This window comes from Limobrevibacterium gyesilva (genome assembly GCF_025989185.1).
GTDB lineage: Bacteria > Pseudomonadota > Alphaproteobacteria > Acetobacterales > Acetobacteraceae > Limobrevibacterium > Limobrevibacterium gyesilva.
This window is the reverse complement of the sequence record NZ_JAPDNT010000013.1, coordinates 1-57,113: the sequence shown is the minus strand read 5'-3', so window position 1 is coordinate 57,113 and position 57,113 is coordinate 1. Positions and strand designations below refer to the sequence as shown.

At 70.0% G+C, this 57,113-nt stretch carries 49 protein-coding genes (1 of these 49 running past the window's edge); 27 read left to right on the top strand and 22 right to left on the bottom strand.

Annotation, left to right across the window (positions count from 1 at the left end):
• On the bottom strand, positions 1–427 hold the 5' portion of the coding sequence (locus tag OL599_RS15265; protein ID WP_264714667.1) for a N,N-dimethylformamidase beta subunit family domain-containing protein. The gene continues 1,754 nt to the left of window position 1, outside the view; the window shows 427 of its 2,181 coding nt (coding positions 1–427); the start codon lies at positions 425–427; the stop codon falls past the left edge of the window.
• 106 nt (positions 428–533) lie between these two features.
• Here OL599_RS15265 and OL599_RS15260 point away from each other — a divergent pair, with 106 nt between their 5' ends.
• From OL599_RS15260 to OL599_RS15245, 4 genes are all read left to right on the top strand, one after another.
• Entirely contained in the window at positions 534–1,475 is a 942-nt protein-coding gene (locus tag OL599_RS15260; RefSeq protein WP_264714666.1) for a mitochondrial fission ELM1 family protein, read from the top strand.
• Positions 1,476–1,477: 2 nt separating this feature from the next.
• Positions 1,478–3,376: a hypothetical protein gene (locus OL599_RS15255; RefSeq protein ID WP_264714665.1), complete on the top strand. Its 1,899-nt coding sequence runs from the start codon at positions 1,478–1,480 to the stop codon at positions 3,374–3,376.
• 121 nt (positions 3,377–3,497) lie between these two features.
• A complete protein-coding gene (locus OL599_RS15250; RefSeq protein ID WP_264714664.1) occupies positions 3,498–5,081 on the top strand; it encodes an ABC transporter substrate-binding protein in 1,584 nt (527 codons plus the stop codon).
• 42 nt (positions 5,082–5,123) lie between these two features.
• A complete protein-coding gene (locus tag OL599_RS15245) occupies positions 5,124–7,205 on the top strand; it encodes a 3-hydroxyacyl-CoA dehydrogenase NAD-binding domain-containing protein (protein ID WP_264714663.1) in 2,082 nt (693 codons plus the stop codon).
• Positions 7,206–7,282: 77 nt separating this feature from the next.
• On the opposite strand, the gene OL599_RS15240 is transcribed toward OL599_RS15245, so the two are convergent.
• Entirely contained in the window at positions 7,283–7,672 is a 390-nt protein-coding gene (locus OL599_RS15240) for a hypothetical protein (protein ID WP_264714662.1), read from the bottom strand.
• 92 nt (positions 7,673–7,764) lie between these two features.
• Between OL599_RS15240 and OL599_RS15235 the strand changes: the two genes are divergently transcribed.
• Both OL599_RS15235 and OL599_RS15230 read left to right on the top strand, forming a co-directional pair.
• The gene (locus OL599_RS15235; protein WP_264714661.1) at positions 7,765–8,349 is read left to right on the top strand and encodes a hypothetical protein; all 585 of its coding nucleotides are present in this window, start codon (positions 7,765–7,767) and stop codon (positions 8,347–8,349) included.
• 25 nt (positions 8,350–8,374) lie between these two features.
• On the top strand, positions 8,375–8,782 hold the full coding sequence (locus tag OL599_RS15230; protein WP_347403209.1) for a 3-hydroxyacyl-CoA dehydrogenase family protein: 408 nt from the start codon (positions 8,375–8,377) through the stop codon (positions 8,780–8,782).
• Here OL599_RS15230 and OL599_RS15225 read toward each other — a convergent pair.
• Together OL599_RS15225 and gph are read right to left on the bottom strand one after the other, a co-directional pair.
• Positions 8,686–11,214 carry an AMP-binding protein gene (locus tag OL599_RS15225; protein WP_264714660.1) on the bottom strand — a complete coding sequence of 843 codons (2,529 nt, stop codon included), beginning with the start codon at positions 11,212–11,214 and terminating at the stop codon, positions 8,686–8,688. The genes OL599_RS15230 and OL599_RS15225 overlap by 97 nt on opposite strands.
• Before the next feature lie 226 nt (positions 11,215–11,440).
• On the bottom strand, positions 11,441–12,094 hold the full coding sequence (gene gph, locus OL599_RS15220; protein WP_264714659.1) for a phosphoglycolate phosphatase: 654 nt from the start codon (positions 12,092–12,094) through the stop codon (positions 11,441–11,443).
• Between the two features lie 90 nt (positions 12,095–12,184).
• Here gph and glmU point away from each other — a divergent pair, with 90 nt between their 5' ends.
• The 10 genes from glmU (at position 12,185) to gltX (ending at position 24,884) form a co-directional block, all read left to right on the top strand.
• Positions 12,185–13,504 (top strand): bifunctional UDP-N-acetylglucosamine diphosphorylase/glucosamine-1-phosphate N-acetyltransferase GlmU, encoded by a 1,320-nt coding sequence (gene glmU / locus OL599_RS15215; RefSeq protein WP_264714658.1) that lies wholly within the window; start codon positions 12,185–12,187, stop codon positions 13,502–13,504.
• Positions 13,504–15,327: a glutamine--fructose-6-phosphate transaminase (isomerizing) gene (gene glmS, locus OL599_RS15210; RefSeq protein ID WP_264714657.1), complete on the top strand. Its 1,824-nt coding sequence runs from the start codon at positions 13,504–13,506 to the stop codon at positions 15,325–15,327. Before glmU ends, glmS begins: the two co-directional genes overlap by 1 nt.
• A gap of 18 nt (positions 15,328–15,345) precedes the next feature.
• Positions 15,346–15,774: a GxxExxY protein gene (locus OL599_RS15205; RefSeq protein WP_264714656.1), complete on the top strand. Its 429-nt coding sequence runs from the start codon at positions 15,346–15,348 to the stop codon at positions 15,772–15,774.
• Positions 15,775–15,899: 125 nt separating this feature from the next.
• The gene (gene gabD, locus OL599_RS15200) at positions 15,900–17,378 is read left to right on the top strand and encodes an NADP-dependent succinate-semialdehyde dehydrogenase (RefSeq protein WP_264714655.1); all 1,479 of its coding nucleotides are present in this window, start codon (positions 15,900–15,902) and stop codon (positions 17,376–17,378) included.
• Positions 17,375–18,751 carry a glutathione-disulfide reductase gene (gorA, locus tag OL599_RS15195; protein ID WP_264714654.1) on the top strand — a complete coding sequence of 459 codons (1,377 nt, stop codon included), beginning with the start codon at positions 17,375–17,377 and terminating at the stop codon, positions 18,749–18,751. The genes gabD and gorA overlap by 4 nt, the downstream gene beginning before the upstream one ends.
• A gap of 80 nt (positions 18,752–18,831) precedes the next feature.
• Entirely contained in the window at positions 18,832–20,217 is a 1,386-nt protein-coding gene (locus tag OL599_RS15190) for a class II 3-deoxy-7-phosphoheptulonate synthase (protein WP_264714653.1), read from the top strand.
• 12 nt (positions 20,218–20,229) lie between these two features.
• Positions 20,230–21,390 (top strand): beta/alpha barrel domain-containing protein, encoded by a 1,161-nt coding sequence (locus OL599_RS15185; RefSeq protein WP_264714652.1) that lies wholly within the window; start codon positions 20,230–20,232, stop codon positions 21,388–21,390.
• Positions 21,391–21,484: 94 nt separating this feature from the next.
• Positions 21,485–23,149 carry an NAD+ synthase gene (locus OL599_RS15180; RefSeq protein WP_264714651.1) on the top strand — a complete coding sequence of 555 codons (1,665 nt, stop codon included), beginning with the start codon at positions 21,485–21,487 and terminating at the stop codon, positions 23,147–23,149.
• Positions 23,146–23,529, top strand: coding sequence for a hypothetical protein (locus tag OL599_RS15175; RefSeq protein ID WP_264714650.1), 384 nt, complete (start codon positions 23,146–23,148; stop codon positions 23,527–23,529). Before OL599_RS15180 ends, OL599_RS15175 begins: the two co-directional genes overlap by 4 nt.
• A gap of 23 nt (positions 23,530–23,552) precedes the next feature.
• Positions 23,553–24,884 (top strand): glutamate--tRNA ligase, encoded by a 1,332-nt coding sequence (gene gltX, locus OL599_RS15170; RefSeq protein WP_264714702.1) that lies wholly within the window; start codon positions 23,553–23,555, stop codon positions 24,882–24,884.
• Positions 24,885–25,077: 193 nt separating this feature from the next.
• On the opposite strand, the gene OL599_RS15165 is transcribed toward gltX, so the two are convergent.
• Complete coding sequence (locus OL599_RS15165) at positions 25,078–26,592, bottom strand: M81 family metallopeptidase (protein ID WP_264714649.1); 1,515 nt, start codon at positions 26,590–26,592, stop codon at positions 25,078–25,080.
• 65 nt (positions 26,593–26,657) lie between these two features.
• Between OL599_RS15165 and argE the strand changes: the two genes are divergently transcribed.
• Entirely contained in the window at positions 26,658–27,821 is a 1,164-nt protein-coding gene (gene argE, locus OL599_RS15160) for an acetylornithine deacetylase (RefSeq protein WP_264714648.1), read from the top strand.
• Positions 27,822–27,874: 53 nt separating this feature from the next.
• The gene (locus tag OL599_RS15155; protein ID WP_264714647.1) at positions 27,875–28,855 is read left to right on the top strand and encodes a M14 family metallopeptidase; all 981 of its coding nucleotides are present in this window, start codon (positions 27,875–27,877) and stop codon (positions 28,853–28,855) included.
• A gap of 6 nt (positions 28,856–28,861) precedes the next feature.
• On the opposite strand, the gene OL599_RS15150 is transcribed toward OL599_RS15155, so the two are convergent.
• The 4 genes from OL599_RS15150 to OL599_RS15135 form a co-directional block, all read right to left on the bottom strand.
• The gene (locus OL599_RS15150; protein ID WP_264714646.1) at positions 28,862–30,004 is read right to left on the bottom strand and encodes a lactonase family protein; all 1,143 of its coding nucleotides are present in this window, start codon (positions 30,002–30,004) and stop codon (positions 28,862–28,864) included.
• 564 nt (positions 30,005–30,568) lie between these two features.
• Entirely contained in the window at positions 30,569–32,449 is a 1,881-nt protein-coding gene (gene cobT / locus OL599_RS15145) for a cobaltochelatase subunit CobT (RefSeq protein ID WP_264714645.1), read from the bottom strand.
• Between the two features lie 41 nt (positions 32,450–32,490).
• Complete coding sequence (cobS, locus tag OL599_RS15140) at positions 32,491–33,507, bottom strand: cobaltochelatase subunit CobS (RefSeq protein ID WP_264714644.1); 1,017 nt, start codon at positions 33,505–33,507, stop codon at positions 32,491–32,493.
• 93 nt (positions 33,508–33,600) lie between these two features.
• On the bottom strand, positions 33,601–34,191 hold the full coding sequence (locus OL599_RS15135; RefSeq protein WP_264714701.1) for a J domain-containing protein: 591 nt from the start codon (positions 34,189–34,191) through the stop codon (positions 33,601–33,603).
• 77 nt (positions 34,192–34,268) lie between these two features.
• On the opposite strand from OL599_RS15135, the gene OL599_RS15130 reads away from it, so the two are divergent.
• Positions 34,269–34,559: a BolA family protein gene (locus OL599_RS15130; protein WP_264714643.1), complete on the top strand. Its 291-nt coding sequence runs from the start codon at positions 34,269–34,271 to the stop codon at positions 34,557–34,559.
• Between the two features lie 155 nt (positions 34,560–34,714).
• Positions 34,715–35,047, top strand: a complete 333-nt coding sequence (locus tag OL599_RS15125) for a ribbon-helix-helix domain-containing protein (RefSeq protein WP_264714642.1) — start codon at positions 34,715–34,717, stop codon at positions 35,045–35,047.
• Here the strand turns inward: OL599_RS15125 and OL599_RS15120 are convergent.
• The 6 genes from OL599_RS15120 to OL599_RS15095 form a co-directional block, all read right to left on the bottom strand.
• Positions 35,014–35,649 (bottom strand): DUF2889 domain-containing protein, encoded by a 636-nt coding sequence (locus OL599_RS15120; RefSeq protein ID WP_264714641.1) that lies wholly within the window; start codon positions 35,647–35,649, stop codon positions 35,014–35,016. The genes OL599_RS15125 and OL599_RS15120 overlap by 34 nt on opposite strands.
• Positions 35,650–35,758: 109 nt before the next feature.
• On the bottom strand, positions 35,759–36,517 hold the full coding sequence (locus OL599_RS15115) for a competence/damage-inducible protein A (RefSeq protein ID WP_264714640.1): 759 nt from the start codon (positions 36,515–36,517) through the stop codon (positions 35,759–35,761).
• Positions 36,518–36,792: 275 nt separating this feature from the next.
• Positions 36,793–37,791 (bottom strand): bifunctional GNAT family N-acetyltransferase/(deoxy)nucleoside triphosphate pyrophosphohydrolase, encoded by a 999-nt coding sequence (locus tag OL599_RS15110; RefSeq protein WP_264714639.1) that lies wholly within the window; start codon positions 37,789–37,791, stop codon positions 36,793–36,795.
• A gap of 84 nt (positions 37,792–37,875) precedes the next feature.
• Positions 37,876–38,787, bottom strand: coding sequence for an NF038122 family metalloprotease (locus OL599_RS15105; RefSeq protein ID WP_264714637.1), 912 nt, complete (start codon positions 38,785–38,787; stop codon positions 37,876–37,878).
• A 183-nt stretch (positions 38,788–38,970) separates the two neighbouring features.
• Positions 38,971–40,200: a bifunctional glutamate N-acetyltransferase/amino-acid acetyltransferase ArgJ gene (argJ, locus tag OL599_RS15100; RefSeq protein ID WP_264714636.1), complete on the bottom strand. Its 1,230-nt coding sequence runs from the start codon at positions 40,198–40,200 to the stop codon at positions 38,971–38,973.
• A gap of 68 nt (positions 40,201–40,268) precedes the next feature.
• A complete protein-coding gene (locus tag OL599_RS15095; RefSeq protein ID WP_264714634.1) occupies positions 40,269–41,222 on the bottom strand; it encodes a peptidylprolyl isomerase in 954 nt (317 codons plus the stop codon).
• Between the two features lie 250 nt (positions 41,223–41,472).
• On the opposite strand from OL599_RS15095, the gene secA reads away from it, so the two are divergent.
• Both secA and OL599_RS15085 read left to right on the top strand, forming a co-directional pair.
• Positions 41,473–44,226, top strand: a complete 2,754-nt coding sequence (secA, locus tag OL599_RS15090; RefSeq protein WP_264714633.1) for a preprotein translocase subunit SecA — start codon at positions 41,473–41,475, stop codon at positions 44,224–44,226.
• A 124-nt stretch (positions 44,227–44,350) separates the two neighbouring features.
• Positions 44,351–45,469, top strand: coding sequence for a TauD/TfdA family dioxygenase (locus OL599_RS15085; RefSeq protein ID WP_264714631.1), 1,119 nt, complete (start codon positions 44,351–44,353; stop codon positions 45,467–45,469).
• A gap of 120 nt (positions 45,470–45,589) precedes the next feature.
• Here OL599_RS15085 and OL599_RS15080 read toward each other — a convergent pair whose 3' ends face one another.
• From OL599_RS15080 to OL599_RS15060, 5 genes are read right to left on the bottom strand one after another with little or no spacing between them, the layout of a single operon-like run.
• Positions 45,590–47,095, bottom strand: coding sequence for an MFS transporter (locus OL599_RS15080; protein WP_264714630.1), 1,506 nt, complete (start codon positions 47,093–47,095; stop codon positions 45,590–45,592).
• Positions 47,096–47,139: 44 nt separating this feature from the next.
• Positions 47,140–47,634 (bottom strand): MAPEG family protein, encoded by a 495-nt coding sequence (locus OL599_RS15075; RefSeq protein ID WP_264714629.1) that lies wholly within the window; start codon positions 47,632–47,634, stop codon positions 47,140–47,142.
• 49 nt (positions 47,635–47,683) lie between these two features.
• Positions 47,684–48,640 (bottom strand): acetyl-CoA carboxylase carboxyltransferase subunit alpha, encoded by a 957-nt coding sequence (locus tag OL599_RS15070; protein WP_264714628.1) that lies wholly within the window; start codon positions 48,638–48,640, stop codon positions 47,684–47,686.
• A 32-nt stretch (positions 48,641–48,672) separates the two neighbouring features.
• A complete protein-coding gene (locus OL599_RS15065; RefSeq protein WP_264714627.1) occupies positions 48,673–49,563 on the bottom strand; it encodes a tyrosine recombinase in 891 nt (296 codons plus the stop codon).
• Between the two features lie 16 nt (positions 49,564–49,579).
• Complete coding sequence (locus tag OL599_RS15060) at positions 49,580–49,723, bottom strand: hypothetical protein (RefSeq protein WP_264714626.1); 144 nt, start codon at positions 49,721–49,723, stop codon at positions 49,580–49,582.
• Positions 49,724–49,795: 72 nt separating this feature from the next.
• On the opposite strand from OL599_RS15060, the gene aroB reads away from it, so the two are divergent.
• Entirely contained in the window at positions 49,796–51,472 is a 1,677-nt protein-coding gene (gene aroB, locus OL599_RS15055; protein ID WP_264714625.1) for a 3-dehydroquinate synthase, read from the top strand.
• A 1-nt stretch (position 51,473) separates the two neighbouring features.
• The gene (locus OL599_RS15050) at positions 51,474–51,893 is read left to right on the top strand and encodes a GNAT family acetyltransferase (RefSeq protein ID WP_264714624.1); all 420 of its coding nucleotides are present in this window, start codon (positions 51,474–51,476) and stop codon (positions 51,891–51,893) included.
• On the opposite strand, the gene OL599_RS15045 is transcribed toward OL599_RS15050, so the two are convergent.
• Entirely contained in the window at positions 51,871–52,998 is a 1,128-nt protein-coding gene (locus OL599_RS15045) for a Hint domain-containing protein (protein ID WP_264714623.1), read from the bottom strand. The two genes, OL599_RS15050 and OL599_RS15045, sit on opposite strands and share 23 nt — an antisense overlap.
• Positions 52,999–53,488: 490 nt before the next feature.
• On the bottom strand, positions 53,489–54,346 hold the full coding sequence (locus tag OL599_RS15040) for a methyltransferase domain-containing protein (RefSeq protein WP_264714622.1): 858 nt from the start codon (positions 54,344–54,346) through the stop codon (positions 53,489–53,491).
• Between the two features lie 80 nt (positions 54,347–54,426).
• Between OL599_RS15040 and OL599_RS15035 the strand changes: the two genes are divergently transcribed.
• The 3 genes from OL599_RS15035 to OL599_RS15025 all read left to right on the top strand — a co-directional run.
• Entirely contained in the window at positions 54,427–55,020 is a 594-nt protein-coding gene (locus OL599_RS15035) for a cysteine dioxygenase family protein (RefSeq protein ID WP_264714621.1), read from the top strand.
• Positions 55,017–56,573: a rhodanese-like domain-containing protein gene (locus tag OL599_RS15030; RefSeq protein WP_264714620.1), complete on the top strand. Its 1,557-nt coding sequence runs from the start codon at positions 55,017–55,019 to the stop codon at positions 56,571–56,573. The genes OL599_RS15035 and OL599_RS15030 overlap by 4 nt, the downstream gene beginning before the upstream one ends.
• Position 56,574: 1 nt before the next feature.
• A partial coding sequence (locus OL599_RS15025; RefSeq protein WP_264714619.1) for a double zinc ribbon domain-containing protein occupies positions 56,575–57,113 on the top strand: 539 nt, incomplete at its 3' end.

Here is a 57,113-nt window from a genome sequence, read left to right as displayed (position 1 = left end):
CCTCGGCCCGGACCGGCGCGCCGCCGGGGGCGCAGGCCTCGACCATCGCGCCGCCGCCCGGGCCGATCCCCAGCGCCAGCCGCCAGCCGCCGATCGCCAGCGCCACGATCCCCTGCCGCCCCTTCTCCGGCGTGGTCGGCCACACCGTCGCGGTGATGGTGAAGCCGCCGCGCAGGTCGGCGGCCAGCGCGGGCACGTGGCCGAAGCTGCCGGGATATGCGTGCTGCTCAAGCCCGGCGCGCCCGCCGTCCAGCCCGGTCGGCATGGCGATCTCGGCATAGCCGGGGCCGTCGGGGTTCGGGTCGGCGCAGACATGGCGCACGAACCGCAGATCGAACGGACGCCCGCCGGCGCTGCCCACCATGAAGCGGATGGTGCCGCCGGGCTTCACACTCCAGCGGTCGCAGTAGCCGGTCAGTTGGTGCATCGTCTTCTCCGGGTCGGGACGTCGGCCGATCGTAGCTACCGACCGCAACCGCACAAGCCGCCGTATGTGGATTGACGGCGTGCGCCGCGGTGCCGAAAACCGCGGCATGAACCCGACCCATACGTGGACGGTGGCCGAGGGGCTGGCCGGCCTGCAGTCCCAGGCGATCGGCCTGGCCGAGGCGGCGGGGCTGGCGGCGGAGGCGCGCGTGCTGACGCCACGCGGGGTGTGGCGGCATGTGCCGGCCGCGTGGTGGCCGGCGCCGCTGTCGGCGATCGAGCCCGCCGCCCTGGCCCCGCCCTGGCCCGAGCTCGTCATCGGCTGCGGCGGCAAGGCGGCGGCGGTGCTGGCGGCCCTGCGCCGCAAGGCCCGCACGGTGATCGTGCAGCACCCGCGCATGGACATCAGGCGGTTCGACCTGGTGGTGGCCGGGCGCCACGATTCGCTGACCGGCGCCAACGTGCTCGTCACCCGCACCGCCATTCACCGGGTCACGCCGGACCGTCTGGCGGCGGCGGCGGCGGAATGGGCGCCCCGGCTCGCGCATCTGCCGCGGCCGCTGGTGGCGGTGCTGGTCGGCGGCAGCAACGGCCGCTTCCGGCTGGACGCGCCGGTGGGCGAGCGGCTGGCGGCCCAACTCGCCGAGATGATGCAGCGCGACCGGGTGGGGCTGGCCGTCACCCCGTCGCGCCGCACCGACCCGCAGGTGCGCGCGGCGCTGGAGCGGACGCTGCGGCCTCTGGGCGCCGAGGTCTGGGACATGACCGGCGACAATCCGTATTTCGGCATGCTGGCGCTGGCCGACGCCATCGTGGTGACCGGCGACAGCGTCTCCATGGTGTCCGAGGCGGTGGCCACCAGCGCGCCGGTGCTGCTGGTCCCCCTGCCCGGCCGGTCGCACCGGATCGGTCTTTTCATGCGCGGCCTGATCGACGACGGCCGCGTCCGGCCCTATCACGGGCGCCTGGAGCTGTGGCCGACGGCGCCGCTCGACGACACCGCGGCGGTGGCGGCGGAGATGTGCCGCCGGTTTGGTTATAGGACATAAGCATGCTGAACATCCGGACCTTCGACGCGCGACAGGGCGGCAACGTGCTCTACAAGGCACTGGCGCATCCGCTGGCCGCCGAGGCGATCGCGGCACTGTATGCCCGCCTCAGCGCATCCGGCCCAGTCGCCGTGTTCGACCCCGACGACGTGATCGAGGCGCTGTTCACGATGCACCCGGACGCGCCGGGCGTGTCCACATTGTTCGTGCAGGACGTGCAGGCGATCGGGCGGATGCGCGCGGGCCTGCCAGGGCGGCCGCTGACCGACCTGCCGGGCTGCGGCGCGCGCAGCGTGCTGGTCGCCGCCTTCGACGCCGAGCGCATCGTCGCCCGCATCCGCCATTTGCTGCCGCCGGGGGCCGAGGTGGCGACGCTGGACGACGCGCGGCTGCCATCGGCGCTGCTCACCAATCCCCGCCGCTACCTGGACCGGCTGAACTTCGCCACCAACTACGCCTTCTTCCGCGAGGAAGGCGGCCTGTCCACGCGCCTGGTCACCGCCAACTACTGGGCCGGCTATGGCGCCGGCGCGGTGCGGCTGTGGCTGCGGCTGTTCGACCGCGACGGCCGCGTGCTGGCGACCTGGGAGGAGGCGGTGCCCTCCGGCCCCGGCGGCCTCGCCATCGACAGCGCCGCGGTGCGCGCCCGCTTCGGCCTGCCGGAGTTCACCGGGCAGCTGTTCGTGCATGCCGTGGGCGCGGCCGGGCATGACGTGGTGAAATACGCGCTCGACACCTATGGCAGCGGCAACGACGCCAGCCTGTCCTGCACCCACGACGCCAATGCCTGGCCGTCCGACCGCTATGCCGGGGTGCCGGCGCCGGCGGACGGCGAGCGGGTGGTGCTGTGGGTGCAGAACAGCCACGCCGTCCCGATCCCCGCCGGCGGCATCGCGCTCGACCGCATGGGTGCCGAGACGCCGGTGGCCATGCCCCGCCCGGTGGCCCCCTATGCCACGGTGGCGCTGGACGTGGCGGAGCTGCTGCCCGGCCTGCGCTGGCCGGCGCAGATCGAGGTACGCGCCGGCCGCCATTTCGTCCGGCCGCGCTACGAGGTGGTCCGCGGCGGACGCACCCGGATCGCGCACGCGAACGTGGAACGCGCCGACCTGCAGCCGGACCCGAACCTGCCCGCCCTGCCCACGCCGCTGGGCCGCGGCTTCCTGCTGCCGGTGCCGGTGCTGCCGCGCGGGCGGTTCCGCACGCTGATCCAGCCCACCCCCATGGCGGTCAGCCAGACCACGCTGCCGGTCCGGCTCGACGTGTTCGACCCCGAGGGGCGGAAGCTCGCCGAACGCTTCCTCGGCTGCCTGCCGCGCGCCCACGACGTGGCCGTGGACGTCGATACGCTGCTGCCCGACGGCGCCCTGGCCGAAGGCGGGCATGTCGATCTGGTCTACGACTTCCGTGACGGCGGCAGCGGCGACGGCTGGCTGCACACGCTGGTCCGCGCCGAGGACCGCACCAGCGGCCACGTGGCGGAGAGCAGTTTCGGCGCGCATATCTACAACACGCCGATGACCTATCGCGACGAGCCGCAATCCTACGCCGGCCCGCCGCCCGGCCTGTCCACGCGGCTGTTCCTGAAGCTGGGCGACGCTGCACAGCGCAGCTTCACCGCGCTGATCTACCCGAGTTCGGCGGCATGGCATCCACACTCCGACACGACCCTGCTGCTGCATGACGGCGACGGACGGGTGATCGCCGAAGCGAAGCTCGCCATCGCCTGCTCGGGCTCGGCGCTGGTGTTCCCGCACAAGGTGTTCGCCGCCGCCGCCCTGGCCGCGGCCGGGCCGCGCGGCTATGTGCTGATCCGCGACGTGACCTGCCGGCTGTTCGGCTATCACGGCCTGATGGACGATCACGGCCGGTTCTCGCTGGATCACATGTTCGGCTTCTGATGCCAGTGGCTTGCAATGATCGGCCAGGGAATCATATGCCCTGATTGACGTGCGGGCGCGGAGGCCCTAGCCGGCCATGTTCGCCGCCCGCATACTCGCCCCGGCACAAAGGGGGTTACCAATGCGTCGCGCGACATTGCTCGCTTCGGTCCTGCTGCTGGCTGGCATGCTGCCGGCCGCGGCCCAGAATCTCACTGTCACCTGGGGCGAGGACGACAACTCGGCCCGCACCTACGACCCGCGGGTGACGCAGTCGCGCCACGAGACGCAGATCATCGTCAACGTGTTCGACACGCTGATCGCCAGCGACGAGGACAGCAAGCTGCATCCCGGCCTGGCCACCAGCTGGGACGTGGCCGAGGACGGGCGCAGCATCACGCTGAAATTGCGCCAGGGCGTGACCTTCCACGACGGCACGCCGTTCGACGCCGAGGCGGTGAAGTTCACCTTCGATTCCATCGTGGACCCGAAGCTGGGCAGCCAGGGGGCGGTCGATATCCTCGGCCCCTATGCCAGCACCGACATCCTCGGCCCCTATGAGGTGCGCATCAACTACAAGCGCCCGTTCGGCGCCGCCGCGCCCAATCTGAGCCAGGCCGAGCTGTCCATGGTCTCGCCGGCGGCGGTGAAGAAGCTGGGCGATGCCGCGTTCGCGGCCGCCCCGGTGGGCACCGGGCCGTTCCGTTTCGTCTCGTGGGAGCGCGGCCGCCAGGTCGTGCTGGAGCGCAACGACGCCTATAACTGGGCGCCGGAATTCATGCGCCGCAAGGGTCCGTCGCAGGTGGCCCGCGTGGTCAACCGCTTCATCCCCGATGCCTCGACCCGCGTGGCGGCGCTGGAATCGGGCGAGATCGACATGTCCGACCTGACGCCGATCCTGGACCTGCAGCGGCTGCAGGCCAATCCGAAATACAAGGTGATGGTCGGCGAGGCGACCGGGCTGCCGTTCGGGCTGATGCTGAACACCAGCCACGGGATCCTGCAGGACCCGAATGTCCGCAAGGCCTTCATCATGGGCATCGACCGCGCCGGCCTGTCCGACGACCTGTTCTTCGGCCTGGTGAAGCCGGTCTACGGCCCGCTGTCGAAAGCGACGCCCGCGTACTGGCCGGGAGTGGAGAAATACTACCCCTACGACCCCAAGAAGGCCGCCGCCCTGCTGGACGAGGCCGGCTGGAAGCCCGGCCCCGACGGCGTGCGGGTGAAGAACGGCCAGCGCCTGACCGCGATGTACCAGCCGGCCGCGCCGCTGGAGCCCGATACCGCGGTCGCGGTCCAGGCCGAGCTCAAGCGCATCGGCTTCGACATCAGGATCGAGATCATCACCTTCGCCAAGCGCGAGGACCTGATCATGAACAACCAGGACGAGATTCAGCCGCTGCGCTGGATCTCCGGCGACCCGAGCTGCCTGGAGGTGATGTTCCACAGCCGCAACATCCCGGCTCCGGGCTTCGGCAAGTTCAACTACGCCCACCTGAACGACAAGGAGCTGGACTCGCTGCTGGAACGCGCCGCCGGCGCCGCCAACCCCGCCCAGCGCGACACGCTGTACGGCGAGGCGCAGAAGCGGATCATGGACAGCGCGGTGTGGGTGCCGCTGCACGAGCAGGTGAACACCGTTGCCTACCGCGCCGACAAGACCGGCTATCGCTGGGCGCGGACGCGCTGGAACATGAAGTTCTACGACGTCGAGGTCGCCAGATAGCGGCCCCGGACTTGCGGAGTGGCGCCGGAAGGAAACGTGACGATGAAGTCCCAGGTGCAGGTTGTGCGGCACGCCGACGTGGCGATGATCGAGATCGACAACCCGCCGGTGAATGCCCTGTCGAACGGGCTGCGCCAGGAGATTCTCAAGGCGGTGCAGGGGGTGATGAAAGACCCTGCCGTGCGCGCCGCCGTGCTAGCCTGCGCCGGCAAGACCTTCGTCGCCGGCGCCGATATCCGCGAATTCGACGGACCGCCCGGCGAGGTCACCACCGGCGATATCTGTCGGGCGCTCGATGACGCGCCGAAGCCCGTGGTGGCCGCCCTGCACGGCACCGCGCTCGGCGGCGGGTTCGAGCTGGCGTTGGGCTGCCACGCGCGCATCATGGCGCCGGACGCGCGGGTGGGGCTGCCGGAAAGCCGGATCGGGCTGATCCCTGGCGCCGGCGGCACCCAGCGCGCGCCGCGGCTGGCCGGCGCCATGGCGGCGCTGGACATGGTGACCACCGGCCGCCACGTGCCCGCCCACGAAGCGATGAAGCTGGGGCTGGCGGACGAGATCGCCACCGACCTGCGCAAGGAAGCCATCCTGCGCGCCCGCGCCCTCGCCGATGCCGGGCACTGGCCACGGGTGCGCGACCTCGCCGTGCCGCCCTGCGACCGCGCCGCGTTCGACGCCGTCGTGGCCCAGGTGCGCAAGCGTGCGCGCGGCGCGCTGGCGCCGGTGGCGGCGGCGGAGGCAATCGGCTGGGCGCTCGACCTGCCGTTCGACGAGGCTGTCGCGCGCGAGCGCGCCGCCTCGCTGGCGCTGCGCGGCGGGCCGCAGAGCAAGGCGCTGCGCCATCTGTTCCACGCCGAGCGCGTGGCCGCGCGCATGCCCGGCACCAACGGGCACGTGCCCGCGCCCTGGCCGGTGAAGCATGCCGGCGTGGTCGGCGGCGGCACCATGGGCTCGGGCATCGCCATCACCTTCGCCGATGCCGGGCTGGAGGTGACGCTGGTGGAGATGTCGGACGAGATGGTGAAGTCCGCCAAGAGCCGGATCCGCGCCGTCTATGACCGCCACGTGAAGAGCGGCCGCATCCCCGCCGCGGTGCGCGACGAGCGCATGGACCGCATCACCTTCTCCACCCATCTGTCGCGCCTGTCCGACTGCGATCTGGTGGTGGAGGCGGTGATCGAGGACCTGCCGACGAAGCAGGACGTGTTCCGCCACCTGTCCGCCATCGTCCGGCGCGACTGCATCCTGGCCAGCAACACCTCGCGCCTGGACGTCAACCGGATCGCCGGCGTGGTCGATGCGCCGGAGCGGGTGCTGGGCCTGCATTTCTTCAGCCCCGCCCACGTGATGCGGCTGCTGGAGATCGTGCGCGCCGACCGCACGCTGGCGGAAGTGCTGTCCACCGCGCTGGCGCTGGCGCGGCGGATCGGCAAGCAGGCGGTGATCGCCGGCGTGTGCGACGGCTTCATCGGCAACCGCATCCTGTCCAGATGGCGCCAGCAGGCGGACTACATGCTGGAGGACGGCGCCTATCCACAGGACGTCGATGCCGCCCTCGAAGCCTACGGCTTCGCCATGGGGCCCTATGCCGTGGCCGACCTCGCCGGCCTGGACATCGGCTGGGCCGGGCGCAAGCGCGCCGCGGCGACGCGCGACCCGCGCGCCCGCTACGTGCCCATCGCCGACTGGCTGTGCGAGCTGGGCCGCTTCGGCCAGAAGACCGGCGCCGGCTATTACCTGCACAAGGACGGCAAGCGCCAGGTGGACCCGCTGGTGAACGAGCTGGTGGAACGCGCCTCCGCCGCCCGGCAGATCACCCGGCGCAAGGTGCCGGCCGCGGAGATCCAGTCCCGCGTGCACGCCGCCATGGTGAACGAGGCGGCCAGGGTCCTGGCCGAAGGGATCGCGCAACGGCCTTCGGACATCGACGTGGTGCTGGTCAACGGCTACGGCTACCCGGCGTGGCGTGGCGGGCCCATGCACGAGGCGGACCGGATCGGGCTGCCGGTGGTGCTGGAGCGGGTGGCGCGCATGTACGAGGCTGACGGGCCGGGGTGGGAACCGGCGCCACTGCTGCAGGAAATGGTGGCGGCGGGAAAGCGGTTTGCGGATCTGAACGGATAGGAAGAAAGGCCGGGGGTTTCACCCCCGGACCCCTGACCAGAGCTCGGCCCTGGACGCACTGAAGGGGTTGGTCCGAGTCAGCGAAGGCTGATGTAATGCGGGTCGCCGAGTATATCGACGCGATCTCGTGTCAGTCGAAACCGCTGCACGATCCGGTCGATCGTCGCGGAGCCCTGCAGCTTCCGATCCGCGTAGATGATGAAGCGATCGCTGGGCACGTGGAATACAACCCGGCCGCGCGGCCATTCCTCATACTCGGACCACAACACCACATCAGGGACATTGCGCTGACGCAACTCAGACGCGCTGAGCCGTGAAAGTGCGCACCAGAATTCGTAATGACCGCCATGGGTCAAGAAGTCGCCATAGGATTCCGCGTGTGCCACGGGAACGCAATCGACCAGCAATTCCGGGGCGGCTCCAGTGGCCCCGATGCGCCAGAATATGCCGACACGCGACACAGTCACCTCAAAATCCTCAACCCAACATTTCCTTATCATATCGACAGCCATTCATTGGCATGTAAGAGTGATCACGATGATTAAAGGGGGGTTCATCGATGGCGCATCAGACTGACGCTGGTAGATTGTATCAGTCCATTGCGGAGGAGGTGTTTTCTCAAGAGCAATACATGCAGAGCAAGGCTCGCAAGAGCGCGCTCGAAATCCCAGAGTTGGCGCTCGTCCACTTGCTCTGGCGGCGGCTCGTTAAGGATCAAGGCGAAATCTTCCAAAGCTCTGAAGTCCGGAGTAGTTGGGAATCGAGCTTTGAAGGCACCGCGCGGGTCGATCTGATGTTCGAGGTAGCACACGGCGGAACAACATCAGCTGCTCTGATCGAATTCAAAATCCGCGACACAGAAACAGGCTATGTTCGTGACCTCGATAAGCTGGCTCAAAATGCAAGCCGCGCGCCGAATTCCCGACGATTCTTTTGTGCGCTGGTAGACGAGTTCCCCGACAAGGCACATTTGAGCGGTCGGATAAAAACGGTTCAGGAATGGGTCTGCCCTAATAACCAATATAAAGCGGTCTCGGTCGCTTCACCCGGCAACTTTAGGCAGTTCCCCACGAAGATTCCAGATTTCGCGCGACCGCTCGAATGCATCGTAGGAATGTGGGAGGTTGTTCGCGGCGACGCGTGATACGTTCTCGAGCGCGTGATCGGCAGTGGAGCTCATCCAACGCGTGCACGCCGCCACGGTGAACGAAGCGGCGAAGATCCTGGCCGAAGGAATCGCACAACGGCCTTCGGACATCGACGTGGTGCTGGTCAACGGCTACGGCTATCCGGCGTGGCGCGGCGGGCCCATGCACGAGGCCGACCGGATCGGGCTGCCGGTGGTGCTGGAACGGGTGGCGCGCATGTACGAGGCCGACGGGCCGGGGTGGGAACCGGCGCCGCTGCTGCAGGAAATGGTGGCGGCGGGGAAGCGGTTTGCGGATCTGAACGGATACTCAGATTCGCCGCATACGTCCGGTCATTCCGGTTGCGCCGGGGCGCCAAGCGCGTCCAGGATCTTTCGCAGGGCGGCGGCGGTTCCCACCAGTCCCTCGCCGTCCCACATCGAAAGATGATCCCCCGGCACCTGCACGATCGTGACCCGCCGGGCGAGCGCGCGCCACCCCAGATCGTCCGGCAAGCCGCTCAGATGCGGCGAATGGCCGTTGCTGCGGATCAGCACGAGGTCCAGCGGGGCGCGGGGCGCATGGTACTGCGCGGCCATGCGATAGCGGTGTACGGCGGCGCGGCGCCATGGCGCCGATGGATCGCCCGGCTCCAGACCCGCCCCGACCGGACCCGGCGGGGCGTCGATCACCACGACGGCGGGGATGTGCCATCCCGCGGCCTGCATCTGGGCGCCGATTTCCCAGGCCTGCCGACCGGCAAATGACCAGCCGATCGGGATGACGCCCGGTTGCTTCGCAATGCCGGCCGCCTGCAGCGCCGCCACCATCAGCGTCGCCTGCGCCTCGATGCTGTCGACCACGCCCGACGGATCGTAGCTGGCGGGATCGCGCAGACCGAGCCAGCTCCGGTCGGCCGGGACAAGGCCGAGCAGCTCGGGCACCTTGTGCCAGCTGCCGCCGACATCGTGCGGCCACAGCAGCGGCGCCGCGGCGCCGGGACCGACCCTGAACGTGACCAGCGCCGCGGAGTCGTGCGGCGCGTCGGGGGCCGAGGCATCGATCCACCGGCCCAGGCTGCGCGGCGTGCGCGCGGCCATCACCGCATCCAGCGGCACCGTTCGGCGCACGCGCCGCTCCAGCTCCACGGCCAGTTCCACCAGCATCAGGGAATCGGCGCCGAGGAGAAGCAGGTCCTGGTCGGGGCCTGGCAGCACGGCCAGGCCGAGCACCGTCCGGACCGCCTCGGCAACCACGCGCGCGGACACGAGCTCCGGGGCGTCCCACGCGGCCGTGGGCGCATCGGAGTGTTGCGCGTCCAGACGCGCGGCGGCGGCGCGGTCGACCTTGAAGTTGGGCAGCAACGGCAGCGCCACGCACCGCACCAGCGCCGCCGGGACCATCGCGGGCGGCAACATCCGCCGCAGGGCGGCCAGCAGTCCGCCCTCGGTGACGTCCGGGCCAGCAGGATCGGGAACGAAATGCGCCACGAGCCGGGGTTGACTCGCCGCCCCCGCGCCAGGCCGGACCAGTGCCACGGCCTCGGATACGCCAGGCTGCGCCTTCAGCGCCGCCTCGACGGCCGGCAGCTCCACGCGCTGGCCGCCCAGCTTCACCATCTGATCGGCCCGGCCGAGATGCTCCAGCAACCCGTCCGGCCGCCAGCGGCCCAGATCGCCGGTGCGGAAGCGGCGCCATCCCGGGCGATCGGGATCGTCGCTGAAGCGTTCCGCGGTCAGCTCCGGGGCGCGCCAGTAGCCCTGGGCGATATAGGGGCTGGAGACCCAGATCTCGCCGATCTCGCCCGGCGGCACCGCGCAGCCTGCCTCGTCAAGCAGGAGGGCGAGCCGGTCCGGTATCGCATGGCCCACCGGCACGCGGGTCTCGTCGAGCGGCATGGCACGGGTCAGGAAGCGATGAACGTAGATCGTCGAGGCCTCGGTCGCCCCCAACCCGGTATAGAGCAGGGCGTCGGGAAACAGCCGGAAGAACGCCCGTACATCGCCGGCGTCCATCCTGTCGCCGGCGATGTAACCGAGCCGTACCCCCGGAAAGCTTCCGGGTTCTGCGGCCGCCAGATGGCGCAGCAGCACCGGCACGGAATGATAGATGGTGGGCTTCGCCGCGCGCAGGAACGCCGCCAGGGCGGCGGCGCCGTGGCGGGGCGGTTGCACATGCAGGCAAGCGCCGGTGAGCAGCGCGGCCCAGATGTCACGGACCGCTCCGACGGTGCTGGGCGAATAGAGCGACGTCAGCCGATCCCCGGCGTCCAGCTGGATGGCGCTTACGTACTGCGCCACGTCATGCAGCATGCCGCGATGGTTCTGGAACACGCCCTTCGGCGCTCCGGTGGTGCCGGACGTGTAGGCGATGGAAGCGATGTCCGAGGCGCTCGCCAGTGTCGTCCGTCCCTCGGAGAACGGCAGCGAATCGAGATCGATGACGGGAACGTCCGCGGAAACCAGGGAGCGTGCCTGCGCGCCAAGCGGTCCGGCGGCCACCATGGCCACCACGCCGGCATGCGCCGCGATGGCCGCGAGGCGCGCGGCGGGATAGCTGGCATCGAGCGGCACATAGGCATGGCCGGCCATCAGCACGCCAAGCATCGCGGCCGGGAAACGGGCTTCGTGCTCCAGCAGAATCCCGACCGGCGCAGGCATGCCCGCACGCGGTGGAAGGGCGGTGGCGACCCTGCGCGCGAGCGTGGCAAGCGCCGCATAGGTCAGTTTGCGGTTCGCATCCGCGACGGCCAGACGATCGGCATGGCCGGCAAGGACGGCGTTGAACCGGGCGGGCAGAGTGTCCTGCACCGGCGCATCGGGAAAGCTGGAGAAGGGGCGCGTCGCCGGGCCGCCATGGTCGAGTGATGCCCAATGCGCCATGGCGTCCATCAGCCCCGTTGCCCGTCGTCGGAGCTGGCGTTCTACGCACCGCGCGTGCCCGGAGCAAGTTGGCTGAATCGTTGCTTCCGCAGTACCAATCGCGGCGCCTTGCCATCGCCACGCGCCGCCCTTTCGGTGGTCGAGGGCGGGTTGTTCCGGCCGGAACCGGGAGCAGCGCGCGCCGGCGCCTCGGTCAGAGGCCGGGGGTGAAACGTTCGGCCACGCGTTATGCCGCCACCAGCCGCTCCACGATCCGCGCCAGTTCCGGGAACCGATAGGCCGTCACCGCTGCCCCCGACGACATGGCCGGAGTCCCGTAGCCCCAGGCGGCGAAGATGCTGGGGATGCCGGCGCCGGTCGCCGCGGCGATGTCGTTGTGGTGGTCGCCGGCCATCACCGTGCGGGACGGCGTGCCGCCCGCGGCGTGCAGGGTCGCCAGCAGGTGCGCGGGGTTGGGCTTGCGCACGGGGAAGCTGTCGCCGCCGCCGACGGCGGTGAAGAAGCCATCCAGGCCCAGGGCGGCGAGCAGGGTTCGGGCCGGCGCCTCGGGCTTGTTGGTGCAGATGGCCAGGCGCCAGCCGCGGGCGGCGAGCGTCTGCAGGGTGGTTTCCACGCCGGGATAGGGACGGGTTTCCCTGGCGGCGTTGGCCGCGTAATCAGCCAGGAATTCGGCGAGCGCGGGCGCGTCGGGGTCCAGGCCATGGGCGGCGAAGGCGCGCTCGACCAGGGCGCGGGCGCCGTCGCCGACCATGGCGGTCACCTGTTCGATGCCGAAGGGCGGCAGCGCGCGGGCGGCCATGAGGCGGTTGAGGGCGGCGGCGAGGTCCGGTACGGAATCGACCAGAGTGCCGTCCAGGTCCAAGATCAGGGTGCGGGACATCGGCCAGCTTTCGACAGTTTCACGACGAAATGAAGAGTGATCCCCACCCCTTTGACACGGCGCAGCCCGCGCCGCTACTCCGGAGACGTCATGCCAGCTACCGCCGTCATTCTCGCCGCCGGCTTCGGGACTCGCATGAAGTCGGCGGTGCCGAAAACCCTGCATCCGATCGCGGGCAAGCCGATGCTGCGGCATCTGCTGGACAGTTGCGCGGAGGTGTTCGACCGGATCGTGGTGGTGGTGGGGCCGGAGACGGCTGCCGTGGCGGAGGCGGCCAAGCCCCATGTGTCGGTGGTGCAGCACGAGCGGCTGGGCACCGCGCATGCGGCGCTGCAGGCGGAAGCGCTGTTCGGCGATGGCGACGTGGCGGTGCTGTACGCCGACAACCCGCTGATTACGCCGGCCACGCTGCACCGGCTGCTGGAGCGCCGGCGGGCCGGCGATGTGGGGCTGGCGCTGCTGGCCATGCGGCTGGCCGATCCCGGATTCTATGGCCGGGTGATCGGCGATGACGGCTTCGTCGAGCGTATCGTGGAGTTCCGCGACGCTACCGCCAGCGAGCGGGCCGTGGGGCTGTGCAATGCCGGCGTGCTCTGCGGCGACGCCGGGCGGATGCGCGGCTGGCTGCGGGCCGTGCGCAACGGCAACGCGCAGGGCGAGTTCTACCTGACCGACGTGGTGACGCTGGCCCGGGCCGAAGACGAGCTGGTGGCCGCGGTGGAGGCGCCGGCGGACGAGCTGCTGGGCATCAACTCCCGGGTCGAGCTGGCGCGGGCCGAGGCGGTGGTGCAGGACCGGCTGCGCGTGGCCGCCATGGAAGCAGGCGTGACCATGACCGCGCCCGAGACGGTGTTCCTGTCCATGGACACCAGGCTGGCGGCGGACGTGTCGGTCGGCCCCAGCGTGGTGTTCGGCCCCGGCGTGACCGTGGAGAGCGGGGTGGAGATCCGGGCGTTCTGCCACCTGGAGGGCTGCACGGTGCGGTCGGGGGCCGTGATCGGCCCGTTCGCGCGGCTGCGGCCGGGCACTGTGGTGGGTGCCGCGGCCCATGTCGGCAATTTCGTCGAGCTGAAGGCCGTGAACCTGGGCGACGGGGCGAAGGCCAACCACCTCAGCTATCTCGGCGACGCCGCGATCGGGGCCGGCAGCAATATCGGGGCCGGCACCATCACCTGCAACTACGACGGCTTCGCCAAGCACCGCACCGAGATCGGCAAGGGCGTGTTCGTCGGCTCGGATTCCGTGCTGGTGGCGCCGGTGTCGGTGGGCGACGGCGCGTTCATCACCGCGGGCAGCGTGATCACCCGCGACGTGCCGGCGGACGCCATGGCATTCGGCCGGGCGCGCCAGGAGGAGAAACCCGGACGGGCCGCGCAATTCCGGGCCGCCCGCAGGAAGGAGCCTCGCTGATGTGCGGAATCGTGGGCGTGATCGGCGCGCGCGAAGCGGCGCCGGTCCTGCTGGAGGCGCTGCGGCGTCTGGAATATCGCGGCTATGACAGCGCCGGGATCGCGACCCTGGTGAACGGGCGTATCGACCGGCGGCGGGCGGCGGGCAAGCTCGGCAACCTCGCCGAGGTGCTGCGGACGTCGCCGCTGCCCGGCACCACCGGCATCGGCCACACGCGCTGGGCCACGCATGGCGCGCCGACCGAGAGCAACGCGCATCCTCACGGCACCGCGCTGGTGTCGGTCGTGCACAACGGCATCATCGAGAACCATGCCGAATTGCGCGCGGAGCTGGAGCGCGAAGGCCAGGAATTCTCCACCGAGACCGACACCGAGACGGTGGCGCAGCTGGTGGATCTGCACCTGAAGCGGGGCATGACGCCGGTCGAGGCGGCGGGGGCGGCGTTCGGGCGGCTGCAGGGCGCGTATGCGCTGGCGATGGTGTTCGCGGGGCATCCGGAGCTGATGATCGGGGCGCGGCACGGCGCGCCGCTGGCCGTGGGGTTCGGGGACGACGAGATGTTCCTGGGCTCGGACGCGCTGGCGTTGGCGCCGCTCACCCGGCGGATCGCCTATCTCGAAGACGGCGACTGGGCGGTGGTCAGCCGCAGCTCGGCGCGTTTCTTCGACGCCGCGGGCGAGGAAGTGCAGCGTGCGGTCAAGCAGACGGCGCTGTCCGGCGCCGCGGTGGGCAAGGGCAATTTCCGCCATTTCATGGAGAAGGAGCTGCACGAGCACCCGGCGGTGCTGGGTGACACGCTGCGGCGCATGATCAGCCCCTCCAGCCGGGCGGTGGCGCTGCCGCCGCTGCCGTTCGACCTCGCCGGCGTGCCGCGGGTGACGATCAGCGCCTGCGGGTCGGCGTTCTATGCCGGCATGGTGGCGCGGACCTGGTTCGAGCAGGTGGCGCGCATCCCGGCGGACGGGGACGTGGCCAGCGAGTTCCGCTACCGCACGCCGCCGCTGCCCGAGGGCGGGCTCGCCCTGCTGGTGAGCCAGTCCGGGGAGACCGCGGATACGCTGGCCGCGCTGCGCTACATGCGCGAGCAAAGGCAGCACGTGCTGTCGGTGCTGAACGTGCCGGAAAGCAGCATGGCGCGCGAGAGCGATGTGGTGCTGGAGACGGTGGCGGGGCCGGAGATCGGGGTCGCCAGCACCAAGGCGTTCACCGCGCAGCTTGCGGTGATGGCCTGCCTGGCGCTGGCGGCCGGCCGGGCGCGCGGCTCGATTTCGGCAGCGCAGGAGGCGGCGATGACCGCCTCGCTGCTGGAGGTGCCGAGCCGGGCGGCCGAGGTGCTGGAGCATGACGAGCACATCCAGCGCATCGCCGCGCGCATCGCGGAGGCGCGGGACGTGCTGTACCTCGGCCGCGGGTCGTGCTTCCCGATCGCCATGGAAGGCGCGCTGAAGCTGAAGGAAATCAGCTACATCCACGCCGAGGGCTATGCCGCCGGCGAGATGAAGCACGGCCCGATCGCGCTGATCGACCGCAACGTGCCGGTGATCGCCATCGTGCCGAGCGGGCCGCTGTTCGAGAAGACCGCCTCCAACCTGCAGGAGGCGGCGGCGCGCGGCGGCCAGGTGATCGTGTTCAGCGACGCCGCGGGGGCGGCGAAGCTGAAAGGCATCGCGGTGGAGACGGTGGTGCTGCCGCGGGTGGACCCGTTCGTGGCGCCGATCCTGTATGCGATTCCCGTGCAGCTGCTGGCTTATCACGTGGCGGTGCTGAAGGGCACGGACGTGGACCAGCCGCGGAACCTGGCGAAGTCCGTTACGGTCGAGTAGGCGCGGTCCCAGGAGCAAGTGGACACGGAGGGCACGGAGGTCCACGGAGAACACAGAGAAGACAGCCGGATATTGGATCACGGGACCGCCTTGAGCAGCCGGGTGATCCGGCTCGCAATCGAAGTGCACCGACATCTCGGGCCGGGGCTGCTCGAAGGCGTCTACGAGGAATGCCTGCATTTCGAACTGACCAGGAGCGGCTTGGCGGCCGACCGGCAGGTCAGCTTTCCATTGATCTACAAGGACATACGGTTCGAGTCCGGATATCGTGCAGATATCGTCGTGGAAGGGAGGCTGATCGTCGAGATCAAGTCCGTGGAACAACTCTTGCCGGTCCACGAAGCGCGGATCCTGACCTACCTGCGGCTGAGCGGATATCGGGTCGGTCTTCTGATGAATTTCAACACGGCGGCCCTGAAGAATGGGCTGCGCCGCTTCGTGCGGTAAGCCTGTCCCGTTTCTCCGTGACCTCCGTGGCCCTCCGTGTCCCCTTTCCGTCCAACTCCGATAGCTGACATCGGCCCTAATCCCCCCTATCTCTCCCCCACACACGTGGGTCGAGGAGGACCGTCATGCTGAACCCTGCATCGCCGCTGCCGCTCAAGGACCCTACCCTGTTCCGGCAGGCGAACTACGTGGACGGCAAGTGGATCGAGGCCGATAGCGGCAAGACCCTGATCGTGAAGAACCCCGCCACCGGGGAAGCGATCGGCGAGGTGCCGGCGCTGGGTGCGGCCGAGACGCGGCGCGCCATCGAGGCGGCCTGGCGCGCCCAGCCGGCCTGGCGGGCGCTGACCGCCAAGGAGCGCGCGGTGATCCTGCGCAAGCTGTTCGAGCTGATGATCGCCAACACCGACGACCTCGCCGTCATCATGACCGCCGAGCAGGGCAAGCCGCTGGCCGAGAGCAAGGGCGAGATCGCCTATGCCGCCAGCTTCATCGAGTGGTTCGCCGAGGAAGGCAAGCGCGTCTACGGCGACACCATTCCGCAGAACGCCAAAGGCCGGCGCATCATCGTGCAGAAAGAGCCGGTGGGCGTGTTCGCGGCGATCACGCCGTGGAACTTCCCCGCGGCCATGATCACCCGCAAGACCGGGCCGGGCTGGGCCGCCGGCTGCACCGGCGTGATCCGGCCGGCCAGCCAGACACCGTTCTCCGCCCTTGCCATCGCCGTGCTGGCCGAGCGGGCCGGCATGCCCGCCGGCGTGTGCAACGTGATCACCGGGCCCTCCGGCGAGACCGGGGCCGAGCTGACGTCGAACCCGATGGTCCGGAAACTGACCTTCACGGGCAGCACCGAGGTGGGGGCGAAGCTGCTGGCGCAATGCGCGCCGACGATTAAGCGCACGAGCATGGAACTGGGCGGCAACGCGCCGTTCATCGTGTTCGACGACGCCGACCTGGACGCCGCCGTCGCCGGCGCCATGGCGTCGAAATACCGCAATACCGGGCAGACTTGCGTGTGCGCCAATCGCCTCCTCGTGCAGGACGGCGTCTACGACGCCTTCGCGGCAAAGCTGAAGGCGGCGGTGGAGGCGCTGAAGGTGGGCGACGGCATGGAGCCGGGCGTGACCCAGGGTCCGCTGATCAACGCCGACGCCGTGGTGAAGGTGGAGCAGCACATCGCCGACGCGCTGAAGCGCGGCGCGCGGGTGGTGACCGGCGGCAAGCGGCATCCGCGCGGCGGCAATTTCTTCGAGCCGACGCTGCTGGCCGACGTGCCGCAGGACGCCATGATCTTCCGCGAGGAGACGTTCGGCCCGGTGGCGCCGCTGTTCCGGTTCAAGACCGAGGCAGAGGCGATCAAGCTCGCCAACGACACCGAGTTCGGGCTCGCCTCGTATTTCTACGCCCGCGACGTCGGCCGCATCTTCCGCGTGGCAGAGGCGCTGGAATACGGGATCGTCGGGATCAACGAAGGCATCATCTCCACCGAGGTCGCGCCGTTCGGCGGCATGAAGATGTCCGGCCTGGGCCGCGAGGGCGCGCATTTCGGCATCGAGGAATATCTGGAAGTGAAGTACCTCGCGCTCGGCGGGATCGGCACATGACGGCCTACGACTTCGACCTTTTCGTCATCGGCGGCGGCTCCGGCGGGGTGCGCTGCGCGCGCATCGCCGCCGGCCACGGCGCCCGGGTGGCGGTGGCCGAGGAGCGCTATTGGGGCGGCACCTGTGTGAACGTGGGCTGCGTGCCGAAGAAGCTGCTGGTGATGGCCTCGGAATACGGCGCGGCCATGCGCGACAGCCACGGCTTCGGCTGGGACACGCCGCCCGGCCGGCACGACTGGGCCGCCCTGATCGCCGCCAAGGACACGGAAATCGCGCGGCTCAACGGCATCTACCGCCAGCTCATGTCCGGCTGCACCACGTTCGACGCGCGGGCGACGCTGCTGGATCCGCATACGCTGGATGTCGGCGGCAGGCGCGTCACCGCCGAGCGGATCGTGATCGCGACCGGAGGCCGGCCGGTCCCGCCGGCGTTTCCGGGGGCGGAGCACTGCATCGTCTCGGACGACGCGTTCCACCTGCCGGCGCTGCCGGCGCACATCACCATCGTCGGCGGCGGCTATATCGCGGTGGAGTTCGCCGGCATCTTCGCCGGCCTCGGCGTGCAGGTGGACCAGGTCATCCGCCAGACCCTGCCGCTGCGCGGCTTCGACGAGGACCTGCGCGAGGGGCTGGCCGAGGCGCTGGAGGCGAACGGCATCCGGCTGCTGCGCGGCAAGACCATCGCCTCGGTGGAGGCGGACGGGCCGGCCAGGCTGGTGCACCTGTCCGACGGCACCATGATCGAGACCGGGCTGGTGTTCGCCGCCATCGGGCGGGCCGCCCACACCGCGGGCCTGGGGCTGGAGCAGGCCGGCGTGGACACGGACGGGTTCGGCGCCGTCACCGTCGACAGCGAGAGCCGCACCAGCCAGCCGCATATCTTCGCCATCGGCGACGTGACCGACCGGCTGAACCTGACGCCGGTGGCGATCGCCGAGGGCCACGCGCTGGCCGACCGGCTGTTCGGCCCGGGGCCGCGCAAATGGGAGCTGGAGGCGGTGGCGACCGCCGTGTTCTCCTCGCCGCCGATCGCCACCGTCGGCCTGACCGAGGCCGAGGCGGCCAAATGCGGACCGGTCGATATCTACCTCTCCCGCTTCACGCCCATGCGCCACACGCTGAGCGGACGTGCGCGCAAGACGCTGATGAAGCTGGTGGTGGACCAGGCGACGCAGCGCGTGGTCGGCGCCCATATGCTGGGCGAGGATGCGCCGGAAATCATGCAGGGCCTTTCCATCGCCATCAACACCGGCGCCACCAAGGCGGATTTCGACCGCACCGTGGGCATCCATCCCACCGCGGCCGAGGAGTTCGTGACCATGCGCACCCGCACCCGCGTGGCCGGCGTGGCCGCCCAGGCGGCGGCCGAGTAGCCAACACGGCGATTTCGGTGGATAAGCTGTCGCGTTTGCCCGAGCCGGGACCGACCCGGCCGGCGCAGGAGTGAGACGCAATGACCGCACAATGGACACCCGATTCCTGGCGCAGCCGCCCGATTCGCCAGGTGCCCACCTATCCCGACCCCGCCCGGCTGGCGGAGACCGAGAACCGGCTGCGCCGCTATCCGCCGCTGGTGTTCGCGGGCGAGGCGCGCCGGCTGAAGGCGTCGCTGGCGCGGGTGGCGGAGGGACGCGCCTTCGCGCTGCAGGGCGGCGACTGCGCCGAGAGCTTCAACGACTTCACCGCCAACATCATCCGCGACACCTTCCGGGTGCTGCTGCAGATGGCTGTGGTGCTGACCTTCGGCGCCAGCATGCCGGTGGTGAAGCTGGGCCGCATGGCCGGCCAGTTCGCCAAGCCGCGCAGCAGCGACACCGAAACCGTCGATGGCGAGACGCTGCCCAGCTATCGCGGCGACATCATCAACGGGCCCGAGTTCACCCCGGACGCGCGCATCCCCGACCCGGCGCGCATGGAGACCGGCTATTTCCAGTCGGCCGGCACGCTCAACCTGCTGCGCGCCTTCGCCAGCGGCGGCTATGCCGACCTCAACGAGGTGCATCGCTGGAATCTCGGCTTCGTCGCGCGCAGCCCGCTGGCCGACCGCTACCGGGACCTGGCGCACCGCATCGACGAGACGCTGGCATTCATGTCCGCCTGCGGCATCAACAGCGGCACCACGCCGCAGATCCACGAGACCGATTTCTACACCAGCCATGAGGCGCTGCTGCTGCCGTACGAGCAGGCGCTGACCCGCGTCGATTCCACCTCCGGCGACTGGTATGCGTGCTCGGCGCATTTCCTGTGGATCGGCGACCGCACCCGCCAGCTCGACGGCGCGCATGTGGAGTTCCTGCGCGGGGTGAAGAATCCGATCGGCATGAAGGTCGGCCCGACCAGCGAGCCGGACGACCTGCTGCGCCTGATCGACGCGCTGAACCCCGCCAACGAGCCCGGGCGGCTGACGCTGATCAGCCGCATGGGGGCGGACAAGGTGGAGCGGCTGCTGCCGCCGCTGCTGCGCGCGGTGAAGCGCGAAGGGCGGCATGTCGTGTGGTTGTGCGACCCGATGCACGGCAACACCATCGGCACCAATGCCGGGCTGAAGACGCGCAGCTTCGACGCCATCCTGACCGAGGTGCGGCGTTTCTTCGACGCCCATGCCAGCGAAGGCACCTGGGCCGGCGGCGTGCACGTGGAGATGACCGGCCGCGAGGTGACGGAGTGCATCGGTGGCGCGCACGGGCTGAGCATGGTGGACCTGTCCGAGCGCTACGAGACGTTCTGCGATCCGCGGCTGAATGCCGAGCAGTCGCTGGAACTGGCATTTCTGGTGGCCGAGGAGCTGAAGAACCGGCGCCAGGAAGGCCCGCAGTCGCCGGCCGTGGCGGCGCAGTAGGCGGCAGGGCCAATGGACGACAAGGTGCCGCCGTCTGCCCTGGCCGGCGACATCGCCGCCCGCACGGACGTCTATTTCAACCGCACCCGGCAAGTGGTCGCGCGCTTCGGCGACAAGCGCGTGACCTATGCGGTGTTCCTGCGCCGCCCGGTGATCGCGGCCCCGCGGCTGATGCTGGAATGGCTGCAGGACGTGGCGACCGAGCGCGGCACCAGCTTCGAATTCGACGTCACCCACCCCGAAGGCAGCTGGACCGGCGCCGGCGAGCCGCTGGTCTATATCACCGGCAGCCTGACCCAGCTGTCCGACCTGGAGACGATCTTCCTGCAGAAGATCGGGCCGGCCTGCGTCGCGGCGCATAACGCCTATCAGATGTGCCTCGCGTTGCCGGGCGTGTCGTTCCTGGCCATGGAGGCGCGGCACTGCGCCGGTGCCGAGATGCAGGACATGATGGCCTATGCCGCCTCGGTGGGCAGCGCGGCCGCGCGCAAGGAAGGGGCGAAGGGCTTCGTCGGCAACGCCAACGACGGCACCGCCCACTGGTTCGGGACGCCGCGCGGCCGCGGCACCATGCCGCATGCGTTGATCGGCTATGCCGGATCGACCGTGCGCGCCGCCGAGATGTTCCACGAGGCCTTCCCGCACGAGCCGCTGACCGTGCTGGTGGATTATTTCGGCCGGGAGATCACCGACGCGCTCGCGGTCTGCCGCCGGTTCCCCGAGCTGGCCGCGTCCGGCAACCTGTCGGTGCGGCTGGATACGCATGGCGGGCGCTTCGTGGAAGGGCTGGACCCCGCCGAGAGCTATGCCGCGCTGGAACGCCACGCCCCCGGCGCCATCCGCCGCTACCGCAGCGACACGGAGCTGCGCTACCTCGTCGGCACCGGCGTATCCGCCGCCGCCATCTGGCGCATGCGCGAGGCGCTGGACGCGGCCGGGTTCCCGCGGGTCAAGATCGTGGCGTCTTCGGGGTTCGGCGTGGACAAGTGCCGGGTGATGGCCGATGCGCGCGCGCCGGTGGACGTGGTGGGCACCGGCAGCTTCATTCCCGATGTCTGGACCGAGACCTACGCCACCGCGGATATCGTCGAATATGACGGCGTGCCGATGGTGAAGGTCGGGCGCGAGTTCCTGCTGCGGCGGAACGGCGCGCGCAAGAAGAACGGCGGCTGACGCAGCCCTTTGTTTTCGGCGGCCTGCTGACCGCGCTGTTTCGCCCGCCCGGCGCCGCGTTGAACTCGCGCCCGCATGGCCCTAGCTTCCCGCCATGTCCGACACGCTCAAGATCGCCATCGCCCAGCTCAACCCGCATGAAGGCCAGGTGGTGCATAATCTGGCCGGCATCCGCCGCGCCCGCGCCGAGGGTGCGCGGCAAGGGGCCGATCTGGTGGTGACGCCCGAATTCTCCATCGCCGGCTATCCGCCCGAGGATCTGGTGCGCAAGCCGGCCTTCGTGGCGGCCTGCGAGGACGCCATCGCGCAGCTCGCCGCCGATACCGCCGATGGCGGGCCCGGCCTGATCGTGGGCGGGCCGTGGCGCGACGGCGACAAGCTGTACAACGCCGCCTTCGTGCTGGATGGCGGCAAGGTGGTCGCGCGGCGGGCCAAGCACGAACTGCCCAACTATGGCGTGTTCGACGACAAGCGCGTGTTCGACCCCGGCCCCTCGCCCGGCCCGGTGCCGTTCCGCGGTTGGCGCATCGGCGTGATGATCTGCGAGGACTGGTGGTTCCCCGAGGTCTCCGAGACGCTGGCGGAAAGCGGGGCGGAGCTGCTGCTGTCGATCAACGGCAGCCCGTACGAGGTGGACAAGCACACCCACCGGGTGGCGCTCGCCGTGCACCGCGTGGTCGAAACCGACCTGCCTTTCGTGTTTGCCGCCCAGGTCTGCGGCCAGGACGAGCTGGTGTTCGAGGGCGCCAGCTTCGTGCTGAACGCCGACCGGTCGCTTGCGGTGCAGATGCCGCATTTCGAGGAAGCGGTGACCCTGACGGAATGGCGGCGCGACGGCGAACGGCTGCTGTGTACGCCGCAGCCTTTGGCGCCCGAGCCGGAACGGCTGGAATCCATCTATCGCTGCATGATGCTCGGCCTCAGCGACTACGTACGCAAGAACCGCTTCCCCGGCGTCATCCTGGGCCTGTCCGGCGGCATCGACAGCGCGCTTTCGGCTGCCGTGGCGGTGGACGCGCTGGGGCCGGACATGGTGCGCAGCTTCATGCTGCCCAGCCCGTATACCGGCCAGGACAGCCTGGACGACGCCGCCGCGTGCGCGAGTCTGCTGGGCATTCCCTGCGACAGCGTGTCGATCACCCCGGCCATGGAGGCATTCAACGCCGCGCTGGCGCCGATCTTCGCGGGGCGCCAGGCCGATATCACCGAAGAGAACATCCAGTCCCGCGCGCGCGGGCTGATCCTGATGGCGATCTCCAACAAGCTCGGCCACATGGTGCTGACCACCGGCAACAAGAGCGAGATGTCCGTGGGCTACGCCACGCTCTACGGCGACATGTGCGGCGGCTACTCGGTGCTGAAGGACGTCTACAAGACCACCGTGTTCGAGCTGTGCCACTGGCGCAACGCCAACCGGCCCAAGGGTGCGCTGGGGCCCGATGGCCCGGTGATGCCGTTGCGCGTCATCACCAAGCCGCCCAGCGCCGAGCTGAAGCCGAACCAGACCGACCAGGACAGCCTGCCGCCCTATGACGAGCTCGACGCCATCCTGCAGGGGCTGGTGGAGGGCGAGCAGAGCGTGGACGCGCTGGTGGAGAAAGGCTTCGACCGCGCCACCATCCTGCGCGTGTGGAAGATGCTGGACCGCGCCGAATACAAGCGCCGGCAGGCGCCGCCGGGGGTGAAGATCACGCCACGCGCCTTCGGCCGCGACCGACGCTATCCCATCACCAACGGCTTCACGGCGTTGATCGCATGAGCGACCTGTTCGCACCGCCCGGCGGCTGGCGGGTTCGCATCCTCGACCTGTCCGGCAGTGCCGAGGACAACATCGTCGAGGAAATCGGCGGGTTTCCCACGCTGATGCAGGCCAACGCCTTCGCCCGCCGCTATGTGCGCGACAGCGTGGAACTGTGCCGCGCCGCCGGCGCCACCGCGCGCGAGGTGCTGGACGCCTGGTTCGCCTATGGCGAGGACGCCGAAGTGCAGGACGCGGGCGAAGCGGGCTGGCGCAGCGGCACCGAGCTGTCCGATTTCGCCGAACGCCCCGCGGGGGGCGAGGAGCGCGACTGGCGCGCGCTCGACCCGCGCCGCACCGGCGACGACGAAAGCAACGACGAAGGCGACCTTGGCGCATGACCGCCGACCAGAACACGGCCGGCGTGGCCGTTCGCTTCGCGCCCAGCCCCACCGGCCTGCTGCATGTCGGCAACGCGCGTCAGGCCGTGGCCAACTGGCTGTTCGCCCGCAAGACGGGCGGCCGCTTCATCCTGCGCCTGGACGACACCGACACCGCGCGCAGCACCGAGGAGAACGAGGAAGCGATCCGCCAGGACATGCGCTGGCTGGGGCTGCACTGGGACGACTCGTTCCGCCAGACCACGCGCCTGGCCCGCTACGCCGAAGTGGCGGAGCAGTTGAAGCAGGCCGGCCGGCTGTATCCCTGCTTCGAGAGCGAGGAAGAGCTGCAGGCCAAGCGCGACCAGCGCATCAAGCGCGGCCAGGCGCCGGTTTACGACCGCGCCATGCTGAAGCTCACCCCGGAGCAGCGCGCCGCGGCCGAAGCCGGCGGCAAGCGACCCTATTGGCGCTTCCTGCTGTCGAACGAGGAAGTCAGCTGGAACGACCTGGTGCTGGGCCGTCGCCGCGTGAAGCTGCCGGCCGTGTCCGACCCCGTGCTGATCCGCGCCGACGGCACGCCGCTCTACACCTTCACCTCGGTGGTGGACGATCTCGACACCGGCATCAGCCACGTCATCCGCGGCGAGGACCATGTCACCAACACCGGCGTGCAGATCGACCTGATCAAGGCGCTCGGGCGCAATCCCGGCGCCATCGCCTTCGCGCATCTGCCGCTGCTGCTGGATTCCGACGGGGGCAAGCTATCCAAACGCTTCGACGGCCTGTCGCTGCGCAGCCTGCGCCAGGACGGCGTGGAGCCGATGGCCATCACCTCCTATCTCGCGCGGCTCGGCACGTCCGCCGATCCCGAGCCGCTGCCGCTGGAGGCGCTGGCCGCCGATTTCGACTTCTCCCGGTTCTCCGGCTCGGCCGCCCGTTTCGACATCCGCCAGCTTCTGGCGCTGAACAGCCGCGTGCTGCACGGCCTGCCGTTCCGCGACGTGGCCGACCGTCTGCCGCCCGGGGCGACCGAGGCCTTCTGGAACGCGGTGCGCGGCAACCTCGACCTGCTGAGCGAGGCCCGCGGCTACTGGGACGTGGTTGCTGGCACGATCGTGCCGCCGGTGATCGAAGGCGAAGGCGACTACCTGCACACGGCACTGGACCTGCTGCCGCCGGAGCCATGGGACGATGCGGTCTGGTCGCGCTGGACCGAGGCGCTGAAGGCGGCGACAGGGCGCAAAGGCAAGCCCCTGTTCCTGCCGCTGCGCCTGGCGCTGACCGGGGAAGACCACGGGCCCGATCTCAAGTCGCTGCTGCCCTTGATCGGGCGCACGCGGGCGGCGTTGCGGTTGCAGACGGCGGCGCATTGAAAAGGCGAGGGGCTTTGCCCCTCGACCCCAGTCAAGGCAGAAGCCTTGACAATCCAATCGCCCTCTTGGCTGCGTCGCTAGCCTTCAGATGATATCGGATTTCAATTGAAGGCTGCTGACGCAGCCAAGAGAGTAGTGGGATCCAAGGGGCTCCTGCCCCTTGGCGGGTCCAGGGCAGCGCCCTGGCCTTCCTTCACCCCCAACGCGCATCTTCATCGAGCGGCCAGATCGGCCGCTGCAGCCGCCTCCAGGCGAAGTTTGCGAGCACCGGGCTGGTGAGCCCCGGCGTATCCACTTCGAAGATGCTGTCGCCATCGAAGAATTCGTCGAATCCGGCGCGGAAGTGGCCGCGGCTTTTCACCACCACGCAGCGTGCGAGCGCGATGTCGATGTCGTGCATTTCCAGCATGCGCGGCTCGGCGAGCTGGCGGCGCAGGCTGGCGACGACGACACGCAGGCCGGAGCCGTCGAGCCGCAGCAGGGCGGACGGGCCCATGTTGAAGCGCTTGCCGGCGGAACTGCCGCGGCGGCCGATATCGGTGCCGCCGGTGAGCTTTTCTATGGTTGCGCCGGATTCGAAACGTTTGGAGAACGCGCTCTCGGCGCGGTTGAACACGGCGTGGAGATGCGCGCCCGCGCCGGCCCGGTGTGCGTCTGCGGCGAGATCGGGATCGATGAAGACGCCCAGCACGAAGCCCGGGACCATTGCTTCGTGCAAGGCGGCGAGCAGCCAGGTGGTGTTGCCGCGCCCGCCGCCGCCGGGGTTGTCAGCGACGTCAGCCAGGATGATGGGCTTGATGGCGCCGGAGGCGGACTGGCGGGCGAGATCGACGGCGTCGGCGAGTGGGGTCAGGCGGCGGCGGTAGCGGGCGCGGTCGGCCCAGGCGGCGCGGGCAATCTGCTGTGCGGCGTGGTCGGCCGCCTCCTGGTCGCCGCGGCTGGTGACGTTGATGGTCATGCCGCATTTCGGGATGTCGGCGAACACGAAGCCGCCGGTCACGGAAATGTTCAGGATAGGATCGGTGGTGAGTTCCTGCCCCAGCCGGATCAGATCGGCATACGGGCCGTCCGCCGTCAGCAGGGTGACGCTGGGCGGGGCGATGGGCATGCGGATGAATGCCTTGGCGGTGCGCAGGCCGGCGAGCATGGCGCGCAGCAGGTCGGCTGCCTCGGCGGCGCGCTCGCGCTGGTCGACATGCGGATTGGTGCGATAGGCGATCACCGAGTCGGCCGCTTCCACCAGGCGCTCGGACACATTGCAGTGAAGGTCGTGGGTGACGACGATCGGCACGGCGGGCCCGACGATCTGGCGGACCATGGCCAGCAGCGTGCCGTCGCTGTCCTCGTCGCCGGTGGCCGAAGAGGCGCCGTGGCTGGCGACATACACGGCATCGACCGGCAAGGCAGCAACGAGGCGGTTGCGCACGCGGTCGAGGAAGTCGAGGAATAACGCCTGCTCGATCGGGCCTCCCGGAGGGGCCCCGATGATGATCAGCGGAGCGGGAGTCCATGGCCCCGTTTCGTCCATCCGGGCGTAGAATCCGGGCAGTTCCGAAGGCAGATGGCTGACGTCGCGCGCAAGGCGGCTGATGGTCTCGCCTTCCTCCCAGCATTGCGCCTCGAAATCCGCCCGCGTGGTGGGCGGAGCGAAGGCGTTGGCCTCCAGATGCAGGCCGAGAATGGCGATGCGGGGAGATTCGGTGCCCATGGACTGCTCCGGTTGCCGGTTGCGCGCGCCTGTATAGACTGCGATCCATGCCGGACAAGAACGAGATGCCCCGCACACGCTTTTCCACCGCCGAGATGCTGGAGCGGCTGGTCGGTTTCGACACCACCAGCCGCAACACGAACCTCGCGCTGATCGATTTCATCCGCGCCTATCTGGACGGATGGGGCGTGCCCTATCGGGTCAGCACCGACCCGACGGGGCGCAAGGCGAACCTGCACGCGATCGTGGGGCCGCACATGCCGGGGGGCATCGCGCTGTCCGGCCATGTCGACACGGTGCCGGTGGACGGGCAGGCCTGGAGCTCCGACCCGTTCGCCCTGCGGCGCGCGGACGGAAAGCTGTATGGCCGGGGTGCCGCGGACATGAAGGGGTTCATCGCGAGTTGCCTGGCGGCCGTGCCCGACCTGCAGGCGCGCGGGCTGGCGCGGCCGGCGCATCTGTTCATCACCTATGACGAGGAGACCGACATGGGCGGCGCGCGCCGCCTGATCGGCGACCTCGAAGACAGCTCCCTGCGTCCGGCGATGTGCATTGTCGGCGAACCGAGCCTGATGCAGCCGATCCTGGCCCATAAGGGACGGCTGGCCCTGCGGGTGACGGCGCATGGCAAGGCCGGGCATTCCAGCGAGCCGGGGCGCGGCGTGAACGCCGTGCACGCAGTGGCCGCGGCGATCGGATACGTGGCGGCGGAGCAGCGCCGCTTCGCGGCCGAGGGGCCCTTCGCCGAGGGCTTCGACCCTCCGCACACCACCCCGCATGTGGGCACGGTGGAAGGCGGGACGATCCTGAACATCATCCCCGAGCGCGCGAGCTTCGTGATGGAGTGGCGGACCATCCCCCAGGACGATTTCTTCGCGGAGATGGAGCGGCTGCGCCGCTACGCCGCCACGCAGATCGAGCCGGCGATGAAGGCGGTGGACCCGGCCTGCGGCTTCGAGTTCGAGGTGCTGGACTGGATTCCCGGCCTGGCGCTGGCGCCCGATCACGCGCTGACCACGCTGGTCAAGCAGCTTACCGGGTCGAACAGCACCGGCAAGGTCAGCTACGGCACCGAGGGCGGGCTGTACGAGGCCGCCGGCATTCCCACCATCGTCTGTGGCCCCGGTTCCATCGCCCAGGCGCACAAGCCCGACGAATGGATCGAGCAGACGCAGCTGGATGCCTGCGACGCGTTCCTCCGCCGCCTGGCTGACCGCCTGGCCGCATGACCGATCCGGCGCCCCCTCCGCCACCTGCGCGTCCGTCCGACGCTTCCAGGCTCATGTGGGCGGGCGACGGCGCCGCTCTGGCGCAGCCGCCGCTGCCGCGGTTCGACGTGCAGATCGCACCGCCGGATATCGCCCCCTGGATCGAGGGCAACACGGGCGTGCCGGGTTTCAGCAGCTTCATTGGGCCGGAGCCCGGGCCGCATGTCGCGGTGGTGGCGCTGATGCATGGCAACGAGGTGTCCGGCGCGATGGTGCTGGACCGGCTGCTGCGGGCAAGGCTGCGGCCCAGGCGTGGCCGGCTGACCCTGGGCTTCGCCAACCTGGCCGCCTTCGCCCGCTTCGATCCCGAACACCCGACGGCCAGCCGCTTCGTGGACGAGGACCTGAACCGGCTGTGGGACGCCAGCGTGCTGGACGGGCCACGGCAGTCGAGCGAGCTGGACCGCGCCCGCCTCATGCGGCCGCTGATCGATACGGTGGACGTGCTGCTGGACCTGCATTCCATGCTGTGGCCCTCCGACCCGCTGACCCTCAGCGGACCGACGGAGAAAGGCCGCGCGCTGGCGCAGGCGATCGGGGTGACCGGCCTGGTGGTGGCCGATGCCGGCCATGTCAGCGGGCGGCGGCTGATCGACTACGGCCGGTTCGCGAGCCCTGCCACCCACGAGGTGGCCGCCCTGGTCGAGGCCGGCCAGCATTGGGTGCCGGAGACGGTGGAGGTCGCACTGGCGTGCGTGGCCGGCCTGTTGCGGCATGTCGGCATGGCCACCGACCACCCTGCCCTGCCGCCGCGCCGGCCCGCCCGGGCCAGCCGCTACGCCGAAGTGACGCAAGCGGTGACCGCGGCGACGGCGGGGTTCGCCTTCGTGCAATCGTTCCGGGGCGGCGACATCATCCCGCGCCGCAACACGCTGATCGCGCTGGACGGCACCGCGGAAATCCGCACGCCGCATGACGACTGCCTGCTGGTGATGCCCAGCCTGCGGCCCAGCCGCGGCCATACGGCGGTGCGGCTGGCGCGGTTCATCCAGTAGCCTGACCTACGGCCAGGACGTCCGGATCGCCGCCGGGCCGCCATTGATCGGCAAGGGTTCGCCCTCGGTCAGGGCCTTGCCGTCCCAGCGAAACGCCTGGATGTGCTTCTCCACCATGTCCTGAACCAGGATCGTGCGCCCGTCGCGCGAGAAGGCGATGCCCTGCGACCATTGGCCGAGCGGCGCCTGCGCGACCCGCGTCAGCGCCGGGCCATTGACCGCGAACAGCACCAGGGTGCCGTGCTCCTTGTAGAACGGGGTCCCGGGCTTCTTGGTCGTGCCGTCCTGTGCGCCCACCGCCAGGAAGCGGCCGTCCGGCGAGAATTTCAGCCCTTCGGGCGAACTGGGAACCGAAACCGTCTCGACGGTGCGAAACGGTGTGGCGGTGAGGTCGATCAGGCTGACGCTGTCCACGTCGCCGTCGCCCCGGCCCATGTTGCTGACCGCGGCCAGCGTGCCGGCGGCATTCACGTCGAGCGTGTAGGGGCGCATCGCGGTCGTGATCGGGCGCGGGTCCACGGTCACCTTCTCTCCGTCGATGCGCAGCACGCTGACCATGTGATCGCCGTCGCGGCTGACCAGGGCGGCCTTGCCGTCCTTGGTGAAGGCGACCCCGCTGGGACCGGATTTCGGATTGCCGAATTCGACCTTGCCGGCCGGAATCAGGCGCTTCTCCTGGACCGAGAACACCGACACCGTGCCCTCGGTGCGGTTTGCGACCAGCGCCAGCTTCCCGTCCGGGGAGATGCGCACCACGGTCGCCCCCGCGCCGGACGGCAGCGACTGCACCAGCTTGGGCGGCGACGCCTTGAGGTCGATCACCGACACCCGGTTATCCGGGCCGATGCCGCTGGCGTCCTGGGGATCCAGCTTCGTGGCGGCGGTGACGATGGCCCAGCTTTCGTCGGGGGCGACGGCAACAGCCATCGGCGGGCCGACGACGCTGCCGGGCACCTCGATGGTCGCGACGATGCGCGGAGCACCGCCCGCCAGGTCGATGACGGAGACCGTGTCGGGCAGCGGCGGCTTGCCGGCGACCTGGTTGCCGGCATCGAGGACCGTGTGCCCGTCATTGGCCGAGAGCGCGATGTCACCCCGCGCCGGCATTGCCGCCAGCAGCAGCACGGCGGCCAGACAAATGTGTCGCATGTCGCTCCCCCCGGTTTGCCTGTCGCGCCGACGATAGCGCGAAACCCGGGCGGCAGCAGCGAATCCGCAAGCCGCGCGGCGGCCGCGGCCTACTGAACCAACGCAGGCCGGTTGAGGGAGGCCATCAACTTGGAGCCGACGGCCTTGTGCATGCCCAGGATACCCAGCGTGAGGGCCGCGGCAAACAGGGCATACATGATACCCACCGAGCCCCTTCGTCCCGGTGTGCCGGCGCAAAAGAACCGCAACATGGCTTCATCCCTCGTGGGCTCGGGTTGGCAGCGCCCGGACAACAGGAACGTCTCATTAACACGACAATCCGTGCGCTTTGAGCGGTTCTACGGTGCGTGTGCGCAAAATGCCAGTAAATATTTAGGAATTCTTAACATACAATCCTATTTGCAAGACAATTCGCACGCAATGGTTGCACACGCCATGCTTGTCGTTGGCGGCCGAGCAGCCCCGGATGCCATCGAGATGTATGGGGAATGAAAAAAGGGCCTGCGGATCAGATCGCTCCGCAGGCCCCGGGATCCGTCGCGGCGTCGAGGCCGCTCTGGCTGTTCAGGCGACCAGGGGCGCCCGCTCCACGCTCGCGCGCGCCCAGGCGGCGGCGGCATCCTCGTCGAAGAGTTCGGTCAGCTTCTTCATCATGGTGCCGCCCAGTTCCTCGGCATCGACGATGGTCACGGCGCGGCGGTAGTAGCGGGTCACGTCGTGGCCGATGCCGATGGCGATCAGTTCCACGTTGTTGCGCGCCTCGATGTCGCGGATCACCTCGCGCAGGTGCTTCTCCAGATAGTTTCCGGGGTTCACCGACAGCGTGCTGTCATCGACCGGCGCGCCGTCGCTGATCACCATCAGGATGCGGCGATGCTCGGGGCGGACCAGCAGGCGGCGATACGCCCATAGCAACGCCTCGCCGTCGATGTTCTCCTTCAGCAGGCCCTCGCGCAGCATCAGGCCGAGGTTCTTGCGGCTGCGCCGCCAGGGCGCGTCGGCGGCCTTGTAGACGATGTGGCGCAGGTCGTTCAGGCGGCCGGGGTTGCGCGGCTTGCCGTCGGCGACCCAGCGCTCGCGCGACTGGCCGCCTTTCCAGGCGCGGGTGGTGAAGCCCAGCACCTCCACCTTCACGGCGCAGCGCTCCAGCGTGCGCGACAGGATGTCGCCGCACATCGCCGCCACCGTGATCGGGCGGCCGCGCATGCTGCCGGAATTGTCGATCAGCAGGGTGACGACGGTGTCGCGGAACTCGGTGTCGCGCTCGCGCTTGTAGGACAGCGCCTGCAGCGGGTTGACGACCACGCGCGACAAGCGGCCGGCATCCAGGATGCCTTCCTCCAGATCGAAGTCCCAGGCGCGGGTCTGCTGCGCCAGCAGGCGGCGCTGCAGCCGGTTCGCGAGCTTCGCCACCACGCCTTGCAGATGCTGCAACTGCTGGTCGAGCTGCTGGCGCAGGCGCGACAGCTCCTCGGTGTCGCACAGATCCTCGGCCGCGATCTCCTCGTCGAACTGGCGGGTAAAGGCGCGATAGGCGGCCTCATGATCGCCGGCCGGCCGTTCGCGGCGCTGCTGCGGGCCGCCGGGGCGATCGTCGCCCTCGGAGGCGGCGGCGTCTTCCTCGGACTGTTCGGTGCTGTCGTCGTCGGCGGACTCGCCTTCCATCTGCTCGGGCTGGGCGCCCAGCATGGATTCGGTCTCGCTTTGCGACTGCCCCTCGCCTTCCTGGGCGTTGTCCTGCTGGCCGGACTCCTCGCCGCCGTCCTCGCCTTCCTCGCTTTCGTCCGGCTCGGCCTCGACCTCGGCTTCGGCCAGGTCCATGGCCGCCAGCAGCTTGCGGGCGGCGCGGGTGAACGCCACCTGGTCGTCCTGGGCGGTGGCCATATCGGACAGCGCCTGCTGCGCTTCGTCGCCCACCGTATCGCGCCACTGCTCCAGCACACGCCGGGCGGCGGCGGGCGACTCCTCGCCGGACATGCGCTCGCGCGCCAGCAGCGACAGGGCCGCCGCGACCGGCAACTGATCCTTGCGGGTCATGCGGTCGTAGCCTTCCGCCTCGCACTCCTCCGCCAGGCGGGCGCGCAGGTTGGAGGCGACGCCGGCCATGTGGCGGGAGCCCACGACCTCGACCCGCGCCTGCTCCAGCGCGTCGTACACGTCCTTGGCTTCGCGCCGGGACGGCATGCGGGCGGCGTGCACGATGTCGTCGTGATGGCGCAGCCGCAGGGCCAGGCTGTCGGCGGCGCCACGCAGCCTGGCCATCTCAGCGGCCGGCAGGGCGCGGGTAGGCAACGGCAGCCGGGCGCGCTTGCCGGCCAGGCCCGAGGGGCCCGGCTGGAAGGCGACCTGCACCTCGTTGTTCTGCGCGATGGCGCGCAGCGCGCCGGCGGTGGCCCGCTTGAACTCCTCCGAGCGGGTGTTGTCCTTGCTGCCGGTTCCGCTCATGCCTGCCTCACGCTCCCGCCCGGCCGTCGATCATCACCGCCTCACGCGCTCTTGCGGATCAGGTTCCCGGTCGGGATTTCCTCGTTGAAGCAGCGCTGGAAATACTCCGCGACCGTGCTGCGCTCGGCCTCGTCGCATTTGTTGAGGAAGGTCAGGCGGAAGGCGAACCCCACGTCGCCGAAGATGCGCGTGTTCTCGGCCCAGGTGATGACGGTGCGGGGCGACATGACGGTGGAGATGTCGCCGTTGATGAAGCCCGCGCGCGTCAGGTCGGCCAGCGCCACCATGGCCTCGATGCGCTTCTTCGCCGCCTTGTCGGACGGCTCGATGCCCATCTTCGCCATCACGATCTCGGTTTCCTGCCCGTGCGCCAGGTAGTTCAGCGTGGCCACGATGTTCCAGCGGTCCATCTGGCCCTGATTGATCTGCTGGGTGCCGTGGTACAGGCCGGTGGTATCGCCCAGGCCGACCGTGTTGGACGTCGCGAACAGGCGGAAGCTCGGGTGCGGGCGGATCACCTTGTTCTGGTCGAGCAGGGTCAGCTTGCCCTCGACCTCCAGCACGCGCTGGATCACGAACATCACGTCCGGACGGCCGGCGTCGTATTCGTCGAACACCAGGGCGCAGGGATGCTGCAGGGCCCAGGGCAGGATGCCCTCGCGGAACTCGGTGATCTGCTTGCCATCCTTCAGGACGATGGCGTCCTTGCCGATCAGGTCGATGCGGCTGATGTGGCTGTCGAGGTTCACGCGGATGCACGGCCAGTTCAGCCGGGCCGCGACCTGCTCGATATGCGTCGACTTGCCGGTGCCGTGATAGCCCTGAATCATCACGCGGCGGTTGAAGGAGAAGCCGGCCAGGATGGCCAGCGTCGTCTCCTTGTCGAATCGATACGCGGGATCGACGTCGGGCACATGCTCCGTGCGCACCGAGAACGCCGGCACCTCCAGATCGGTGTCAACGCCGAACGTCTCACGGGCATCGACCGTGATGTCGGGCATGTCGATGGCGGAGGTTGGCAATACGCGGACGTCGGAAAGAGCGGCAACCTTGTTCATAGGCCAGCGATCCTGTGGTTTTCCGGGTCACTCTACGCCCGGCTTTCGGAGATGGGTAGCCAGCGGAGTTGGGCATTATTGCCCGGTGGAGACTTAGCCGGCGGCGGCCAGCGGCGGGTCGGCGGCAAGGCGGCCGCGCAGCGCGGCATAGGCCAGGTTGATCACCTTCAGCCGCTCCTCGGCCCCGCGATCGCCGTTGTTGGCATCGGGGTGGTGGCGCTTGGCGAGTTCCTTGTAGCGGCTTTTCAACTCGTCCATCGTCAACGGCCAGGACAGGCCCAGCGCGGCCAGCGGCTCGCGCATTTCGGACGGCGCCTCATTGGCCGGCCGGCGGCGGTCGTTGGCACGACCGGCTGCCAGCACGTGCAGCGGGTCGCGCAGCAACTCCTCATCGATCCTAGCCCCCCCCAGCCGGCCCAGCGGCCAGGTGGGTCGTTGCCAGGATGTATCGGCGCGCAGCTGCGCCTCGATCTCGCCGGGGGACATGCCTTTGTAGAAGTCCCAGGCCGCATTATACGCGCGCACATGCTCCAGGCAGAACCACCAATATTCGTGCAGCGCCTGGCGCGATTTCGGCGCGCGGTATTCGCCGACCGTGCCACAGCCGGGCAAGTCGCAGGTTCGGCCCGGCGCGCCCGGATCCGGCGCGTAGGCCCGGGATCGCGTGGAGCGTCGGGTCATGATCGGCCTATGTGCGGCCGATCCGGCGGTTTGGGAAGGGGGGAATTGCAGGCTCCTGCATTGCCGCGCATGCTGACGCCATGACCACACGCGCCGACCGCATCGCCGCCCTGCTGCGGCAGGAATTCGCCCCCGCTTTGCTGCAGGTCATCGACGACAGCCAGCGCCACGCCGGCCATGCCGGTGCGGCTCCGGGCGGGCAGACCCATTTCACCGTGCTGATGGTCGCCGAGGCGTTCCATGGCCAGACCCGCGTCGCCCGCTCGCGCGCCGTCCATGCGCTGCTGGATCGCGAATTCGCCGGCGGTCTGCATGCGCTGACGCTGACCTTGCGCACCCCCGACGAGCAGGCGCGGCTGCAGCAGGCATAGGGCCAAGCCCGCTTCACGAATCCGGAGCGCACCGGGATTTCACTCGCCTCGGCCGCGCCCAGGCTGCCGATACTCGCGCGGACATGCCGCCTGCACGCAACCGCAGGTTAAGACTTCCCCCGCATGTTCGTCCGGTCAGTCGACGGAGGTCATGGGTGAACGCGAGCCGCCTGGTCAATCGCAACGTCACCGCGCTGCGCGGCCGAACCAGCATGCGCCTTGAGCCGGAATTGTGGGACGCGCTGGAAGAAATCTGCCGGCGCGAATGCCTGACGCTGGGCGAACTGGTCAAGCGTATCGAGCAACGCGGCCATCCCGGCGGGCGCACCAGCGCGGTGCGCGTGCAAGTGCTCGCCTATTTCCGTGCCGCCGCCACCGAGCCCGGCCACGGCGTTGCCGGGCATGGCAGCCTTGCGGGCGCCTTACCCCCGGGCGCCGACCGCTGGCCGGCCGTTCAGTCCTCGCGCGACTCCGCCGCCGCCAGCTGAGGCGCTTCCGGATGCACGGCGTCGGGGCCCGTATACAGATGCGGCCAGCGGCGCCGGACCACCGGGCCGCTGCTGGCATAGGCGAAGCAGGTGTTCAGCAGCCGCGCCGAGCCGTCGGACTCCGACACCTTCCCGCTCGGCGCCGCCTGCTCCCGCGCCTCCGCCTCGCGCTTCGAGCGCACCGGCCACATGGTCTGGAACGCCGTGGTGGCGATCTGCTGCAGCAGCTCGCGCAGATGCGTGCACCCCGCCGTGCCGCCGATGCGCGCATTGGCCTCCTTGAGGAAGCCGGGCTTGATGCGCAGGCCCACCAGGCTGGCATAGCTGGCAGCGCCGCCGCCGCAGATCGTGAACGGCCCGTGCTCGGTCGCGGCCTCGCAGGCGACGATCACCATCCGGTCGTCGACGGTCAGGCGCACCCACATTTCGTGCAGCGGTTCGCCCGGGCCGATGAAGCCGCGGTCGATGCTGGAGAACCCGTAGGCCTTCGTATCCGTCAGATGCGCCTCGATGTCATACAAACCATCGGACCGGCGGAACCCCTCGATACGGATCGCGCGCGTGTGCAGTCTCTCGCGCTCCACGGGCTCGCTCAACGGCATGGCAGTCCTCCGATCGGGGCGCAGGGAATGGTGCGGCGCAGCAACCGGAATATGGCAAGAGCCATGTCCTGTTCAAGCGCCTTGCGCATGCCCCTCCCCTGCCCGCCGCTCAGAGGGGCGGCTCGCCCTGGACCGGCGCGGCGCCCAGCCCGGCCATCAGCTTCGTGACCTCGGCAATCGCCGCCTCCGCCGCCACCGCGTCGTTGCCCTTCGCGACGATCGCCACCCCATTGCCGTCGCCGCGGTAATACGGGTAGCTGCCCAGGTCCAATCCGGCATAGCGCGCCTGCACCGCCGCCAGGCCCTCGGCGATCCGGCCTTCCGGCAGGCCGCGCGCGTGCACGGCGCGCGAGACGATCGGCGGCCCGCCGGCCAGCGTCGGCGCCAGGCTGTCGAACATGGCCTGCATGATCCGCGGCACCCCCGCCATGACATGCACATTGCCGATGGTGAAACCCGGCGCGATGGAAATGGCGTTGTCGATCAGCCTGGCCCCGCGCGGCATCGTCGCCATGCGCTGACGGGCGGCGTTGAACTCGCCGGGCTTGTAGTGCCGCTCCATCCGCGCCCAGGCCTCGGGATGCGGCTCCCACGGCACGCCGAACGCCGCGGCCACGCACTCGCTGGTGATGTCGTCATGCGTGGGACCGATGCCGCCGGTGGTGAACACATGGTCGAACCGGGCCCGAACCTCGTTCACTGTGCCGATGATGGTCTCCGGCACATCGGGGATCACCCGCACCTCCCGCAACGGAATGCCGATCTCGCCCAGCCGCGTGGCCAGATAACGGATGTTCGCGTCCTGCGTCCGCCCCGACAACACCTCATTGCCAATGACCAACAAACAAGCCGTCGGATTCCCAGCCATGCACGTCTCCCCGGGCCCCCTCGGGGGCGTTACTGTCGCAAGGAAGGCAAGGCCAGGGCTCTGCCCTGGACCCGCCAAGGGGCAGAAGCCCCTTGGATCCCAGGACTTAAGGGGTTGCCGAAGAGGGGGCCTAGGGAGCGGTTGGACGCCGCACGATAGGCCCCCTCTTCGGCAACCCCTTCAAAGTAGCGGGTTCTAAGGGCTCCGCCCTTAGCGGGGTCCAGGGGCGGCGCCCCTGGCCTTGCCTTCCCTGCCACCGTAACCCCCGAGGGGGCCTAGAGGAAGTCGCGCAGGAGGGGGACCAGGGGGCGGTCGGCTTCGGGCATGGGGTAGTCGGCGAGCTTGTCGGGGCGGACCCAGGCGAGGGCCTGGCCTTCGCGGGATTCCGGGGTGCCGCGCCAGCGCCGGCACAGGAACAGCGGCATCAGCAGGTGGAAGCGCTCGTATGCGTGCGAGGCGAAGGCGAAGGGCGCGAGGCAGGTGGAGGTGACGTCGATGCCGAGTTCTTCCTTCAGCTCGCGGATCAGTGCGGCTTCGGGGGTTTCGCCGGGGTTCAGCTTGCCGCCCGGGAACTCCCACAGGCCGGCCATTTTCTTGCTTTCCGGCCGGCGGGCCAGCAGCACGCGGCCGTCAGCGTCGATCAGGGCGCAGGCGGCGACCAGCAGCAGCGGCTTGGAGCCGTCCGGCTGCGGCTCGGTGTCGGGGTAGCCGAACAGGTCGCCGCGGGTGGCCAGGAAGCGCAGCACCTTGTGCTCGCCGCCGCGGGCGACGAATTTTTCCATCCCCTCGCCCACGTGGCGGAAGCCGATCCGGCGCAGCACGGCGATCGAGCCCGGGTTGTCGGTGGCCACGGTGGCTTCCAGCCGATCGAGGGCGAGATTGGCCAGCGCCCAGCGCGCGAGCCGCCCGGCGGCTTCGCTGGCGACCCCGTGCCCCCAGAAGCGGCGGCCGACCCAGTAGCCCAGCCGGGCCACGCGCCCGTCGCGATTCAGCCGGAGGCCGACGCCGCCGACGATGGTCTCGTTGTCGCCTTCGCGGCCGGTGACGGCTAGGTGGAAGGCGCTGCCGTCGGCCAATGTGGCGCGGGTGGAGGCGATCCACTCGTCGGCCAGGGTGCGGGAGTAGGGGAACGGCACGGCCGCCAGGGTGCGGCAGACCTCCCAATCGTTGATCAGCCGGTGCAGATCGGCCGCATCCTCAGGACGGTAGGGGCGCAGGGTCAGCCGCTCGGTCGCGAGCGGCTCGAAGGCGGTTGCGCGAATCGCGTCGGTCATCGTGCCGGACCAGGTGGATGCATAGAGCAGGAAGTGCCCAAACCGCGGCCCGGCCGCAAGTGCCGTTCCGCGATGGCCGGGGCGTCAGGCGCGCGGGCGACGGATGAACGCCAGGATGCCCAGGCCGAAGGCCAGGACCGCGAATGAAGCTGGCTCGGGCACGGCGGCGATATCCCAGCCGATGACATCCATCGCCTTGAGGTCCAACGGCGTGATGGGCTGGACGTTGCCGGGCGACAGCGCCGGGGCCATCAGGGCGGGCGTGCCGTCGGCCCAATGGCTGGTCTGATAGGTGATGCCGTCCGAAAAGGGGGCGAGGTCGGTGACGCCGCCGTCGATCGAGAAGAAGGCCGGGCCGGTCGCCAGGCTGCGTGTCGTGCCCTGGAAGCGGAACAGGTCGAGGGTCGTGTCCTCGACGAACGCCCCGGCATTCGAGATGAAGCCGAGGGCGTGGCCGATCTCGTGCCCGGCGACGCCGAGGAAGTCGAACGCGCCCGGGTTGACGCCGCCATCGGGGTTGCGGCTGTACTGGTAGGTGATGGCGGCGTTCGAGGTGAACTCGATAGTGGCGTCGATGGCCACCGTGGGTGTGGTGAAGCCGAGCGCACGGGCATTGGCCGACGTCAGGTGGATGGTGTCGCCGGGCACGGAAGCGGGAAGGTTGGCGACGGCGGTGGCGTCGGCGGCGCTGGTGGCGTCGAGCGCCATCAGGGTGCGGAATGCGCTGTAAGACGCGTAGACCTCGGTCGGCGTGGCCCCGCCGAGGATGATGCCGCCGGGCACGGTGCCGAGGTCGCGGAAGCCGATGCTGATGTTCACCGTGACCGGGTCGGTCAGCACGTTCTCCCAGGCCTGGGCCGCCGTGCCGAACGCGGTGAGCTGCGCCGGCAACAACGTGTCCCCGGCGATCTGAGTGAAATTGATGACCAGAGCCTGCGACGGCTGGGGCAGCGCGGTGACCGCGACGAGCGCGAGCAGCGGAAGGCGGGCCTTCATCTCGGTCTCCGGTACCCGGCGGTCCCGCGGTCCCGGCGGAGTGCCAGGGCCCGATTCGATTTCGTTCCGCCAACCAGCGCTCCCGCTATCATACACGGAAATGTTAAGGAAGCAGACGAATCGTCTCTTTTTGCGCGAACAGGCTCAATCGCCCGCTCCGACGGATGGCCGGAGCGGGCAGCGTCAGCTTCGGTAGCTGCCGTTGATGTCGATGTAGCCGTGCGTCAGGTCGCAGGTCCACGCGGTGGCCTTGCCGCGCCCCAGGCCGAGATCGACGGCGATTTCGATCTCGCTCCCTTTCATGTGCGCCACCACCGGCGCCTCGTCGTAGCCGGGCACCACGCCGCCGTCGCGCGCCATCCAGGTGCCGCCGATGCCGACCGAGATGCTGTCGCGGTCGGCGGGCTCGCCGGCCTTGCCCACGGCCATGACGATGCGGCCCCAGTTGGCGTCCTCGCCGGCGATGGCGGTCTTGACCAGCGGGGAATTGGCGATGGCCATGGCCACCCGCTTGGCCGACTTGCCGGAGACGGCGCCGGTGACGTCGATGCGCACCAGCTTCTGCGCCCCCTCACCGTCGCGGATCACCTGCAGCGCCAGGTCCAGCAGCAGGTCGTTCAACTGGCGGGCGAAGTCGGCCAGCATGCGGCCGCCCTCGGCCGGCACCCGCGGGTGCTTCGCCTGGCCGGTGGCGAACAGCAGCACGGTGTCGGAGGTCGAGGTGTCGCTGTCCACGGTGGTGCAGTTGAAGCTGCCGTCGGTGCCCTTGCGCAGCATCGCCTGCAGCGCCGCGGCGGGGATCTTGGCGTCGGTGAACACGAAGCACAGCATCGTCGCCATGTCCGGGGCGATCATGCCGCTGCCCTTGGCGATGCCGGTGATGCGCACCGTCGCGTCGCCGATCAGCGCAGTGCGGGTGGCCGCCTTCGGGAAGGTGTCGGTGGTCATGATGCCGCGGGCGGCGTCCTCCCACGCATCCTCGGACAGGCGCGCGTGCAGGGCGGGCAGCGCGGCGGTCAGGCGTTCATGCGGCAGCACCTCGCCGATTACGCCCGTCGAGGCCAGATAGACCTGCTTCTGCGGGCAGCCGACCAGGTCGGATGCGGCGGCCGCGGTGGCCTTGGCGGCGTTGGCGCCGGCGCGGCCGGTGAACACGTTGGCGTTGCCGGCGTTGACCACCAGCGCCCGCGCCTTGCCGGACGGCAGGGCCGCGCGGCACCAGTCCACCGGCGCGCCCGGGCACTTGTTGGAGGTGAACACGCCGGCCACGGTGGTGCCCGCCGCCAGTTCGACCATCACCACGTCGGTTCGCCCCTTGTAGCGGATCCCCGCCTCGGCGGCGCCCAGGCGAACGCCGGCGATCGGCGGCAGCTCAGGCAGGGGAACGGCAAGGGGGGAGACGGCGAGCGCCATGGTGCGAGTCCTTGTTGGCGTTTCTTGGCAGGCGGAGGGCCAGGGGCTTCACCCCGGCCCTCGAACGGTCACGGCTTGGCGGGGGCGGGCGGGGGTTCGGCGGCATCGGTGGGACGGGTCGGGGTGCCGTCGGGGTTGAAGCGCTCCACCTTCACGCCGGCGCGAGCCTCGGCCAGCACCTTCTGCACGCCTTCCTGGATCAGCTTCTGGCGCAGTTCGTCATGCGACTGCTCGAAGGACGGGGCCGGCGCGGCGCGGCGTTCCTCGACCTTGATGACGTGCCAGCCATACTGCGTCTTCACCGGCTTGTCGGAGATCTGGCCGGGCTTCAGGGCGAAGGCGGCGGTGGCGAACTCGGGCAGCATGTCGCCCTTCTTGAAGAAGCCGAGGTCGCCGCCCTGGGCCGCGCCGGGGTCGGTGCTGCGGGCCTTGGCGATGGCCGCGAAGTCGCCGCCCTTCTTCAGGTCGGCGATGATCTTCACCGCATCGGCCTCGTTGGCCACCAGGATGTGGCGGGCGTGCACTTCCTCCTCGCCGGCCTTGCCGGCGACGTCCTTGTCGTACAGCGCCCGGATGGCCGGCTCGCTGATCATCGGCCCGACGTCGCGGGCGATCAGCGCGTTCTGCAGCGCCTGCTCCTGGGCGTTGACGATCTGCCGCTGCACCGCGGGGTCCTGGTCGAGGCCCTGCTTGCGGGCCAGTGCGACGACGGCCTTGCGGTCGATCGCCTGGTCCAGCAGCAGCGGGAACAGCATGTTCTGCGGCATGCTGCGGTATTCCTCGGGCAGGCCCCGCACCGCCTCGGAGATGTCGCTGAGGTGGATTTCCTGGTCGCCCACCTTTGCCACGACCGGGTCGGCCGGAGCCGGCGCCGGAGCCGCCGCGGCTGGCACGGGCGCCGGGGCCGGTGCTGCGGCTGGCGCCGGGGCCGGGGCCTGGGCCCGTGCCGGGGCGCCGGAGAGGGCCGCCATGGCGACGAATGTCGCCGCGAAGGCGCTTGCAACAGGGGCAGTCGGGCGCATCGGCCGCATCTGGGGTCCTTCCAAAGGGGGCGGGATCATGGCCGAAGCGGGATTGCCCCACAAGGCGACCATCCGATCCCGGCAATGCCGTTTGCCGCACAGCCGTCGTTGACCCGGGGCGGCCCGGGTCCTATCTGACAGGCTTCGACCAGAGTGGCCCCACGCGGGTTCCAGGGAAGGCGCCGCTCGCGCGGCGGTCGCCGCCACCTGCCCTGCCGGAGCCGCCGCGGCCTGTCCCGGAAGGCTTACCATGTTCGCCAGCATTGCCCGCGCCATTTTCGGCACCAGCAACGACCGCTCGCTCAAGGCGTATCAGCGCCGGGTGCCGCAGATCAATGCGCTGGAGCCTGCCATGCAGGCGCTCTCCGACGAAGCGCTGCGGGCCAAGACCGACGAATTCAAGCAGCGGCTGGCCGGCGGCGCCACGCTGGACGATCTCCTGCCGGAAGCCTTCGCGGTGGTGCGCGAGGCGTCCCGCCGCAGTCAGGGCCTGCGCCATTTCGACGTGCAGCTCATCGGCGGCATGGTGCTGCATGACGGCAAGATCGCGGAGATGAAAACCGGCGAAGGCAAGACGCTGGTCGCCACCCTGCCGGTCTACCTCAACGCGCTGACCGGCAAGGGCGTTCACGTCGTCACCGTGAACGACTACCTGGCCCGCCGCGACGCCGAGTGGATGGGGCAGATCTACGGCTTCCTGGGCCTGACCACCGGGGTGATCGTGCACGGCCTGACCGAATGGGAGCGGCGCGAGGCCTATGCCGCCGACATCACCTACGGCACCAACAACGAGTTCGGCTTCGATTACCTGCGCGACAACATGAAGTACCGCCTGGAAGACATGGTCCAGCGCGACTTCGCCTATGCCATCGTCGACGAGGTCGACAGCATCCTGATCGACGAGGCGCGCACGCCGCTGATCATCTCCGGCCCGGCCGAGGACTCGTCGGATTTGTACCGCACCGTGAACGTGGTGGTGGCCGAGCTGGTCAAGGACCCCGACACCTACGAGAAGGACGAGAAGTTCCGCACCGTCACGCTGACCGAGGACGGCACGCGGCGCGTCGAGGACATGCTGCAAGAGGCCGGCATCATCGCCGAGGGCAACCTCTACGACATCTTCAACGTCTCGGTCGTGCACCACGTGCAGCAGTCGCTGCGCGCCAACACCCTGTTCGCCCGCGACGTGGACTACATCGTGCGCGACGACAAGGTGGTGATCATCGACGAGTTCACCGGCCGCATGATGGAAGGCCGGCGCTATTCCGAGGGCCTGCACCAGGCGCTGGAGGCGAAGGAATTCGTCACCGTCCAGCCCGAGAACCAGACCCTGGCCTCGATCACCTTCCAGAACTATTTCCGGCTGTATCCGAAGCTCTCGGGCATGACCGGCACGGCGATGACCGAGGCCGACGAGTTCGCCGAGATCTACAAGCTGGAAGTGGTGGAGATCCCGACCAACGTTCCGGTGATCCGTAAGGACGAGGACGACGAGGTCTATCGCAGCGCCGGCGAGAAATACGAGGCGATCGCGAAGCTGATCGCGGATGCGCGCGAGCGTGGCCAGCCGGTGCTGGTGGGCACGACCAGCATCGAGAAAAGCGAGACGCTAAGCGGGATCCTGAAGAAGAAGAAGGTGCCGCACGCGGTGCTGAACGCGCGCTTCCACGAGCAGGAAGCGGTGATCGTAAGCCAGGCCGGCGCGCCCGGCGCCATCACCATCGCCACCAACATGGCCGGCCGCGGCACCGACATCAAGCTCGGCGGCAACATCGACATGCGGCTGAAGCTGGAGCTGGCGGACATCGAGGATGCCGAGGCGCGCGCGGCCAGGGAGGCCGAGATCCGCGCCGAGGTCGACCGCAACCACGATCTCGTCCAGGCGGCCGGCGGCCTGTACGTGATCGGCACCGAACGCCACGAGAGCCGGCGCATCGACAACCAGCTGCGCGGCCGCTCCGGCCGCCAGGGCGACCCGGGCGGATCGCGCTTCTTCCTGTCGCTGGAAGACGACCTGATGCGCATCTTCGGCTCCGACCGCATGGGCGGCATGCTCACGCGCCTGGGGCTGAAGGATGGCGAGGCGATCGTCCATCCCTGGATCAACAAGGCGCTGGAGAAGGCGCAGAAGAAGGTCGAGGCGCGCAACTTCGACACCCGCAAGAACGTGCTGAAATACGACGACGTCATGAATGACCAGCGGCGCGAGGTTTATGCGCAGCGCCGCGAGTTCATGAAGGCGACCGAGGTGTCGGCGATCGTGGCCGACATGCGCGCCGAGGTGATCGAGGGAATGGTGTCCCGCCGCATCCCGGTGAAAGCGTTCGCCGAGCAGTGGGAATCCGCCGAGCTGGCCGAGGACGTGCGCCGGGTGCTCAACCTCGACCTGCCCATCGTCGAATGGGCGCGCGAGGAGGGCATCGACGAGTCCGGCATCCGCGAGCGCGTCGAGCGCGCGACGGACATGTTCATGGCGGCGAAGGCGGCCAATTTCGGCCCCGAGCTGATGCGCTTCGTCGAGAAGAGCCTGCTGCTGCAGATCCTCGACCAGGTGTGGAAGGAGCATCTGCTGGCCCTGGACCATCTGCGCCAGGGCATCGTGCTGCGCGCCTACGGCCAGCGCGATCCGCTGAACGAGTACAAGAGCGAGGCCTTCGCGCTGTTCAACGCCATGCTGGACGAGCTGAAGGAGCGGGTGACGATGATGCTCGCCCGCGCCGAGATTGGCCCGGACGCACCGCCGGCCGCCGACTTCCAGCCGCATGGCCCGGCCGCGGAGCAGATGATCGAAAGCCACCCCGATCCCGCGATGGCCACCTCCGGCGCCGAGCCCGCCTACGAAATGGCGGGTGGAGCCGAACCGGTGCGGCTGGCGCCGGCGCCGCTGCGCAGCGACGCCGTGGACCCGAACAACCCCGCCACCTGGCGCAACAGTCCGCGCAACGCCCCCTGCCCGTGCGGTTCCGGCAAGAAGTTCAAGCACTGCCACGGCCGCAACATGTAGCGGCCGGAAGCGGCCGCCCCGGGCGGCGGCAGATCGGCGGTTGACAGCCGGGCCCTGCCACTGGACCCTGCACGCACACACGCGCCCGGCAACAATGTTTCAAGGCCGGCTCTGGGAGGATGCGATGTCAGCGACCGCAATGCCAGCCGCAGGCAGCCCCACCGCACGGACGCCGCTGGCCGGGCCCGCGGCCTGGTACGGCGCCGAGCTCGACCGCTCCGGCGCCTGGATCCGCACGCTCGACGACGCGCAGCGGCGCGAGATCGACGCGGCGCTGGCGCATGTGAAGCGGCAGGGCTTTTCCCCGCTCGGCTTCGGCCGCGCGGATTTCCCGCTGCACAGCACCGCCGACCTGCTGGCCGCGATCGCCGCCGAGCTGGAGGACGGGCGCGGCATGGTCCGCCTGCGCGGCGTGCCGGTGGACCGCTACAGCGAGGACGACCTGCGGACGATCTTCTGGGGCCTCGGCCGGCATCTCGGCACCGCGGTCTACCAGAACGCAACCGGCGAGATCATGGGCGAGGTGCGCGACGAGACGCGGCTGGCGCAGCAGAGCTTCACCCCGGTCGAGGCGGGCAAGGTCGCCTCCTCGCGCGCGCGGTCACGCTCCACCGGGCCGCTGCGCTGGCACACCGACCGCTGCGACGTCATCGCGCTGATGTGCGTCAGCAATGCCCAGGCGGGTGGCGTCAGCAAGCTCGCGAGCATCGTGACCATCTACAACGAGATCCTGCGCCGCCGGCCTGACCTGCTGGAACTGCTGTGCCAGGACTACTGGCGCGCCCGCCCGGCCGACGAGGACGGCCTGTCGCCCGACAAGGTCTTCGCCATGCCCGTGTTCGGCCTGCGCGACGGCCGGATCACCAGCCAGTACTCCCGCACCTATGTCGAGCAGGCGCAGGAAGTGGCCGGGGTGCCGCGGCTGACGGCCGCCCAGAACGAGGCGCTCGACATGCTCGCGGCCGTTGCCGAGGAAGTCTGCCTGCATTCGCCGTTCGTGCCCGGCGACATCCAGTTGCTCAACAACCATGTCGTCTATCACGGGCGAACGGCGTACGAAGACAACACCACCACGCACCAGGAACGGCTGTTGCTGCGGCTGTGGCTGGCTGTGCCGAACAGCCGGCGCCTGCCGGAAGGGTTCGAGACGCTGTGGGGCAGCGCCGCACCCGGCGCGTTGCGTGGCGGCGTGGTGCAGCCGGGCACCGGATCGCGGGTGCCGGTGGAGACAGCTTCTGCCTAGAGCGTGATCGCCCCAGGTGGAATCACACGGAGGCGTGAATCACGCGATAAAACAAAGACCTAGAGCCTGATCGGAACGCCTATCGGTTCCGATCAGGCTCTAGGCCGCGGCTGCCTGAATTCAGGTAATCCGCCGGACAGGCATGCTCCAGGCCAGCAGCGCGCCGATGCCGGAGAAGCAGGCGATGGTGAGGAATGCCGCGCGGAAGGCGCCGGCGATTTCGGACTGGACCACGGCAATGCGCTCTGCCGACATGCCGGCCAGCGCCTTCGGCCCTTCCTCGACGATATGGCCGAACAGCCGCGCGGTCTCGAGGTCGTTCGCCGCCAGCACCGCGAACAGCACGGCGCCGGTCAGCGCGGTGCCCACCGCCGCCCCGATCGAGCGCGAGAACTGGACGGAGGCCGCCGCGGCGCCGAGCTGCTTCGGCCCGGCCAGCATCTGCACGGTGGTCTGCACCACCGGCATCGCCGTCCCGTTCGTCAGCGCGATCACCGCGAACAGCCAGGGCAGCTGGTATAGCGTCATTTGCGGCGCGAACAGGGCCAGCACCACCAGCGCGGCCGCCACCACCGGCAGGCCCAGCGAGGGGAACAGGGCCGTGCGCCCGGTTTTCGTGACCATCCGTCCGGTGAACAGCGAACCGAAGGCGATGAAGGCGGTCAGCGGCAGCATCAGCAGGCCGGTGTCGCCCGGGGTGGTGCTGCGCACCACCTGCAGATAGATTGGCAGGAAGGTGATCATCGACACCAGGCTGGCGCCGACGCAGGCGGCCATGGCGTCGGCGCGCCAGATCGTGGACTGGCGCAGCAGGGTGACCGGCAGCAGCGGGGTGGCGACCCGCCGCTCCTGGCGCAGCAGCAGCACCAGCGAGGCGCCGGCAATGGCCACCAGCAGTAGCATCATCGGCAATGCCCGCAGGTCGAAGCGCTGCACCTGCTCCAGCGCCAGCAGGGTCGGGGCGATGAACAGTGTGAACAGCACCAGGCCGACGAAGTCGAAATGCATCCGCCCGGCGGTCGCGGTCCGGCGCGGCAGACGGAATGCCATGGCGATCGCCGCGAACCCGACCGGCACGTTGACCAGGAATACCGACTCCCAGCCGAAATGCTGGGTCAGCCATCCTCCGGCCACCGGGCCGAAGGTCGAGGAGCACACGAACACCGAGGCGAGATAGCCCTGGTAGCGGCCGCGCTCGCGGGGCGGCACCGCCTCGCCCACCAGCGCCTGGGACAATGTCATGAGCCCGCCGCCGCCCAGGCCCTGCAGCACCCGCGCGAAGGTCAGCATGGCAATGCTGGAGGCGATGGCGCACAGCACCGAGGCGACAATGAAAATGGCCAGCGCCACGAACAGCAGGCGCCTGCGGCCGAGGATATCGCCGAGGCGGCCATAGACCGGAGCGGCGATGGTCGTCGCCACCAGATAGGACACGACCACCCAGGATATCCGCTCCACGTCGCCCAGCGCGCCGGCCATCGCCGGCAGGGCGGTGGCGACGATGGTCTGGTCGATCGCCGCCAGGAACATCGGCAGCATGATCGAAGGGAAGACGGCGAAGAACAGCTGGCGCGACGACTGCTCGCCCGGCTCGGCCTCGATGGTGGTCTGGTTGGCGTACGGCATCGCGGCTCGGCTCCCCGCGCTCCGGACCACCCGGGCGGCTGGGGCTAATTAAGCCACATCCACGCGGCGGCGAGCAGCGTTGCCGCATTGACGGCATAGGTGGCAGCCATTCCTGGCGCGCGGGCGACGGGGGCCAGGACGTATCCCACCCAGAACGCCAGCCTGGCGGCCGCGAAGACCGGGCCGAGCGCCAGCGCCGCCGGCAACTGCGCGCCCGGCATGCCGGCGGCGAGGGCCAGCAGAGCCGGGACGAAGAGGCAGGTCTGCTCGACGGTGTTGCTGATCACGCGCTGGTTGACCAGCAGGAACCGCGTCTCCCGGCCCGCGGTCGGGTCCAGTACGCCGGCGGCGAAGCGGACGGCCATCTGCGCCGCGATCATGGTTGCCAGGACGAAGCTGCCGGGCAGCAGTGCCGCCGTGGCGGTGCCGAGGCGCACCGCCATGCTGGAGGCGGCGGCGTCGGGCGGAATCAGCGGCACGATCAGCTGCCAGACGAGGAAAGCCGCGACGGCGCCGCAACTTCCCAGCAGCAGCGACATGCCGCGCATCGTCAGGCCGCGCGGGGCGCTGGATCGGTGCGCGACGGCACTAGCTCAGCGCCTCGCGCCCCATCTCCAGGTATTTGTCGCGGCGCCGCGCCTTCAGCGTCACGGCGTCCAGCGCCAGGAGCGGTTGCAGCGCGGCCTGCACGGCGTCGCCCACGGCGCCGACCGCGGCCGCAGGGTCGCGATGCGCGCCGCCCAGCGGCTCGGCGATGACGGCGTCGATCAGCTTCAGGCGCCTGAGGTCCTCGGCGGTCAGCTTCAGCGCCTCGGCGGCAGCCGGGGCCTGGGCGGCGTCCTTCCACAGGATGGCGGCGCAGCCCTCGGGCGAAATCACGGAGTAGACCGCGTGCTCCAGCATCAGCACCGCGTCGCCGGCGGCCAGCGCGATGGCGCCGCCCGAGCCGCCTTCGCCGATAATGGTGGCGATCAGCGGCACCGGCGCCTCCAGGCACGCCTCGATCGAGCGGGCGATGGCCTCGGCCTGGCCGCGCGCCTCGGCGTCGATGCCCGGGAACGCGCCGGACGTGTCCACGAAGGTCAGCACCGGAAGGCCGAACCGGCCAGCCAACTCGATCAGGCGGCGGGCCTTGCGGTAGCCCTCCGGGCGGGCCATGCCGAAATTATGGGCGACCCGGCTTTCGGTGTCCGAGCCCTTCTCGGTGCCCAGCACCACGACCGACCGGCCACGGAACCGGCCGAGCCCGCCCACCACGGCCGCGTCGTCGGCAAAGGCGCGGTCGCCGGCCAGCGGCGTGTATTCGGTGATCAGGCCCGCCAGGTAGTCCTTGGCCTTCGGACGATCGGGATGGCGGGCCACTTGCGTCTTCTGCCATGCCGACAGCCTGGCATAGGTCGAGCGGAGCTGGCGGTCCGCCTTCTCGGTCAGGCGGACCACCTCCTCGGCGATGTTGATGCCGTCGGCCTCCGACATCTTGCGGAGCTCTTCGACCTTGCCCTCGAGTTCGGCGATCGGCTTTTCGAAGTCCAGGAAATGACGCATGCGCGCGGCTTTAGCACCTGTGGGGCGGCCGGTCAGCCCCGTTGCTCTGTCGCAAGCGGATGGTGGGCCTGAACCAATCGTTGCAGCCGCTCGGCCAGGACATGCGTGTAGATCTGCGTGGTGGCGATGTCGGCATGGCCCAGCAGCAATTGCAGGCTGCGCAGATCGGCCCCATGCGCCAGCATGTGGCTGGCGAAGGAGTGCCGCAGGACGTGCGGGCTGACCCGCCCCGGATCGATCCCCGCCGCCAGCGCCACCTGCTTCAGCATCAGGGCGAAGCCCTGGCGGGTGATGGCATGCACGCCCCCCTTGCCGGAAAACAGCCATTTTCCGGGGGTCTTGCGGTCCGCGACCAGGGCGGCGGCGGCATCTTTCGCGGCGTCGGACAGCGGCACGATCCGCTCCTTGCCGCCCTTGCCGCGCACCATCAGAACCTGCGCGTCGCCAGCGAGCGCGGTGCGCGGCAGCGCCAGCAGTTCGGAGACGCGCAGGCCGGTGGCGTACAGGATCTCCAGCGCCGCCCGCATCAGCAGCGCCTGCGCCGGCGGGCGGGCGGCGGCCGCTGCCAGCAACGCATCGACTTCCTGCTCGGTCAGGTATGCCGGCAGCGCCCGCGGCAAGCGGGGCGAATCGAGAAGCTGCGTCGGGTCGTCCTGGCGCACACCCTCGCGCACCAGGAAGCGGTGGAACTGGCGCAAGGCGGACAGCTTGCGCGCGGCCGTGCGCGCCGCGAATCCGGCATCCGTCAGGCTGGCGAGATAGGCCCGCAGCACCGGGGCGTCGGCGCCCGGCACGGCGTGGCCGCGCGCGGCCAGGAAGGCGGCGAAATCGGCCAGATCCGATTCGTAGGCCATGAGCGTGTTGCGCGCGGCGCCCCGCTCGGCCGCCAGCATCTCCAGGAACGCCTCGACATGGCGATCCATGTGACGCCCCGCCCCGTCAACGCGGCTGGAAGCGTTCGTTCGGCAGCACCTTCTGCACCGGCTGGGTGCGCGGTTCCGGCGGGAACGTCCCCAACGCCAGGAACCCGACCCCGAGCAGGATCAGTCCGAGCAGCACGACGAGCAGGAAATTGCGGCGCATCGAATCTCCATATCGCAACCAGTTGGGCACGGCTTGGCCCTGGCGTCCGGGCGTGTGCTACCGTCCGCCACCATGACACGCAACACCGCACTGAAGGAAAGCTTCACCCTGCCCGAGCAGTTGACTGGCCGCAGCATCGTGCTGGTCGGGCTGATGGGCGCGGGGAAGACCTCGATCGGCCGCCGCCTGGCCGCACGCCTGGGCATGCCGTTTCGCGACGCCGACACCGAGATCGAGCTGGCCGCCGGCTGCACGGTGCCCGAGCTGTTCGAACGCTTCGGCGAGAAGGAGTTCCGCGACGGCGAGCGCCGGGTGATCCGGCGCCTGCTGGCCGGCGAGCCGCTGGTGCTGGCCACCGGCGGCGGCGCCTATATGGACCCGGAAACCCGGGCCTCCATCCGCCGGGAGGGCGTCTGCATCTGGCTGCGCGCGTCGCTGCCCACGCTGCTGCGGCGGGTGGCCGGACGCGTCCATCGCCCGTTGCTCAACAGCGGCGAGCCGGCCGACGTGCTGCAACGGCTGATGCAGGCCCGCCATCCCGTCTATGCCGAGGCCGACCTCATCGTCGATTGCGGCGACGAGAGCCCTGACACAACCACCGGCCATGTGCTGGACGCGCTGACGGCGTGGCAGCCCTCGCGCCGGCTGTCGCTGTCGCTGTCCGGCGGCAGCTACGACGTGGTGGTGGGCGAGAACCTGCTGGCCCGCGCCGGCGCCCTGCTGGCCCCGGTGCTGCCGCAGAAGCGCGCCGTGGTGGTCACCGATGACCATGTCGGCCCGCTGCATCTGCAAACGCTGCTGGCTGGGCTGGCGCAGACCGCGATCGCCGCACAGCACATCACCGTCCCGGCGGGGGAGACATCGAAGAACCTCGATACCTACGCCCGGGTCGTGGACGGGCTGCTGGATGCCGGGGTGGAGCGGCGCACCGCCGTGATCGCGCTCGGCGGCGGCGTGGTCGGCGACCTCGCGGGGTTTGCCGCCGCAACCACGCTGCGCGGCCTGCCCTTCGTGCAGGTGCCCACCACGCTGCTGGCCCAGGTGGACAGCTCGGTCGGCGGCAAGACCGGCATCAACACGCGCCACGGCAAGAACCTGCTGGGCGCGTTCCACCAGCCGCGCATGGTGCTGGCCGACACCGCCGCCCTCGCGACCCTGCCGATGCGCGAGCTGGGCGCGGGCTATGCCGAAATCGCCAAGGCCGGGCTGATCGGCGACGCCGCCTTCTTCGAGTGGTGCGAGGCCAACGGCGCCGCCGTGATCGGCGGCGAGCGCGACGCCCAGGCCGAGGCGGTGCTGCGCGCCTGCGCCTTCAAGGCGCAGGTGGTGGGCAACGACGAGCGCGAGGAAAAGCCCAATGACGGCCGCGCGCTGCTCAATCTCGGCCACACCTTCGGCCACGCGCTGGAGGCCGAACTGGGCTACGGCACCATCCTGCATGGCGAGGCGGTGGCGACCGGGATCGGGCTCGCGTTCAAGCTGTCCGCCGCACTCGGCCTGTGCGCCCAGGCCGATGCCGACCGCGTGGTGGCGCACATGGCCGCGATGGGGCTGCCGGCGGAGCTGCCGATGCTCAACCGCCGCTTCTCCGCCGCGCGCCTGATCGGCCACATGCAGCGCGACAAGAAGATGCGCGACGGCAAGCTGACCTTCGTGCTGGCGCGCGGCATCGGCCGGGCCTTCACCAGGAACGATGTCCCACCGGAGGCAGTGACCGCGCTGCTGCGCGCGGAAGGCTGCGCGGCCTGACATGGGCAACGTGCAATTCCGCAGCTACGCGCCCGAAGATTTCGCGCCCGTGATCGCGTTGTGGCAGACATGCGGCCTGCATCCCAGCCGGTCCGACTCGGCTGAGCGGCTGCAGCACAAGCAGCAGCGCGACCCCGAGCTGTTCCTGGTCGCGGAGCAGGATGGACGCATCGTCGGCACGATCATGGGCAGCTATGACGGCCGGCGCGGCTGGATCAACAAGCTCGCCGTCGATGCCGGGCAGCGCGGCCAGGGCCTGGCGCGGGCCCTGATCGCCGAGGTGGAGCAGCGGCTGAAGGCGATCGGCTGCGACAAGGTGAACCTGCTGATCGAGGCCGACAACGCCGCGGTGGCCGGGTTCTACGCCCGGCTGGGCTATGCGAACGACGCGCTGATCTTCATGGAGAAGTGGCTTGCGTGACCGTCCGGCGTCGCGGCCGCAGATAGGGCCCCGCCCCCGCCACGGAAACGATCAGCGTGCGCGCACCGCCGAGCGCCACGGCCGCGCAGCCCGTCGTCCAGCGCCGGCCGGGCTCGGGCGGGTGCCAGCCTTCTCCCAGCGCCGGGCCCGCCAGGTCGAGCTCGCGCCGGCCTAGCGCCAGCCTCGTCACCGCCACGCCAAGCAAGCGCCGGTCGTCGTTGTCCGCCAGCCGCTCCGCCGGCACGAACACGCGCGAGACGAGCCAGCCGGCGTCGGTGCCGCCTGGCAGGGCGAAGCGGCAGGTCTGGCCATCGCAGGCCGCTCGCAGCAGGCGTCCGGGGATCTGCAGCCGCAAGTCCGGGTCGCCTGTCGTGGCGAAGCCCAGCGCGCTCTCGCGCGCCAGCAGCCGCTGCCTTGCCGCTGCCACGGCGGGGCCCTGCACCACCACCCCCTCCCAGGATTCGGCGTCCGAGGCCCGGCGCGTGAATGCCGGATGCAGTTGCAAGGGCTCGCCGCCGTTCTCGAAGGCGCCGCGATTGCCGACATCGAGGTAGCTCTCGGTGGGCAACCCTTCCGCCAGGATCACGTCGTGGTGAGGCAGTTCCACGTGGTAATACGTGATCGTGTCCGCCGCCTCCTGCACCACGGTGGACCCGTTGAGGAGGCAGCGGACCGGGATCAGGACGCCCGGTCCGCCGGTGGCATCGGCCATGTACACGCCGTGATTCGGCGACAGCACCAGGTCGCGTACCGGCTGGCCCCGGGCAAAGGCACCGGCCCGGATGCGGATCGGCCACACCTCCCGGGGCAGCGGATGACGGCGGCAATCGACACGGCGATACCCCAGCCACAGCACGATCCGGGTGCCACCGAAGGCCGACAGCACACTGTCCCCCGGCCGCAGCGACTCGACCGGCACGGTGCCACGCGGGGTCGCAATGCCGGTGCCCCTGGCGAAACAGGCCGGAGGGAGCAACGCCGGTCCGCCGCCGTCGCGGTCGCGTGCGCCGGCGACGGGGTGGACATTCGTCATCGGCTTGCGGTTGCTCCCGATACCCGGGCGGCTGGGGATTGCGGCTTCATGCGACAGCGGAATGGGCGGCACGGGAAGAGCGTGCGGAAGCTCCGGTGCGCCGGCCCCGCGGTGTCAATGCACCGGTCCATCGAGGCCAAGCCGCACAGACGACGCCGCAACAGGTTTCATGGATACGCACCCAGGCCAGAGGGTCCTATCTGCAACATAGTTGTATTGCAAAATCCGAACATCCGTCGTTACGAAAAAGATTCGTTGCACATTCCGCAATCCTCTCTCGTCATAGGCGCGGGCGCCCGGGCGAGTAGTCGCGTCCGGTGGGACGCTCTTGAAATCCCTGCCGAACTGACCTTCAGCAAATCCAATCGGCCACCACCCGTCAACGCACCGGCCGCGCGTCTGCAGCCGGCTCCAGCCGTGACACCGCTGATTGGCGTTGACATAACTTTCTCGTGATGATCGGCGGCCTGAGCTTCCATAGCCCCGATGGCTGACGCGTGGGTCGCGAGGACCATTCCGACCTGCTTGTGCCGGATGCGCGCAAGGCCGGCCCGACCCGTATTCAGGCATCCCCCCGCAACGCGTCGGCGAGGCTGATCCTGGCGGAGCCGCGCTTCAGCGGCTGCGGTTGCGTGGGCGCGGGGGCCCAGCCCGTCAACATGGCCAGCCGCAGCGTGGCCGGGATGCGGCCATCGGTCTGCGGCAGGGCGGCGAGGGCGGCCGGGAACAACGCGCGCGGGGGAATGCGGCGGTTACGCAGCGCCACCGCGTTGGTCTCGCCGGCGGCACGCAGGTCGCGCAGCAGCGCCAGCGGGTCGGCGTAGAGCAGCCGGATATCCTCGGCGTCGGCCACCGGCAGGGCGAAGCCGGCGCGCTGCAGCAGCCCCGCGCAGTCGCGCAGGTCGGGGAACGGCGACACCCGCGGCGAGGCGCCGCCGGTTATCTCCGCCTCGGCCGCGGTCAGCGCGCGGCGCAGCTCGGCCAGCGTGCCCAGCGCCGGCAGGCTGGCCAGCAGCACACCGTCCGGCTTCAGCGCCATGCGGAGCTGGATCAGCGTCCCCGGCAGGTCGTTGACCCAGTGCAGCGACAGGCTCGCCACCACCAGGTCGAAGCTGCCCGGCGCGAACGGCAGGAACTCCTCGTCGGCGGCCACCGCCGGCGCACCCGCCCGGGCCGCCATGGCCGGCGAGAGGTCGCAGCATATGGTTTCGATTCCCCGCGCCCGCAGCATCGGCGCCACTACGCCCCGCCCGCCCACGTCCAGCGCGCGGGTGAAGCGGCGCGAGATGTCGTCCAGGCGGTCCAGCAGCCGCTCCGCGGCATCGTGCAGGATGTCCGCCACATCCTGCACGCTGGCGGCGGCGCGATCGCGATGCCGGCGGACGGCGCGGCGGTCGAAGACGGTCATGTCGGCGTTCATGCAATTTATGTGTTCATTGCACGTGTTGCTGCCAAGGCCGTCTCCTGCCTAGTCTCCGCCGGACACAAGGGAGGCTTGTCATGAACGCGTCCGACATATCCGCTGCCCGCACCGCTGCCGTGGCCGCCACGATCGAGCGCATCCGCGCCATCGAGCGGGCCCAGGGCATCACCCGTGCTGCACTGGACGCGATCAAGGCCGAGATGCTGGCGCTCGCGGCGCAGGAGCAGCTGTTCCCCTCCACGGAGTTTCCGCCACCCCCGAACGGCGACAAAGGGGCCCGCCGCTATCTGCTGCAGGAAGACGCGGACAACCGCTTCGCCCTCTACATGAACGCGCTGAACCCCGGCAACGAGACCAAGCCGCACGACCACACCACCTGGGCGGTGGTCGTGGCCGTGGACGGGCAGGAACTCAACAAGGTCTATCGCCCCGAGCCCGGCCGGCTGGAGATCGACCACGAGGTGATGGTGGAGCCCGGACGCGGAATCGCGCTGATGCCCGAGGACATCCACTCCATCCACACCACCGGCACGGTGCCGACGCGCCACCTGCACATGTACGGGCTGGCGCTGGAAAAGCTCGACAACCGCATGGCCTATGACATGGCGACCGGCGCGGCCATTCCCTACAACGTCAACTTCATGCAGCCCTCGGCGACCCCGCGCACATGAAGCGCATCGACGCGCCGACGCTGCGCGGCTGGGTCCTCGACGGCCACGAGCTGGCCATCCTGGACGCACGGGAGGAAGGCGAGTTCGGCGCCTCCCATCTGTTCTGGGCCGTGCCCTGCCCGCTGTCGCGCCGGGAGCTGCGCGCCCGCACGCTGCTGCCGTGCCTGGCCACGCGCGTGGTGTGCGTCGATGACGGGCGCGGCCTGGCCGAGCGGCTGGCGGACTACCTGGAAGGCATCGGCTGCACCGACGTCTCGGTGCTCGATGGCGGCACCAGGGCCTGGGAAGCCGCCGGCTATGTGCTGTTCAGCGGCGTCAACGTGCCCAGCAAGGCGTTCGGCGAGTGGGTCGAGCACCATTACGGCACGGAAAGCGTCGACGCGCCGGTGCTGAAGGAATGGCTGGACAGCGGCCGCGACATGGTGGTGCTGGACAGCCGCACACTGGAGGAATTCCGGCGCATGTCCATCCCGTCGGGCATCAGCGTGCCCGGCGGCGAGCTGGCCTATCGCATCGCCGACCTGGTGCCGAACCCGGACACGCTGGTGGTGGTGAACTGCGCCGGACGCACCCGCTCGATCATGGGGGCGGAGAGCCTGCGCCAGGCCGGAATTCCCAACAAGGTCGTGGCCCTGCGCAACGGCACGATGGGCTGGGAACTGTCTGGCCTGACCTGCGCGCGTGGCGGCACCGCGGTGTTCCCGCCGGGCACGCCGAAGACCGTCGCGCTGGCGCTGGAGCGGGCGCGGAAATTCGCCGATGCTTCTGGCGTGGGCGTGATCGGCCCGGCCGAGCTGGCCGCCTTCGCCGGCGACCCCGGCCGCACGCTGTATGTGCTGGATGTCCGCGACCCCGCCGAATTCGCCGCCGGCCACCTCGCCGGCAGCATCTCGGCCCCTGGCGGGCAACTCGTGCAGGCGACCGACCAGTGGGTGGGCATGCGCGGCGCCCGCATCGCGCTGATCGACGACCACGGGGTGCGCGCCCGCATGGCCGCCTCCTGGCTGCGGCAGATGGGCCATCGCGACGTGTTCGTGGTGGAAGGCGGCCTGCAGGCCGCTTCCCTGCCGTCCCGCCCGCCATTGCCATCCCCCCCGGTGGAGACGATCGACGCCGACACGCTCGCCGCCACGACCGACGCGGTGGTGGTGGACCTGGGCCGCAGTATCGATTTCCGCGACGGCCATATTCCCGGCGCGCATTGGGCAATCCGCACGCGGCTGGACACGCTGCGCCAGACACTGGCAGTGGCCAGGCTGGTGGTGCTGACCTCGCCGGACGGGACGCTCGCCCGGCTGGCGGCGGCCGAGGCCAAGGCGCTGACCCACGCCCCCGTGCGGGTGCTGGAAGGCGGCACGGCGGCCTGGGTCCGCGCGGCCCAGAGGCTGGAGAAGGACCGGACGAATCCGCCGGACGAAGCCTGCGTCGATTTCTACCTGCGCCCCTACGACCGCAACTCCGGGATCGAGCAGGCCATGCAGGCCTATCTGTCCTGGGAGATCGACCTGGTGCACGAGATCGTCCGCGACGGCACGGTGGCGTTCGGCGTCTGAGATGGCGGCGGGCAGCCTGCGGCAGATCGGGCGGCTGGCGCTCGACCTGCTGCTGCCGGCGCAGTGCCTGACCTGTGACGCGCCGGTCGATGCCCCTGGCCGGCTGTGCCCGGCGTGCTTCCGTGCGACGGGGTTCGTCACCGAGCCCTGCTGCGCGCGTTGCGGCGTGCCGTTCGCCCATGCCGGCCAGGGCGGCCCGGAGCGGCTGTGCCAGCGGTGTCGCGATGAGCCGCCGCCCTGGGACCGCGCCCGCGGCGCCCTGCGCTACGATGCCCAGTCGCGCCGGATCGTGCTGCCGTTCAAGCATGGCGACCGCACCGAGTTCGCGGCCGGGCTGGCGCAGATGATGGCGCGCGCCGGCGCCGCCTTGCTGCGCGACGCCGACCTGCTGGTGCCGGTGCCGCTGCATCGCGCCCGGCTGATCGCCCGCCGCTACAACCAGGCGGCCCTGCTGGCCCGGGCGCTGGCCCGCATCGCCGCCCGGCCCGTGCTCCCCGACGCACTGCGGCGCACCCGCGTTACCGTCCCGCCCGGCGATCT

What these genes read in the sequence shown, in the direction of transcription:
- OL599_RS15260 (WP_264714666.1), top strand. Translation starts at nt 534, where the DNA reads ATGAACCCGACCCATACGTGGACGGTGGCCGAGGGGCTGGCCGGCCTG.
- OL599_RS15255 (WP_264714665.1), top strand. Translation starts at nt 1,478, where the DNA reads ATGCTGAACATCCGGACCTTCGACGCGCGACAGGGCGGCAACGTGCTC.
- OL599_RS15250 (WP_264714664.1), top strand. Translation starts at nt 3,498, where the DNA reads ATGCGTCGCGCGACATTGCTCGCTTCGGTCCTGCTGCTGGCTGGCATG.
- OL599_RS15245 (WP_264714663.1), top strand. Translation starts at nt 5,124, where the DNA reads ATGAAGTCCCAGGTGCAGGTTGTGCGGCACGCCGACGTGGCGATGATC.
- OL599_RS15235 (WP_264714661.1), top strand. Translation starts at nt 7,765, where the DNA reads ATGGCGCATCAGACTGACGCTGGTAGATTGTATCAGTCCATTGCGGAG.
- OL599_RS15225 (WP_264714660.1), bottom strand. Translation starts at nt 11,214, where the DNA reads ATGGCGCATTGGGCATCACTCGACCATGGCGGCCCGGCGACGCGCCCC.
- gph (WP_264714659.1), bottom strand. Translation starts at nt 12,094, where the DNA reads ATGTCCCGCACCCTGATCTTGGACCTGGACGGCACTCTGGTCGATTCC.
- glmU (WP_264714658.1), top strand. Translation starts at nt 12,185, where the DNA reads ATGCCAGCTACCGCCGTCATTCTCGCCGCCGGCTTCGGGACTCGCATG.
- glmS (WP_264714657.1), top strand. Translation starts at nt 13,504, where the DNA reads ATGTGCGGAATCGTGGGCGTGATCGGCGCGCGCGAAGCGGCGCCGGTC.
- gabD (WP_264714655.1), top strand. Translation starts at nt 15,900, where the DNA reads ATGCTGAACCCTGCATCGCCGCTGCCGCTCAAGGACCCTACCCTGTTC.
- gorA (WP_264714654.1), top strand. Translation starts at nt 17,375, where the DNA reads ATGACGGCCTACGACTTCGACCTTTTCGTCATCGGCGGCGGCTCCGGC.
- OL599_RS15190 (WP_264714653.1), top strand. Translation starts at nt 18,832, where the DNA reads ATGACCGCACAATGGACACCCGATTCCTGGCGCAGCCGCCCGATTCGC.
- OL599_RS15185 (WP_264714652.1), top strand. Translation starts at nt 20,230, where the DNA reads ATGGACGACAAGGTGCCGCCGTCTGCCCTGGCCGGCGACATCGCCGCC.
- OL599_RS15180 (WP_264714651.1), top strand. Translation starts at nt 21,485, where the DNA reads ATGTCCGACACGCTCAAGATCGCCATCGCCCAGCTCAACCCGCATGAA.
- OL599_RS15175 (WP_264714650.1), top strand. Translation starts at nt 23,146, where the DNA reads ATGAGCGACCTGTTCGCACCGCCCGGCGGCTGGCGGGTTCGCATCCTC.
- OL599_RS15165 (WP_264714649.1), bottom strand. Translation starts at nt 26,592, where the DNA reads ATGGGCACCGAATCTCCCCGCATCGCCATTCTCGGCCTGCATCTGGAG.
- argE (WP_264714648.1), top strand. Translation starts at nt 26,658, where the DNA reads ATGCCCCGCACACGCTTTTCCACCGCCGAGATGCTGGAGCGGCTGGTC.
- OL599_RS15155 (WP_264714647.1), top strand. Translation starts at nt 27,875, where the DNA reads ATGTGGGCGGGCGACGGCGCCGCTCTGGCGCAGCCGCCGCTGCCGCGG.
- OL599_RS15150 (WP_264714646.1), bottom strand. Translation starts at nt 30,004, where the DNA reads ATGCGACACATTTGTCTGGCCGCCGTGCTGCTGCTGGCGGCAATGCCG.
- cobT (WP_264714645.1), bottom strand. Translation starts at nt 32,449, where the DNA reads ATGAGCGGAACCGGCAGCAAGGACAACACCCGCTCGGAGGAGTTCAAG.
- cobS (WP_264714644.1), bottom strand. Translation starts at nt 33,507, where the DNA reads ATGAACAAGGTTGCCGCTCTTTCCGACGTCCGCGTATTGCCAACCTCC.
- OL599_RS15130 (WP_264714643.1), top strand. Translation starts at nt 34,269, where the DNA reads ATGACCACACGCGCCGACCGCATCGCCGCCCTGCTGCGGCAGGAATTC.
- OL599_RS15120 (WP_264714641.1), bottom strand. Translation starts at nt 35,649, where the DNA reads ATGCCGTTGAGCGAGCCCGTGGAGCGCGAGAGACTGCACACGCGCGCG.
- OL599_RS15115 (WP_264714640.1), bottom strand. Translation starts at nt 36,517, where the DNA reads ATGGCTGGGAATCCGACGGCTTGTTTGTTGGTCATTGGCAATGAGGTG.
- OL599_RS15110 (WP_264714639.1), bottom strand. Translation starts at nt 37,791, where the DNA reads ATGACCGACGCGATTCGCGCAACCGCCTTCGAGCCGCTCGCGACCGAG.
- OL599_RS15105 (WP_264714637.1), bottom strand. Translation starts at nt 38,787, where the DNA reads ATGAAGGCCCGCCTTCCGCTGCTCGCGCTCGTCGCGGTCACCGCGCTG.
- argJ (WP_264714636.1), bottom strand. Translation starts at nt 40,200, where the DNA reads ATGGCGCTCGCCGTCTCCCCCCTTGCCGTTCCCCTGCCTGAGCTGCCG.
- OL599_RS15095 (WP_264714634.1), bottom strand. Translation starts at nt 41,222, where the DNA reads ATGCGCCCGACTGCCCCTGTTGCAAGCGCCTTCGCGGCGACATTCGTC.
- secA (WP_264714633.1), top strand. Translation starts at nt 41,473, where the DNA reads ATGTTCGCCAGCATTGCCCGCGCCATTTTCGGCACCAGCAACGACCGC.
- OL599_RS15085 (WP_264714631.1), top strand. Translation starts at nt 44,351, where the DNA reads ATGTCAGCGACCGCAATGCCAGCCGCAGGCAGCCCCACCGCACGGACG.
- OL599_RS15080 (WP_264714630.1), bottom strand. Translation starts at nt 47,095, where the DNA reads ATGCCGTACGCCAACCAGACCACCATCGAGGCCGAGCCGGGCGAGCAG.
- OL599_RS15075 (WP_264714629.1), bottom strand. Translation starts at nt 47,634, where the DNA reads ATGTCGCTGCTGCTGGGAAGTTGCGGCGCCGTCGCGGCTTTCCTCGTC.
- OL599_RS15070 (WP_264714628.1), bottom strand. Translation starts at nt 48,640, where the DNA reads ATGCGTCATTTCCTGGACTTCGAAAAGCCGATCGCCGAACTCGAGGGC.
- OL599_RS15065 (WP_264714627.1), bottom strand. Translation starts at nt 49,563, where the DNA reads ATGGATCGCCATGTCGAGGCGTTCCTGGAGATGCTGGCGGCCGAGCGG.
- OL599_RS15060 (WP_264714626.1), bottom strand. Translation starts at nt 49,723, where the DNA reads ATGCGCCGCAATTTCCTGCTCGTCGTGCTGCTCGGACTGATCCTGCTC.
- aroB (WP_264714625.1), top strand. Translation starts at nt 49,796, where the DNA reads ATGACACGCAACACCGCACTGAAGGAAAGCTTCACCCTGCCCGAGCAG.
- OL599_RS15050 (WP_264714624.1), top strand. Translation starts at nt 51,474, where the DNA reads ATGGGCAACGTGCAATTCCGCAGCTACGCGCCCGAAGATTTCGCGCCC.
- OL599_RS15040 (WP_264714622.1), bottom strand. Translation starts at nt 54,346, where the DNA reads ATGAACGCCGACATGACCGTCTTCGACCGCCGCGCCGTCCGCCGGCAT.
- OL599_RS15035 (WP_264714621.1), top strand. Translation starts at nt 54,427, where the DNA reads ATGAACGCGTCCGACATATCCGCTGCCCGCACCGCTGCCGTGGCCGCC.
- OL599_RS15030 (WP_264714620.1), top strand. Translation starts at nt 55,017, where the DNA reads ATGAAGCGCATCGACGCGCCGACGCTGCGCGGCTGGGTCCTCGACGGC.